53 protein-coding genes (2 of these 53 running past the window's edge) are annotated in these 57671 nt (G+C 56.7%); 28 read left to right on the forward strand and 25 right to left on the reverse strand.

Going from position 1 to position 57671, the window contains the following annotated elements:
* The 10 genes from Mal52_RS02935 to Mal52_RS02975 all read right to left on the reverse strand — a co-directional run.
* On the reverse strand, positions 1 to 1121 hold the 5' portion of the coding sequence (locus Mal52_RS02935; protein ID WP_145374240.1) for an AAA-type ATPase lid domain-containing protein. It extends 271 nt beyond the left edge of the window; only the first 1121 of its 1392 coding nucleotides appear in the window; the start codon lies at positions 1119 to 1121; its stop codon lies off the left edge, out of view.
* 315 nt (positions 1122 to 1436) lie between these two features.
* Positions 1437 to 2567 (reverse strand): sugar kinase, encoded by a 1131-nt coding sequence (locus Mal52_RS02940; protein ID WP_231962511.1) that lies wholly within the window; start codon positions 2565 to 2567, stop codon positions 1437 to 1439.
* A 303-nt stretch (positions 2568 to 2870) separates the two neighbouring features.
* Positions 2871 to 4355: a proton-conducting transporter transmembrane domain-containing protein gene (locus Mal52_RS02945; RefSeq protein ID WP_145374241.1), complete on the reverse strand. Its 1485-nt coding sequence runs from the start codon at positions 4353 to 4355 to the stop codon at positions 2871 to 2873.
* A gap of 14 nt (positions 4356 to 4369) precedes the next feature.
* On the reverse strand, positions 4370 to 5959 hold the full coding sequence (locus tag Mal52_RS02950; protein ID WP_145374243.1) for a complex I subunit 4 family protein: 1590 nt from the start codon (positions 5957 to 5959) through the stop codon (positions 4370 to 4372).
* Between the two features lie 32 nt (positions 5960 to 5991).
* A complete protein-coding gene (locus Mal52_RS02955; RefSeq protein WP_197534622.1) occupies positions 5992 to 7770 on the reverse strand; it encodes a proton-conducting transporter transmembrane domain-containing protein in 1779 nt (592 codons plus the stop codon).
* Between the two features lie 77 nt (positions 7771 to 7847).
* The gene (locus tag Mal52_RS29550) at positions 7848 to 8162 is read right to left on the reverse strand and encodes an NADH-quinone oxidoreductase subunit K (protein WP_197534623.1); all 315 of its coding nucleotides are present in this window, start codon (positions 8160 to 8162) and stop codon (positions 7848 to 7850) included.
* Positions 8159 to 8899: an NADH-quinone oxidoreductase subunit J gene (locus Mal52_RS02960; protein WP_145374246.1), complete on the reverse strand. Its 741-nt coding sequence runs from the start codon at positions 8897 to 8899 to the stop codon at positions 8159 to 8161. The genes Mal52_RS29550 and Mal52_RS02960 overlap by 4 nt, the downstream gene beginning before the upstream one ends.
* A gap of 77 nt (positions 8900 to 8976) precedes the next feature.
* Positions 8977 to 9987, reverse strand: coding sequence for a hypothetical protein (locus Mal52_RS02965; protein ID WP_145374247.1), 1011 nt, complete (start codon positions 9985 to 9987; stop codon positions 8977 to 8979).
* A gap of 7 nt (positions 9988 to 9994) precedes the next feature.
* Positions 9995 to 10360, reverse strand: a complete 366-nt coding sequence (locus tag Mal52_RS02970) for a hypothetical protein (RefSeq protein ID WP_145374248.1) — start codon at positions 10358 to 10360, stop codon at positions 9995 to 9997.
* A 469-nt stretch (positions 10361 to 10829) separates the two neighbouring features.
* The gene (locus Mal52_RS02975) at positions 10830 to 11741 is read right to left on the reverse strand and encodes a DUF58 domain-containing protein (RefSeq protein WP_145374249.1); all 912 of its coding nucleotides are present in this window, start codon (positions 11739 to 11741) and stop codon (positions 10830 to 10832) included.
* Positions 11742 to 11866: 125 nt separating this feature from the next.
* On the opposite strand from Mal52_RS02975, the gene Mal52_RS02980 reads away from it, so the two are divergent.
* The 3 genes from Mal52_RS02980 (at position 11867) to ligA (ending at position 14759) form a co-directional block, all read left to right on the forward strand.
* Entirely contained in the window at positions 11867 to 12256 is a 390-nt protein-coding gene (locus Mal52_RS02980; RefSeq protein ID WP_197534624.1) for a hypothetical protein, read from the forward strand.
* Entirely contained in the window at positions 12253 to 12606 is a 354-nt protein-coding gene (locus Mal52_RS02985; protein WP_145374251.1) for a cupin domain-containing protein, read from the forward strand. Before Mal52_RS02980 ends, Mal52_RS02985 begins: the two co-directional genes overlap by 4 nt.
* A gap of 134 nt (positions 12607 to 12740) precedes the next feature.
* Entirely contained in the window at positions 12741 to 14759 is a 2019-nt protein-coding gene (ligA, locus tag Mal52_RS02990; RefSeq protein ID WP_145374252.1) for an NAD-dependent DNA ligase LigA, read from the forward strand.
* Positions 14760 to 14862: 103 nt separating this feature from the next.
* Here the strand turns inward: ligA and Mal52_RS02995 are convergent, their stop codons facing one another.
* Complete coding sequence (locus Mal52_RS02995) at positions 14863 to 16017, reverse strand: sialidase family protein (protein ID WP_145374253.1); 1155 nt, start codon at positions 16015 to 16017, stop codon at positions 14863 to 14865.
* Positions 16018 to 16341: 324 nt separating this feature from the next.
* Between Mal52_RS02995 and Mal52_RS03000 the strand changes: the two genes are divergently transcribed.
* The gene (locus tag Mal52_RS03000) at positions 16342 to 17403 is read left to right on the forward strand and encodes a dipeptidase (RefSeq protein ID WP_145374254.1); all 1062 of its coding nucleotides are present in this window, start codon (positions 16342 to 16344) and stop codon (positions 17401 to 17403) included.
* Positions 17404 to 17720: 317 nt separating this feature from the next.
* Here the strand turns inward: Mal52_RS03000 and Mal52_RS03005 are convergent, their stop codons facing one another.
* On the reverse strand, positions 17721 to 19847 hold the full coding sequence (locus tag Mal52_RS03005; RefSeq protein WP_145374255.1) for an NPCBM/NEW2 domain-containing protein: 2127 nt from the start codon (positions 19845 to 19847) through the stop codon (positions 17721 to 17723).
* 205 nt (positions 19848 to 20052) lie between these two features.
* Positions 20053 to 20607, reverse strand: a complete 555-nt coding sequence (locus Mal52_RS03010; RefSeq protein ID WP_197534625.1) for a methylated-DNA--[protein]-cysteine S-methyltransferase — start codon at positions 20605 to 20607, stop codon at positions 20053 to 20055.
* A 202-nt stretch (positions 20608 to 20809) separates the two neighbouring features.
* Here Mal52_RS03010 and Mal52_RS03015 point away from each other — a divergent pair, with 202 nt between their 5' ends.
* The 7 genes from Mal52_RS03015 (at position 20810) to Mal52_RS03045 (ending at position 28796) form a co-directional block, all read left to right on the forward strand.
* On the forward strand, positions 20810 to 21553 hold the full coding sequence (locus Mal52_RS03015) for a hypothetical protein (RefSeq protein ID WP_145374257.1): 744 nt from the start codon (positions 20810 to 20812) through the stop codon (positions 21551 to 21553).
* 67 nt (positions 21554 to 21620) lie between these two features.
* Entirely contained in the window at positions 21621 to 24473 is a 2853-nt protein-coding gene (uvrA, locus tag Mal52_RS03020; protein ID WP_145374258.1) for an excinuclease ABC subunit UvrA, read from the forward strand.
* 169 nt (positions 24474 to 24642) lie between these two features.
* Complete coding sequence (locus tag Mal52_RS03025; RefSeq protein WP_145374259.1) at positions 24643 to 24927, forward strand: type II toxin-antitoxin system TacA family antitoxin; 285 nt, start codon at positions 24643 to 24645, stop codon at positions 24925 to 24927.
* A 75-nt stretch (positions 24928 to 25002) separates the two neighbouring features.
* The gene (locus tag Mal52_RS03030; RefSeq protein WP_197534626.1) at positions 25003 to 25446 is read left to right on the forward strand and encodes a GNAT family N-acetyltransferase; all 444 of its coding nucleotides are present in this window, start codon (positions 25003 to 25005) and stop codon (positions 25444 to 25446) included.
* 80 nt (positions 25447 to 25526) lie between these two features.
* Positions 25527 to 26714, forward strand: a complete 1188-nt coding sequence (locus Mal52_RS03035; RefSeq protein ID WP_145374261.1) for a glycine C-acetyltransferase — start codon at positions 25527 to 25529, stop codon at positions 26712 to 26714.
* Between the two features lie 160 nt (positions 26715 to 26874).
* Positions 26875 to 27897 (forward strand): L-threonine 3-dehydrogenase, encoded by a 1023-nt coding sequence (gene tdh, locus Mal52_RS03040; protein WP_145374262.1) that lies wholly within the window; start codon positions 26875 to 26877, stop codon positions 27895 to 27897.
* A gap of 173 nt (positions 27898 to 28070) precedes the next feature.
* Positions 28071 to 28796: an ankyrin repeat domain-containing protein gene (locus Mal52_RS03045; protein WP_145374263.1), complete on the forward strand. Its 726-nt coding sequence runs from the start codon at positions 28071 to 28073 to the stop codon at positions 28794 to 28796.
* 8 nt (positions 28797 to 28804) lie between these two features.
* Here the strand turns inward: Mal52_RS03045 and Mal52_RS03050 are convergent, their stop codons facing one another.
* Positions 28805 to 30115, reverse strand: coding sequence for a UbiA prenyltransferase family protein (locus Mal52_RS03050; protein WP_145374264.1), 1311 nt, complete (start codon positions 30113 to 30115; stop codon positions 28805 to 28807).
* A 355-nt stretch (positions 30116 to 30470) separates the two neighbouring features.
* Between Mal52_RS03050 and Mal52_RS03055 the strand changes: the two genes are divergently transcribed.
* From Mal52_RS03055 to Mal52_RS29555, 9 genes are all read left to right on the forward strand, one after another.
* Positions 30471 to 31280, forward strand: coding sequence for an enoyl-ACP reductase FabI (locus Mal52_RS03055; protein WP_145374265.1), 810 nt, complete (start codon positions 30471 to 30473; stop codon positions 31278 to 31280).
* A gap of 353 nt (positions 31281 to 31633) precedes the next feature.
* A complete protein-coding gene (locus tag Mal52_RS03060) occupies positions 31634 to 32029 on the forward strand; it encodes a (deoxy)nucleoside triphosphate pyrophosphohydrolase (protein ID WP_197534627.1) in 396 nt (131 codons plus the stop codon).
* A gap of 185 nt (positions 32030 to 32214) precedes the next feature.
* Positions 32215 to 33543, forward strand: coding sequence for a nucleotide sugar dehydrogenase (locus Mal52_RS03065; RefSeq protein ID WP_145374267.1), 1329 nt, complete (start codon positions 32215 to 32217; stop codon positions 33541 to 33543).
* A 131-nt stretch (positions 33544 to 33674) separates the two neighbouring features.
* The gene (locus Mal52_RS03070; protein WP_197534628.1) at positions 33675 to 35549 is read left to right on the forward strand and encodes a DUF1598 domain-containing protein; all 1875 of its coding nucleotides are present in this window, start codon (positions 33675 to 33677) and stop codon (positions 35547 to 35549) included.
* A 386-nt stretch (positions 35550 to 35935) separates the two neighbouring features.
* On the forward strand, positions 35936 to 36253 hold the full coding sequence (locus Mal52_RS03075) for a tetratricopeptide repeat protein (protein ID WP_145374269.1): 318 nt from the start codon (positions 35936 to 35938) through the stop codon (positions 36251 to 36253).
* 9 nt (positions 36254 to 36262) lie between these two features.
* Complete coding sequence (gene metG, locus Mal52_RS03080; RefSeq protein WP_145374270.1) at positions 36263 to 37891, forward strand: methionine--tRNA ligase; 1629 nt, start codon at positions 36263 to 36265, stop codon at positions 37889 to 37891.
* Positions 37892 to 38126: 235 nt separating this feature from the next.
* A complete protein-coding gene (locus tag Mal52_RS03085; protein WP_197534629.1) occupies positions 38127 to 38681 on the forward strand; it encodes a zinc-ribbon domain containing protein in 555 nt (184 codons plus the stop codon).
* Positions 38682 to 38712: 31 nt separating this feature from the next.
* Positions 38713 to 39396, forward strand: coding sequence for a metallophosphoesterase family protein (locus Mal52_RS03090; protein WP_145374272.1), 684 nt, complete (start codon positions 38713 to 38715; stop codon positions 39394 to 39396).
* A gap of 442 nt (positions 39397 to 39838) precedes the next feature.
* Positions 39839 to 40621, forward strand: a complete 783-nt coding sequence (locus tag Mal52_RS29555; RefSeq protein WP_197534630.1) for a hypothetical protein — start codon at positions 39839 to 39841, stop codon at positions 40619 to 40621.
* Between the two features lie 295 nt (positions 40622 to 40916).
* On the opposite strand, the gene Mal52_RS03100 is transcribed toward Mal52_RS29555, so the two are convergent.
* The 3 genes from Mal52_RS03100 to pyrF form a co-directional block, all read right to left on the reverse strand.
* The gene (locus tag Mal52_RS03100; protein ID WP_197534631.1) at positions 40917 to 42281 is read right to left on the reverse strand and encodes a hypothetical protein; all 1365 of its coding nucleotides are present in this window, start codon (positions 42279 to 42281) and stop codon (positions 40917 to 40919) included.
* Positions 42282 to 42380: 99 nt separating this feature from the next.
* On the reverse strand, positions 42381 to 43340 hold the full coding sequence (locus Mal52_RS03105) for a GDSL-type esterase/lipase family protein (RefSeq protein WP_145374273.1): 960 nt from the start codon (positions 43338 to 43340) through the stop codon (positions 42381 to 42383).
* A 125-nt stretch (positions 43341 to 43465) separates the two neighbouring features.
* A complete protein-coding gene (gene pyrF, locus Mal52_RS03110; protein ID WP_145374274.1) occupies positions 43466 to 44410 on the reverse strand; it encodes an orotidine-5'-phosphate decarboxylase in 945 nt (314 codons plus the stop codon).
* Positions 44411 to 45008: 598 nt separating this feature from the next.
* On the opposite strand from pyrF, the gene Mal52_RS03115 reads away from it, so the two are divergent.
* The 5 genes from Mal52_RS03115 (at position 45009) to Mal52_RS03135 (ending at position 49364) form a co-directional block, all read left to right on the forward strand.
* Positions 45009 to 45359 (forward strand): DUF3467 domain-containing protein, encoded by a 351-nt coding sequence (locus tag Mal52_RS03115; RefSeq protein WP_145374275.1) that lies wholly within the window; start codon positions 45009 to 45011, stop codon positions 45357 to 45359.
* A gap of 450 nt (positions 45360 to 45809) precedes the next feature.
* The gene (gene rplM / locus Mal52_RS03120; protein WP_145374276.1) at positions 45810 to 46262 is read left to right on the forward strand and encodes a 50S ribosomal protein L13; all 453 of its coding nucleotides are present in this window, start codon (positions 45810 to 45812) and stop codon (positions 46260 to 46262) included.
* 58 nt (positions 46263 to 46320) lie between these two features.
* Positions 46321 to 46953, forward strand: coding sequence for a 30S ribosomal protein S9 (gene rpsI, locus Mal52_RS30430; RefSeq protein ID WP_420824939.1), 633 nt, complete (start codon positions 46321 to 46323; stop codon positions 46951 to 46953).
* 466 nt (positions 46954 to 47419) lie between these two features.
* Entirely contained in the window at positions 47420 to 48784 is a 1365-nt protein-coding gene (mgtE, locus tag Mal52_RS03130; RefSeq protein ID WP_145374277.1) for a magnesium transporter, read from the forward strand.
* A gap of 145 nt (positions 48785 to 48929) precedes the next feature.
* Positions 48930 to 49364 carry a hypothetical protein gene (locus Mal52_RS03135; RefSeq protein WP_145374278.1) on the forward strand — a complete coding sequence of 145 codons (435 nt, stop codon included), beginning with the start codon at positions 48930 to 48932 and terminating at the stop codon, positions 49362 to 49364.
* Positions 49365 to 49392: 28 nt separating this feature from the next.
* Here Mal52_RS03135 and Mal52_RS03140 read toward each other — a convergent pair whose 3' ends face one another.
* From Mal52_RS03140 to nth, 5 genes are all read right to left on the reverse strand, one after another.
* Positions 49393 to 49608, reverse strand: coding sequence for an RNA-binding S4 domain-containing protein (locus tag Mal52_RS03140; protein ID WP_145374279.1), 216 nt, complete (start codon positions 49606 to 49608; stop codon positions 49393 to 49395).
* Positions 49609 to 49667: 59 nt separating this feature from the next.
* A complete protein-coding gene (gene ruvX, locus Mal52_RS03145) occupies positions 49668 to 50150 on the reverse strand; it encodes a Holliday junction resolvase RuvX (RefSeq protein WP_145374280.1) in 483 nt (160 codons plus the stop codon).
* A complete protein-coding gene (locus tag Mal52_RS03150; protein WP_145374281.1) occupies positions 50134 to 51213 on the reverse strand; it encodes a mannose-1-phosphate guanylyltransferase in 1080 nt (359 codons plus the stop codon). Before Mal52_RS03150 ends, ruvX begins: the two co-directional genes overlap by 17 nt.
* Positions 51214 to 51412: 199 nt before the next feature.
* Positions 51413 to 51820 (reverse strand): DUF5658 family protein, encoded by a 408-nt coding sequence (locus tag Mal52_RS03155; protein ID WP_145374282.1) that lies wholly within the window; start codon positions 51818 to 51820, stop codon positions 51413 to 51415.
* A 215-nt stretch (positions 51821 to 52035) separates the two neighbouring features.
* On the reverse strand, positions 52036 to 52710 hold the full coding sequence (gene nth / locus Mal52_RS03160; protein ID WP_145374283.1) for an endonuclease III: 675 nt from the start codon (positions 52708 to 52710) through the stop codon (positions 52036 to 52038).
* Between the two features lie 156 nt (positions 52711 to 52866).
* Between nth and Mal52_RS03165 the strand changes: the two genes are divergently transcribed.
* The 3 genes from Mal52_RS03165 to folE all read left to right on the forward strand — a co-directional run bounded on the left by Mal52_RS03165 (position 52867) and on the right by folE (position 54636).
* A complete protein-coding gene (locus Mal52_RS03165) occupies positions 52867 to 53265 on the forward strand; it encodes a DUF309 domain-containing protein (RefSeq protein WP_197533676.1) in 399 nt (132 codons plus the stop codon).
* Positions 53262 to 53924 carry an LON peptidase substrate-binding domain-containing protein gene (locus Mal52_RS03170; protein WP_145374285.1) on the forward strand — a complete coding sequence of 221 codons (663 nt, stop codon included), beginning with the start codon at positions 53262 to 53264 and terminating at the stop codon, positions 53922 to 53924. Before Mal52_RS03165 ends, Mal52_RS03170 begins: the two co-directional genes overlap by 4 nt.
* 139 nt (positions 53925 to 54063) lie before the next feature.
* The gene (folE, locus tag Mal52_RS03175; RefSeq protein ID WP_145374286.1) at positions 54064 to 54636 is read left to right on the forward strand and encodes a GTP cyclohydrolase I FolE; all 573 of its coding nucleotides are present in this window, start codon (positions 54064 to 54066) and stop codon (positions 54634 to 54636) included.
* A 29-nt stretch (positions 54637 to 54665) separates the two neighbouring features.
* Here the strand turns inward: folE and Mal52_RS03180 are convergent, their stop codons facing one another.
* The 3 genes from Mal52_RS03180 to Mal52_RS03190 all read right to left on the reverse strand — a co-directional run.
* Positions 54666 to 55118: an aminoacyl-tRNA deacylase gene (locus tag Mal52_RS03180; RefSeq protein ID WP_145374287.1), complete on the reverse strand. Its 453-nt coding sequence runs from the start codon at positions 55116 to 55118 to the stop codon at positions 54666 to 54668.
* A 318-nt stretch (positions 55119 to 55436) separates the two neighbouring features.
* Positions 55437 to 56993 carry an Nramp family divalent metal transporter gene (locus Mal52_RS03185; RefSeq protein ID WP_145374288.1) on the reverse strand — a complete coding sequence of 519 codons (1557 nt, stop codon included), beginning with the start codon at positions 56991 to 56993 and terminating at the stop codon, positions 55437 to 55439.
* A 363-nt stretch (positions 56994 to 57356) separates the two neighbouring features.
* On the reverse strand, positions 57357 to 57671 hold the 3' portion of the coding sequence (locus Mal52_RS03190; protein WP_145374289.1) for a homoserine dehydrogenase. The gene runs 990 nt beyond the window's last position; the window shows 315 of its 1305 coding nt (coding positions 991-1305); the start codon falls outside the window, past its right edge; its stop codon occupies positions 57357 to 57359.

The following is a 57671-nucleotide window of genomic DNA, read 5'->3' on the forward strand; positions in this document are numbered from 1 at the left end:
GCCGCGACATGCGTTTCGCCAACGACTTTGAAGAGTTCCGCCAAGTTACCCGGCCAATTGTATTCGGTGAAAAGTTTCACGACAGCCCGTGCGAAACCGCCGACCTGTTTTTCGCCGCGGCGATTGATATCCTCAAGAAAGTGCTGCGCGAGGAGTAACAAATCTTCCGGCCGGTCCCGCAGCGGCGGCACCTCGATCGTGACGGTTGTCAACAAGGCCTGTAATTCAAACAGCAGATCTTCGCGTTCCACCGCCTCGGCCAGCGGAAAACAACTGGAACTGAACAATCGCAATGCGGGCGGTTCTTCCCCGTCGTGGGCTTTAACAATGCGGCGCTGCACGTCGCGGGGCAAATGTTCGACATGGCCGAGAAACAGCGCTCCAGCGGAAATGCCCAGTCCGCGCGCCGCGGGGTCGGTTGCGGCTTCCAACAAACGCGTAACGGTGCGGTCGATTTCTGAGGCGGCCAGTTTCCGGCAATCGACGGCGACAAATGCCGTGTTTTTCGTGTCTCCACCGTAGTGTATCACCCGAGCAAGATGTTGCTTGCCGGTCCCCGGTTCCCCTTGTAAGAAAACCGCTGCCTGACAATGCTGCGCCAATTCGATTTGATTTAGCATCCGCGTTGTCGCTGGGCCTTTGCAAACCAGCGTCTGCTGTCCGAAGCGTTGCCGCAGATTGCCCCGCAAAGCAGCTAATTCCGCATGCACCGTTTGGGCGGCCGTCGGATCGGCTACGGGCGGGGGTTGGGGAATCGCTGACACGATGCCCAAGACATGAATCACCTGCCCCTCTTCATCACAAAACGGATAAAAATTCAACATCCGCGGCAACGACGCGCCGGTGGTTGTGGTGAGATAGGCCGGGGTACTGCGTTGCTCACCGGCCAACACCTCGGGTGGGGGGCAAAGACCGGCCGTCAATTCCTCCACCGGAGTCTCGCCGCTGCTACCGTAATGGCTAATCCGACCAACGACGTCTTCCGCCGCAAAACCAGTCAATTCCTCGCAACCACGGTTAAACACCAACAGCTTGCGCTGGCCGTTCATCACGAACAACGGCGTCGAACCGCCACCCAGTAGCCGCGTCAAATTGCCGGTTGTCGTATGGCGGCGTTTCATAAATGTCGTGGTTTCAATTCGTTGACGTTGAAGGTGTTGTAATAACGTAAGTGCGTGAACAACGTGAATGCACGTTAGGCATCAAAGTCGATTCCATTGGAATACGTGTGGTTTTGCGTTGAGAAACCCTTTCAGGGTTTGGTTCCCCCTGGTCCTCCTTACCTAGGGTGGCGCGGCGTTGCCGCTTACCCTAGGCTAAGATGAGCTACCCCTTCGGGGTAGGTGTCACACTGACAAGCCAACTAAAACCAATTGACTTGAATAAAAATTCACTGGCCACCGGCCACCGGCCACTAGCCACTCTGTAACCTGCCATCAACGCTGCACCCGCCCAGAACCGCTGCCGGCAACCAAGGCCTCAATCTCCGCGCGGGTGGCGTAATTAAAATCTCCTTTGATGCTGTGTTTCAAGCAACTGGCGGCGACGGCATAACGCAGGGCTGATTCCGGATCGGCCATTTCGGGTGTGTTCAAGGCAAAGACCAATGCCCCCGCAAAAGAGTCGCCACCTCCGACCCGGTCGACAATGTTGCGGATTTCGTAAGGGGTATAGTTTCCGTTATTATCCAGCGGTGCCGCAAAGCTGCGGTCTTGAGCGACGTCGAACAACAGGGCGCCCCAGTTATTGTGGCTGGCAGAGAGGCTTTCGCGGAGCGTGATCGCAACCTGTGAGACGTTGGGATATTGAGCGACGATTTTCCGCGCAACGGTTTCATAGGCGGCGACGCTGATTTGCCCCGCTTCCACGTCAGTATCGTCGGCGCGAATGCCCAACATCATGTCGGCGTCTTCTTCGTTGGCGATGACGACATCGACGTAAGGCATGAACTCCTGCATGGTCTGTTGCGCCAGATCCTTGGTGCCGGTCCCCGGTTTCCAGTTCCACAGTTTTTTGCGAAAGTTCAGATCACAAGAAACCCTCAGCCCCTGCTGTTTGGCCTGTTTTACGGCGGCCAAACCCGCCTCAGCAGCTGCGGCGCTGATCGCTGGGGTGATGCCGGTGATGTGAAACCAATTGGCCCCCGCGAAGGCGGTTTTCCAGTCGTAGGCCTCGGCGGCGGTGAGGGAAATCGAACTGTGATCGCGGTCGTAAATCACGGTCCCTGCACGTTGATTGGCGCCGGTTTCGACGTAATAGACGCCGAAGCGGCCTTCGTCCCGGCGCTGGACCAGTTCGGTTCCGACATTGAATTTGCGGAGTTCCGCCTCAAAGGCGTCGGTGAGTGGATTGTCGGGCAGGCTGGTCAAAAACGACGCAGAGCCTCCTTGCCGGGCGATTGAGACGGCGACATTCACCTCGCCGCCGCCAAAGGTGATCTCCAGCCGCCCAGGCAGGGCTTGCGGAATCCGCATGAATTCTTCCGGCGCCATACGAAGCATGACTTCACCGAACGTCACGACGTGCATTTCAACTCCCATTTCCCAAAGCGGTTGTACGGTCGACATTAGAAAGTCAATGTAGCCAACCCCGGCGGGAAATGCATCCTTAGGCCGCCCGGCGCGGTGCAGGGAACTGCCGTGGAATTGAGATCTGAAAATTTCGCACAACTTGAAACAGCCGTGCCAATGTGTTGTCACCGCTGTCTGCTAAATCAGATTCATCAGCCAATGTGCTCGACGGCGGTGGTTTTGCGACCCATGTTTAATTGAGATGGAATTGGCGTGGGCATGCCTGCTGCGAAATCACCGCCGTTTATTTTTTATAACTCGGCGCTGGCGGCCGCGCTATTACCAGCGGCGGCCGCGTACTTAACGGATAAGCCAATCCCACACGGTCCGCGGGAAGAGACTCGTGGCGATGATCGCGACTGCCAGCGCGATGGCAACAAGACGTGCTGCACGTCCTCGTCGTGGTTGGGGTTTGTTCAACGGTGGATGGAAGAACATCAGGCTGATCGTGCGTACGGCAACGCCGGCCATGACTAACCCACCGACGACGCCTGCGCCGGCAGCGGTGACAAATCCGCCGTGAAACGCGACCAAGTCGAGCGGATTCGGCACTTGCACTGCCAAGGCCGTCCACAGTAGAGCGGCCTGACTCCAAAAACCTAGCAGCGGCGGTAGGCCTGCGAGGCTGAATAGAAATAGCAAAACCGCCGTCGCCAATATTGGCTCAGTCCGCAACAACCCGGTCAGTTCATCCGTGAACCGGCATTTTTCATCGCCGCCGCCCAAGGACAAAAACACGGCGGACAAACCGGCCAGCGCGAGGGATGTCGCTCCCAATTGACCGGTCCAAGCGGCGCGGGCTTGCTCTAATTCCAGGCTGTCTCCCTGTTGGACGCGCCAGCAGATGACCGCCAGACCCAGCAGCCACCAACCAGTCTGGGCCATCGCCAAGTTGGCCAACAGTCGTGGAACACGAGTTTGAGTCAGCGCCATCAACGCTCCTCCCAACAGCGTGATCACCGCCAAAACCAACAGCAAGGCAACTCCTAAGTGCGCCGCAACAGAAGAGGGCAACAAGCAAATTCGCAGTAAGGCAGAAATCGCGGCCAGACGCGGCACGAGCAACAGGACTCCCGTAGTCCAACCGTCGACGTCATCCACGATGTCGACCATCGCAAAATGAAACGGCACAGCCGCCAGTGGAATCGCCAAGCCGGTGATCAGCAAGATCAAAGCGGCGCTATTCATAGCTGTTTGATGTGCTTCGGCAGTTCCGTGGAGATTCATTATCGACAGCGTCGTCGTGCCGGTGCATGCATATAGGAACACGAAACCCAACAGAGTCAGGCTCAGCGATAAGCCTGCCATGACGGCGAATTTTAGCGTCGCCCCCTTCGCCGTTAGAGTCCGCTCACTCACAAACAAAATCAAAACCAGCGGCAGGTAGGCCAAGGCCAACGCAGTGGTCAGCAGCACCAGATCGTCAGCCATCGCTGCCAACAGCCCCCCAGCGGTGCTGAACAACAACATCGCCGCACTTTCCACAGCCGATTGTTCGCCGCAAGTCCGTTGTGAAAGTAAGCCGGCGAATACTCCTCCCACGCCGAGCATGATCCACTGCAGTGTCTCAACATGTGGATCGACGGCAATCTCGGCGATCTCTGTTGCATCAACGCCGGAGGAAATCCACGCTTTAGCGGCGCCGGCAGCAATGAATATGCAGACGCCGATTGCGCCCACCCATGTCTTGCTGAGACGACGATGTTGAAACCCCAACAGCAACAAGCAGGCTGTGGCAACCAGAATGATCTGGGGGCAGAGTATCGCGAGGGTCGGATTGTTCATACCTGCCTCCCCTTCTAGCGATCCAAGTTGCGGTCATCAACGCGTTCTACGGCAGCAGGCGGCGACTGTTGTCCTGCAATGATGCGGGACACGGCCGTTTCGGTGCGGCTGAAGAATAGTTGCGGCGCCACGCCGATACACAACACCGCCAGGATCAGCGGCAGCACAGCCGCCATTTCTCGCAGATTCAGATCCCCACGTATCGCATGGGTGATAGATTCTTGCGGCGTCCAGGAGGGATGATCGATGACCGGTTCGCGAAACGTTCCCCCAAACACACGCTGCATGACTCGCAAGAAACACCACGTGCACAGCACCAGCGCCACCAGACCGGTGATCGCAAAGCCCGGATGAATTCGCGCGACTCCCATGGAGACTGTGGCCGTGGCGACAAAACCACTGGTCAGCGGCAACGCGATCAAGGAGGCGACGCCGACAAACGTCACACCTGCCAAGCGAGGATATCGACTCGCTAATCCGCTAAACGCTTCGGCTTCACGCGTGCGAAACCGCGTGAACAACGCGCTAGTCACACAGATCACGATTCCCAGCGACAACCCATGACTACACAGCGCCAACAGGCTGCCGTTGATGCCGATCAGGGTGCTTGAAAACAGTCCCAGTACCGAAAAGCTGGCATAACTGACAGTCAAGTTTGCCGTCAAGCGTTTAAGATCATCCTGCACCAGCGCCAGCATCACGCCATAGATCGTCCCGATGGCGGCCGGCCAGAGAAAATACCCCGCCAGGTCGCCGCACAGTCCGGGGAAGAGTGGCAACAACAAACGCAGCCAGCCATAAAGGCCGATTTTTATCCAAGCGCCGCACAACATCAACAGACCCGCCGTCGGCGCTTCGACCGCAGCATCCTGCAACCAAATGTGTAGTGGAAACAATGGCACCTGAATCGCAAACCCCAAACCAATCGCCGCAAACAACCACAGTTCAATCCCGGCCCAATACTGGGTGTTTGCGGAACTGGCCGCGACGAGTTGTGGCAATTCCGAAATCAATTGCCGCAGGTTCAACGTGAACTCCGCGCTGCCCGACATCCAGTAGTGCGAAAGCACCAACAGCCCGCAGCCGGCAAATGTCAAACCGCTGCCGACGAGGGTAAACAGAAAGAACTTGATCGCCGCCGGCCGTCGATCGGTTCCTCCCCAGCCGCCGATCAAAAAGAACAGCGCCACACGTGTTACTTCCCAAAAGAAAAAGAACCACAGAAGATTGTCCGTCGCAAAGACTCCCAGCAGTCCCGCTTCCAGAGTCAGCAGACATGCCAAATACAAATCAGTCCGTGGATGGGCGCGGGTGACGGTGATTAACACAGCGGCATAGGTCAGCAAGGCCGTCAACACCAGCAACCAAACGTTGATCCCATCGATGTGCCATGTCGGCGGATAGAATATTGCTCCGGAGTGGCTGGGAGCGACGTCGGCCTGTGGATCATGAGTAACGGCCATCCAGATTGTTGCCACCAAAGCCGCGGCAGTGAAGCTGGTCGCGATCCCCTGCGCAGCCCGTGGGCGCGCACGCCCCCCAACAAGCACGGTTATGGCACCGGCCAGTGGGAGCAGGACGAGTGAAGAGACTATGTCGGACATCAAATCGTTTCAGGCGACGCCGGAAGGGATGGTCAGGGCACGTCGGTGCCGGACCAGAGGACGACCGCGAAAATCATGGCCACTGCCGCCACGATCATCAAGGCATAAAACTGGATCAAGCCGTTTTGCAGCGACTGCGCGGATTTCGCGAATCTGACCGGTAGTCTCGCAAACGTGCCGATGAGAATGCGATCAATAAAAAACCAATCCACAAACCGGCAGAGCAACGATCCGGCGCGTAGCGGCAGTGCGACGCCTAAGAAGTAATAGTCACGCAAAAAGAATTCGCGACTCCCCAAGGTCGTGAACGGTCGCAAGAGGCGCGCGACCGGGGTGGGAAGACGACTCTCGGCAACGCGCGCCAGCCATGACGTAACGCCGCCGCCCACAACCGTCGCGGCGACGATGATTTGTAAAAAACGATCCTCACTCACCGGCGCGACACCGGGCAATAAATAATTGTTCAGCCAACCGGTCAGCGGACCAAGCACCGCACCCGCAGCCAAGGTCGCCCCGGCGAGCAGCAGCAACATGGCTTGTTGAGGCCAAGTGGGGGACGCTGCCTTTGCATGGTTTTCACGCATAGCTAAATCGTGGGCAGCTGAGGGCCACAATAATCGGAACAGGCCGACCGTCGTAAAAAAAATCGCCCCCACCGCACACCAGAAAAACACCGACCACCACGTTGATTCCGTCGCGTCGGCGACATCGCCCGCGTTGCGGACGAGGGAAAGAATAGACTTTAGGCTCCAAAAACCCGAGAGCAGGGGAACTCCACACAGCCCGATGGTCGCGCTAAGAGATACTATTTTTTCCATGCGCGAGCGGCCAGTTGCCAGACAGATAACCGTCATGCCGGTCGAGAGGATGGCCAACTGCATCCCGGCTACTGCGATACCACCCGGCGCGCCGGTTCCCACAGCCAGCCAGATCAATCCCAGGTTCGCAATCGTAACAAAAGCGAGAAGTCGTGCACGGGACATCAGCGTAGCAGCGATCCACCCGGCGGCCAACGCCGTTCCTCCGCCGATAGCGGCCACCACCAATAATCCATTGGGCATGTGCGCGAGAAACGTTTGGAAGCGTAGCAACAGAGAAATCCCGGCGACGCCGCTGCCCACGCATTGCAAACATGCCGCCGCCGTGGGAGATTCTTCGCCAGCATCGGGCAACCAAACCCACAGCGGAAACTGTGCGCAACCCGCAATGGCCGCCACCAAAATACCGATCCCGGCGATCGTCTCCTGACTGGTGAATTCACGATCATGAACGGCGGCCAGTAGCTGCGCGATATCCAACGTTCCCGTCGTCGTCCACAAAATACATGCCGCAATCAGCAATCCACACCCACCGACTGAAAGCACAATTGCAGTTTTTCGCACAGCCATGCGACGTCGCAAATCAGCCGCTCCCTCCCCCGCCAAACCGCACACAGCTACGGCCAACAACTGCCAAGCCACGATCAATTGCAGAAAATTCTCGGAGGCCAGTACCAAGACGGTCGCGCTGACCGCACCCAAAAGCAAACACAACCGGCGCCAATCCGTGGTTGTGGATGAAACTGCCGTTGCCGCATGCAGAACAATCAGCCCGCCAACAACTGTGACGACAAAAATCAGCCATGCGGTCATGTGGTCGGCAACCAATGACAGCGAGACGGTGAATGGGATTTGTCCCGGCAAGGAAAACCATTCACCCAGGGCCACTTGCACTGGCTCCGTTTGCTGCGAAGTGACAAACAACAATGTCGCGCCGGCGGCTGTGGTGGCCAGTCCCCCGAAACCAGCGACCGCCCGGCCGGCGCGGGGCATGCGCAGCCATCCCCCAAGCAGCACGACGATGCAGGCCGCGAGTGGAATCAAAAAAGTCGAAATGAGACTAACGTGGATCACGTGCGGCAACCTTCCTGAGGATGCCCGGTTTCGATGGTGCGTCGGCGGGATAGGACCCGATAAAACGTAATTGCCATAGCGATTTGAGCAGCGGCCATGCCCCCGATCAGGAACAACCAAGCAGCGCCGCCGACATCTTCCCGCGCTGCACTGAGGGTGGCAAGGGCGACACATGCTCCTTGCAGCATGATTTGCCCCCCTAGCAGCAGGTGGAACAAACTTCGCCGGCAGAGTACGCAAAGAGTTCCCGCGACGAACTGAAACATCGCGAACACGAGTAGATTGTGCAACAGTGCCGGATCGATTGTCATGCCGCTGTGCCCTCCACGGTTTGCGCTGTCGGCTCCGAAGATCCGCCCGTCATCATACGGGGCACGGTCACCATGGCGATCATCAACAGCAGACTGACAACGGTCAGGCTGATTCCATGATCGAACAACAGCGATCGTCCCAAGTCACTCCAGCCCAATCGAGTGGCGGAATCTGCGATAGCTGTCGCGCGGGGCGGTTCCGCAGCCACGGCGGATGGAAGTGCGCTGAGTAGTCCGGTGAATAACAAAGCGGTGAACGCACAGGCGAGCCCGGTGAATCTCCAGGACGACTCGGGGGGAGATTCGTCGTTCGTTTCCGAAACGGCGGCAAAGAGGAGCAGAGGGCCGAGAAATCCCACGTTGACGATGAGGTTCATCACACCGACGATCACCATGCCGCCGACAAAAAGCAGCGTCGTATTGGCCAAGACAGCGACAACAAACCAGGCCATTCCACGGCGACGACAGCGGCAGGTCATGACGGCAATTGTTGCCACCAATCCACAACCGGCCGGAATGAGAAAGCAAAGTGTTGAGACAAACGACGACGAGGTCGTGATGAGCGAATCACCGCCGGTCAGTGGGAACAAACTCAACAGGGCGGCCAAGGCAATGACGGCGACAGCAGTTCCCGTGCGCCGCGGTGCGGGTACGCGCTGCGTCAGCAGGAGAGAGACTCCCCCAGCCCCCAGTCCGCAGACGATCAAAGTCGTTATCGGCAGTCCTTGCACGCTCATCCGTGAATCCCTGGAAAAATCCTCACCTGGGGACGCGACAAGCCCGCGATCACGTCCCGCTCTTTAACAAACAGGGGCTAACAGCCGGTTTCTGTGTTGTCGACAACCATGCCTTTCCACAGCGCGGTTACGTGCGTCCGGTGAAACATCAACCCGTAGGTGATCATCCCGCTGGCGACGATCCATGACAACAATCCCCGCGTCATGAAATCATCGGGACGTAACCACGTTTCGGTGGTCAACGCGATCATCAAATTCGTCCCCGCTACCGCCAGCAACACGTTTCCGGCGATGCTCTCGACGTCAGACGTTTGCCGCGCCGCACATTTTGTCCGCAACCATGCCAACCCGCACAAAACAGCCGCCAATTTGACGGCCACCACCATCGCCCGTAGAACCACGGCGGCTGCAGTGAGAGTGTCGTCGGTAGTGTACGTCGTGATTCCCCAGAAATACCAGCCTCCGCCGAACAGCCCGACCGCCAACAGCGCCAAGACGATGCACTGGAGATACACGATCAATTCAATCTCATGCGATAGATCCAGCCGCCTCAGAGACAGGGCCCCGACTGCAATCACAAATACCGCGCAACCCAACGGTTGTATCGCTGCAGTCCAGGATCCCGCTTGCGCTTGGAATTCTGCGAGATTGGCGAGATTATAACTGCCGAATAAAAATCCCAGACCGGCCAGTGCGCAGATGATCGTCAGCCAGGTGGTCATGCTGCGGAGCAGCGCTGCGAATTCCCCGCACCCCCCCGCCACCGGAAGGTAACGCACGATTTCCAACCCGCCGCACGCGACAACTAGCCAAATGGCAATCCCCTCAGCCGCCGGCCAAGCGGACATCATTTCGGCCAACACACTCCCCAGTGCCGCCGTCCAGACAAAGAGCCGAAATGCCCCACCGACTGATTGTGCGACGGATGCAGGCTGGGAGATCAGTCCCGCCCCGAAGATTTGTCGCAAACGTTGAAGCAGACGGGCACGCGTGAGGCGATGGCCGGGGATGAGGTATTCCTCAATGGCGATCATCCAACAGACCGCTGCCGGGATTCCACAACAGAGGATCAAGAAGGTTGTCCACATGGTCGTCTCACTTCACATCCGGTCGCCCCAACCGGCAGCCATAGAATACGCACAACAGCAACGGAGCCAGAAAAACCAACGTCCGCACAAACGCCTCTAAACGATTCGCCGCCACCGGTTCTGCAGCATGCAAGGCGGTGGCGAGCGGCAGCAGCAACAGCATGCCGGTGCCCAGCAAGGCGATCAAGATTGTCCGCCGCCACAAAGCAGGTCCCGGTGTTTTCACGTCGATTTTTTGTGTGCCTGTATTCTTGACGTTCGAATCAACCACAGCACCACCGTCGCGCCGCCGCAGTCGCAGCGCATTGATCAACAGCACTGCAACCAGACCGCCGCAGACGACGAATAATAGGATCAGATTTGTGGAATTCATGATCATGGGCGGATGTTGGCATAGATTGCCCGACGGGTAAAGAGGAGTCCCCGCGGGGGGAGGGGGGACTAGTGGCCGGTGGTCGGTGGCCAGTGGCCAGAAGCAGTAGGCAGTAGGGCAGGGGGTGATTGGTTTTTGGAAGATGACCGGCAGGGTTTCGCTCAACGACGATTTCTCCCTCTCCCTCTGGGAGAGGGCCGGGGTGAGGGTTTCGCATGTCGATGGACATTCCCATGCACAATCATCCTCACGCCACAAGCAACACAGAACAAGCACAGGGTGGCAGCGATTGCCAACGGCAATCGGTGTGCCGTAGGCACAAGACGCAGCAATTTTAGCTGTCCTTGCCGACTAGACTTTGCTTGTAATAAGAGCGCGGAAATTGCGGCTTCTTGCGGGCTGTGCCCGCCCCGATAGCAGAGCTATCGCGGCCACCCCTGTTTTTATTTCAACCGGACCATCGCTTGTTTTAACGCCGCCCTTTCGTCACCCGTGCTCGGGCATCCAGATAAGCTCCTAAAGCGCGGGCGTAGGGCATGGCTGTGGTGAAGGGACAATAATCGACACCGATTCCCGTCGAGAGACCTCGCAATTCATTACAGAATTCGCGGTACTTGGTCAAATAGTGCGAACGCAGGCGATGGGGGTCGACTAGTTGCGGTGAATGCGTGCCTTCTAAGTCGCGGAATTGCGTGGGGCGGCTGAAAGGGAATTCTTCTTCTTCGGGGGCGACGATATGAAACAGCAGCACTTCATGCCGCGCGTGTCGAAATTGCCGCAGCGCGCGGGACAAATCGTCGAGATCATCAAAGCAATCGCTCAGCAGGACCACTAAGCTGCGGCGGCTGAGCGTGGGGACGATCCGTTCGAGCACCGACCCCAGACTGGTTTCGCCCCCGGGAACAACATTGCTCAATGACTGTACGAGTTGCGGAAATGCCTGTGGCTTTGCGGAGGGTTCGATGTTGTCGCGAATCTTCGTATCGAATGTTACCCAACCCACGGCGTCGCGTTGTTGTAGCAACAGATATCCCAAAGCGGACGCCAATTGTCGGGCATAGGCGAGTTTGCTGAGTGTCTTGCCCGCATACGCCATGCTGCCGGAGCAATCGACGATCAGCCGGCAGCGAAGATTGGTTTCGTCTTCATACTCTTTGACGAAATATCGCTTAGTCTTTCCATAGGCCCGCCAATCGATGTGGCGGACTTCGTCGCCGGGGTGATATTGCCGATGCTCCACAAATTCGACGCTGGAGCCTTTGTGGGGGCTGAGGTGTTGCCCCATCATGAACCCCTCGACGATCCGTTTGGCCACGACCTCCAGATTGCCGATTCCAGCCAAGGCGGTGGGGTCGTGCAGGGGGGCATCCTGAGGGGGCATGGGCAGATCCGTAAAATCGGTGTAGAATCAGCAGTGTCGAAACTCAGTGTCGGGGCATCGAAGAGCCGTTTATTAGCACGGTCTCCCATCCGTCCTACCGATCTAGGGCGTCGATCGCAAGCGAAATGCCTGACGTTGTACTCGCGACGGCCAACAAGAGCGCCTATAATTCCGCTATAGTGAACCCCTGTTTTCTCAACACGGCCGAGTTTAAAACGATGCCTGAGATCCCGCCCCGCAACAACATTTTTTTTCCGCTGACAATCGTCGCCGGGACGTTGTTTGCGATTACTATTCTGGCCGTCACCATGGCGACGCTCAGTGACCCACGTGCGCCGGTGGCGAAATTCCTCAATGACTATGCCGGAATTCTGATCGGTGTCGAAGTGGGGGCTATTTTGACGCTCGGTTTTCTGGCCATGACCGTCGACCGGCTACGAACGTTGCGCGAAAACCGCTTGACCATCACCAACCCGCCTGAAGCGGAAACGTCCACGAAAGGGCCCGAATCATGAAAGTTCGCAATCACGAAGCGATCACGCAAACCCCGGTCGAGATGGAAGGAGCCGTCGGCGCCAAGGTACGGTGGTTGATCGGCGAGGACGACGGGGCTCCCAATTTCGCCATGCGGATGTTCGAACTCGAACCGGGAGGCGAAACCCCCAAGCACAATCATCCCTACGAACATGAAGTCTATGTGCTCGAAGGGAACGGACGGGTCTACGAAGGGGAGACCGAACATTCGATCGCTGCCGGCGACTGCATCTACGTCGTCTCTGACGAGGTGCACCAATTTCGCAATACGGGCGATGCCCCGATGAAATTCCTCTGCATGGTGCCGATCATGAACAAATGCACCGATTGAACGCCTCGCGATTTCGTGTGGCGGGAGGGCGAAGCTCCCGCTGAGCCGCGCGCTGCCCCAACGGTTTCCAATCTCGCGGCTCGGCGGGAGCCTCGCCCTCCCGGTCAGCCATTTCTCCCACAGCGCTGTCCGCCATGTCTGCCAAAGTTCAAAAGCAAATTGAAAAGCTCCGCGACGAATTGCGGCGGCATAGTTACTTGTATTATGTCGAGGCACGCCCGGAAATTCCGGACCGTGAATTCGACAAACTGCTCAAGCAACTCGAAGCGCTCGAACAACAACACCCCGAATTTGACACGCCCGACAGCCCCTCGCACAAGGTGGGTGGCGAACCGATTGCCGGGTTCAAGACGGTCGAGCACCGTGAGCCGATGTTGTCGATCGACAATGTCTATGATGTCGACGCTGTACGCGATTTCGACACGCGGCTCAAAAAACTGCTCGGCAGCGACGACGACTTGGCCTATGTGGCGGAATACAAAATTGACGGCGTGGCCATTTCACTGATTTACGAAAACGGTCTGTTGGTGCAAGGCGTGACCCGCGGCGATGGGCGGCAGGGGGATGACATCACGCACAATGCCCGCATTTTACGGGGTGTGCCGTTGCGTTTGCGGGGAGACAATCCTCCTCCCGTGCTCGAAGTGCGCGGCGAAGTCTTCATCAGCAATCCCGACTTTGCGCATATCAAAGCAGCGCAGGTCCAAGCGGGTGAGCAAGTCTTCATCAATCCCCGCAACTCCGCCGCCGGCGCGCTGAAGTTGCTCGATCCCAAAATCGCCATTCAACGCAAGCTGCGGTTTTTTGCTCACGGCGCGGGGTATGTGGAAGGTGTCGAATTCCCCACGCAGATGGAATTCCTCACCGCCATCCGCAATTGGGGTATCCCCACCACTCCCGGCGTCACGCTCTGCCCGTCCCTCGATGCGGCGCTGACCCAATGTGAAACGTTCATAGAGAACTTGCACTCGTTGGACTTTGAAGTTGACGGCATCGTGCTCAAGGTCAATGACCGGGAAGTCCAGGAGGAGTTGGGGCGGACCAGCAAAAGCCCGCGCTGGATTTTGGCCTACAAGTGGGAGAAATACGAAGCGGTCACGCAGATTGAAAGCATCGACATCCAAGTCGGCAAGACCGGCGCGCTGACACCCGTGGCCCATCTCAAACCGGTGGAAATCGATCTCACGACTGTCTCGCGAGCCAGTTTGCACAATCGCGACGAAGTCGAACGGTTGGGCGTTCGTATCGGCGACTGGGTTGTGGTGGAAAAAGCGGGCAAGATCATTCCACACGTTGTGCGTGTTGAAGAAGAGCGTCGCGACGGGACCGAAGAGGAATTCGCGTTTCCTAAGAATTGCCCTGTGTGCGATACACCGGCGGTGCAAGACGAGGGAGGCGTCTACGTCCGCTGCCCCAATCCCGACTGCCCCGCGCAATTGCGCGAAACCTTGCGGTTCTTTGCCTCGCGGTCGGCGATGGATATTGAGGGGTTGGGCATCAAACTGATTGAACAGTTGCTAGCGGCCAAGCTGTTGACGAGCCTGACCGATGTGTATCGCTTGCCCGATCGCCGCGAAGAACTGCTCGCACTGGAACGGATGGGAGAAAAATCGGTCGACAACCTGCTCGCCGCCATCGAAGGTTCCAAGACACAACCGCTCTGGCGGCTGCTGACCGGTTTGAATATTCGTCACGTCGGTACGAACACATCACAGGTCTTAATGCGGCAGTTCGGCACGTTGGATGAAATCATGCAGCAAACCGAGGAACAGTTGGCCGAAGTCGATGAAATCGGCCCGGTCATTGCTGCGGCGGTGTCTCAGTTTTTCCATTCCGACGTCGGCCGCGGCATTGTTGAGGAGTTACGCGGGTTCGGATTGAATTTCGGCGAACCGGTTGAGGCGCAAGAAACAGCAGAGGGTGATTTGATCTTCGACGGGAAAACGATCGTCGTGACCGGCACGCTGACAAAATTCACCCGCGATGAGATCAAGGAATTGATCCGCAATCATGGCGGAAGGGCAGCTGGCAGCGTGTCGAAGAAGACCGACTACGTCGTCGCCGGCGAAAAAGCGGGCAGCAAACTCGACAAAGCGACCAGCCTGGGCGTCCCCGTGCTGACCGAAGACGAATTCCTGGCGATGGTGCAATAACACCCCCCCCCCCCTCAGCCCCCGGCTTTGCCGGGGGGTAAATGACCAATCCGCGTTACCCCCCGGCAAAGCCGGGGGCTGACGGGATGAATTGGCGGGCGGATTATTTTTTGGCCTTGGCGTCGAGTTCGTCCATTGTGAAACGAACGCTGACGATATAGGGTTTCTTCCCTTTTTCCCAATGGCCGTACGTCGTCGTGACAAACGTGCCATCGGGCAGCAACTCGACGGCGGGGTACGCACAGTCGGCTCCGCGATGATTGTCCATCAACCGCACACGGTATTGCCCTTCGGTTCCGTTGACGATGTCGTCGTACGTTCCGACCCAGCCGACCCAGTCCCCTTTGGTGGGACTCTCGTGGGTGGTGTCGCGGAAGGAAATGAACAACCGCCCATCGGGTGTGTAACGGCCCGTATGTCGGTCGCCGGTCAATGCCGCCGGAAGTTGTCGCGGCTTGGTCCAGGTCTGACCTTCGTCGTCGGAAAAGATAACAAACGAATTCAGCGTGCGGCTATTTTCCCGCAGCAACACGGCAATCTGTTTCCCATCCGGCGAGCGAATCCAGCCCGGTTCGCACAGATGCGCTTGTGGGTGTTGGGCGATCACTTCCGGTTGGCTCCAAGTCAAACCGCCGTCGCTGCTGACAGTTTTGTAGAGATGGAACTGCACCGGTTTGGTTTGTTTGGAGTCCTTACGGAGAAAACGGCCGTCGTCGTGAAACAGCGCCATGTAGTCGCCATTGGCCAAACGGCCTACGCAAGACATGGTGACGATTCCACCGAAATCGCCGATCGGTTTCAGCGGAGACCAACTGGCGCCGTCATCTTCGGAGACCGCCATGCGAATCGGGTACAGCCCCGAAAACATGATCAACCGTTTTACGCCTTGCTTGTCGATCACGCGATGAATCGTGGGGACTTCTTTTGATGTCGACCAGTTTTCCGGCACAGGCAGACGCTCCGACCAAGTCAATCCGCCATCGGTCGAGCGTTTCATCACAATCGCGCCGCGACCATGCCCTTGGGGATAGACGCAAATCATTGTCTGATTGTCTTCCAATAACACCGTCGTCGGATGCCCCAGGTACTGCCCCGGCTCGCGGTCGACGACGACTTGCCGCTCGGTCTCTCCGGCCAAATCGACCACGGGAATCGTATAATCCCGCCGTAATGGTTTCTCAGCTTCGTCGCCAAGGACAGTGCCGCTGACGGCTGTCAATACAATGAGCGTACAAAACGGGACAAAAGCGCGGTGCATGGGGTAACCTCGTCGTTGTTCGATAAATATCTGTTCGGATAGACCAATGACTATACCAGCATAAACAGTGAACTATCGATGAGGAAAGCGACCACAGTCAAGAAATCGAACCGTGATGCATTGACGGTCCCGTCCATTTCCCAAACCGACCGCTTGCGGTCGTCATCGGCGTGCCATACGCAAAACCGACGGCATGATTGTCGGTCGCCTCCATTTCAACTAATTCGCATGCGCGTTAAAGTGGTTTCTCACCCGACGAAAACCATCGTCAGGCAACCTCCACAAAAATTCCCACCACGTAGCTAAAACAAGGCCTGCAGCAATATGTTGATTTTCGACGCCCACCTGGACATGGCTTGGAATGCACTGGAATTCAACCGCGATTTGATGCTGCCGGTCAGCGAGATTCGCAAGTTCGAGCGTCAATTTACGGATATCGTACCAGGTGAAAACACCGTTTCCTGGACGGAGCTACGGAAAGGCAATGTGTTTCTCACCATCTCGACGCTGATCGCTCGGCTGCATCGCAAAGATGCGGTGCGAACGTTTTACCAGTCCCGCGAAGCGGACTACGGAGCTGCCCGGGGCCAAATGGCGTATTACCAAGCGATGGTCGAACGGGGCGTGCTGCGGCCGATCACCGATGTGGCGACATTGGATGCACACGTGGCTGAGTGGGAAAGCGGCAATACGGATGAGTTGCCGATGGGCTACATCCTGAGCATGGAGGGGAGCCAGCCGGTTCAAAACCCGGAACAGATTCACCACTGGTATGACTTAGGCCTACGCATTTTGGGCCCCGCGCATTACGGCGAGAACCCATATTGTTTCGGCACCGGCAGCCAAGGGGGCTTAAAAGCAGACGGGCCGGCGCTGCTCAAAGCGATGGATGCCGTCGGCATGTTGTTGGACGCCACGCACTTGGCGGATCAATCTTTTTGGGAAGCACTGGACATCTTCGAAGGTCCGGTCCTTGCCAGCCACCACAATTGCCGCGCACTGGTCGACGCCGACCGGCAATTGACGGATGAACAAATCAAAGCCCTGATCGAACGCGGTTCGGTCATCGGCGCCGCCATGGATGCCTGGATGATCCAACCCGGCTGGGTCATTGGCGTCACGCAACCGAGCGACGCGTGTACGTTGTCGACATTAGCGGACCACATCGACCACATCTGCCAAATCGCTGGCAACGCCAACCACTGCGGCATCGGCTCGGACCTGGACGGCGGCTTCGGCAAGGAACAATCCCCCCACGACCTAGATACGATCGCCGATCTGTACAAACTAGGAGAAATCCTCAAATCCCGCGGTTACAGCGACGCCGATGTGGAGGGGATCATGTACCGCAACTGGGTGGATTTCTTTCGGCGGGCGTGGTCGTGAGCAGTAGGCAGTAGGCAGTAGGCAGTAGGCAGTAGGCGGTAGGCAGTAGGCAGTAGGGCTGGTCTGGGGCGGGATTTGGCTGTGGATCGCCTCGTGTTGATCGGCTGCTCACCCTACGGTCTATGGACGACAGTCTGCAGCCGAACGAAGTAGCGAGTAGCCGGTGGCTAGTGGCCAGAAGGAGTCGGCAGTGTGAGGAGCTGGTGGGGGGGCGGAGGTTGGCTTTCGATGGCCTACTGTTGAGCGGCTGCCAACCCTCTGGTCTAAAGACTACAGCCTACAGCCGAACGAAGTGACGCGCGGCCGCTCTCGCGGGATTAGCGTTTCCGGCGGACAAGGCCCCCTTCACGAATCACGTAGGGATCGACCCAACAGGCGTGGCAATTATTCGCGCCTCCTGGACAGGTTGTTCGCAGTTCTAGTACTTCGACGTCGCGAATATCGATGGCAAAATCTTCGACTTGCTGAGCAGTTTGTTGGGGCTTTGATGTCCAGAGCACGCGATTGTCTGCGAGAATGCTGAATGTCACCGGCGATTCGCCGGAACTCCCAGCTGCGCCTGCGAGGACCGCTCCTCCGAGTAACGTGCCAAATTTTCCTCTCAGGTTGTATCGCGCACGCGAATGCCCGCCGCCGGGAGGGTGCATGCCGATTCCATTTTCAACATGACTTCCATGGACCATGATTGGATCCGGATGATAGGCCCCTTTTTTGCCGTGCTTGGCAAATCCCCACGGTCCCAGAATCAGGTCAAACTCCGGCAGATCGGTCAGGAAGAATTTTTGGTCAGAGAACGGGTCCTCCAAAGCCTGCTGAATGCGAGAAGCAATCAATTTCTGTTGAAACGTCCCCGGTGTCGTCGTCGCCTGTTCATACCAATGTCGAGCACGTTGCTGGTAACGTTGTCGACGCTCGCCAGTGGCTCGTTCGGCTAACTTCCACCAAGCATCTCCCATCTGGGAGACTTCAGTCGTGTTCTGTTTTTGCTCAAGTTGAGCGGCCCGTTTAATTTCCTCGTGATCGGATTGCGCGAGATAAAACCTTCCTTGTTCCCAATCGTTTTCCACAAAACAGAGGAAGTGCCCCAACGTATCATTAGCGCGTCCATCGAGCGGCTGCGTCGCTAAGAGTTTTCTCGCGTTCATCGCATCGATCGATTCGTCTCGCAGTTGCTGCGTTCGATCATGCACGACGCGCGTTTCCACCATGAGCCTGGGATTCTTGGACTTTCGGGCGATAACTTGCGACAACGCGGCAATTTTCGACGCCGATTCATAGCGTCTCGCGCGAAGTGCGTCTTGCGCGTTTTGCAATGCTTTCTCGGCAAGTTTTGAGAAGGCTTCCGGTTGACGTGTTAATCGGAACTGTCGGCGTAAGATCGCATGTTTGAAGGCAAACACGTCAACATCGTACCAGCGGTCGAGCTCGGTCACTGATTCTTCGGCCAACTGATCGTCTGCAGTTGTGTCTGCCAGCTCTTTGGCCAACGTGAGGCTGACGTACCTTTCGGAGGGATCGAGGTCCTTTTGTTTCCCGAGTTCGAGTAGTTTTTTTGCCAGGGCCGTTTTTGCTTCTGTGCGACTGGCGTACCGAAAGTCTTTTTCGAACAGCTGGCGAATCTTTCGTTGCGCGACGATTTGGGAGGATTCATCGGGGATTTTAAGTTTCGTGTCAGCAGTGATCTCGTCGTTCGGCGTAACCGTGGTCGCTTGCTCCGTGACAGTAGGTGGGCGATCGGGTTGGGCTTCAACTGCGTTTTGAGCCGGATCCGGTTTATCGGGATCGGGATTGGGACCAGGGTCGATCACTATTGGTGGGGGCTCGACAGTTGCGGACTCGTTGCTAGGACCAGAGTCCTCAAGCACAAACTGTTGATCAGCGTCGCTGACGACTTCATTCGAGTTGTTCAACGCGTCGGATTCATTGGAAGGTCGGGACAACTCCGCTTCGTCCCCCGCGAGTTCACGGCCATTGCTGGGGGGAATACCGGCGTTGCTGTTTGGAGTTAAGATTGTCTGATCGGCGACGTCGCCGCGTTGATCCGTGTCTCTCACTCGCGATAAGAAAACAAACACACCGATCAACACGGCGATTGCCGAGAGGGCAACACTCATGAGAATGATGCGAAATCTCGCCGGCCTATGACTTAGGGAAGAAGAAGGCTTGGCAAGCCTCGCGAGTTGCTGATCGTAAGTGCGGCGACGTATGGGGTCTAATAAACAAACTCGCGCTGCTGCAAGTTCGTTGAGCAGCCCTTGGGCATCCGCGATATGATCACCCGTGACATATTGATGCAGAAACGACATCCGCCGTTCTGCTGCAGCTTCAATGACCTCTGGATCGGATTCGTATTGATCAATCCCAAGCAAGCGATAATGGCTCGGTGGCTGGTCTCTCGGAGAGATGCCCAGCCACTTATGGTAAGGATCGAATTCTCCCATCATTCCCGCTCACTCCATACCAAACAATCACGCCTTGCAGCAGGATGAACGCCTACGAACAAGATTCTGTTACCTGTACAAGTCGTTTCAAAATCCTCTGACGCGTTTCACTGAAGCTGATCTGAACGTTTCGAGATCAATCGCAACCGGGTTTTAAAACGGGTTCTCGCAATGAAACGAAATTCTAACCTCCGCACAACCGCAGTAACTAGCCGCGCACCGCTTCGGCCTCCATCGCTAACAAATTCTCTTTCAAACTGATGCCTTGCGGGGCGGAGTATCCGCCCAGTTTTCCGCCGGAGGCGACTACACGGTGGCAGGGGATCAGGATGGGAAAAGGATTCGAGGACATCACCGTGCCGACGGCCCGGGCGGCGCGGGGGTAGCCGGCCAGTTCGGCCAATTCACCGTAGGAGACCGTCTGCCCGTACTCGATCGCGCGGGTGGCGGAGATCACCGATTCTTGGAAAGCGGTCAGTTTCGAAAATGCGACCTGCACGTCGGAGAAGTCGACGTATTCCCCCTGACCGTATTTTTGCAGGCGGCGCCGCAGGTTGGGAAACCAGTCCGCATCGGCAGGCGGGGGATTGTGGTCGGTCGCCTGTTGTTTGCAGATCGACTCACGAACTTCGCCGTCGCTACTGTGTCCTACCGTCAGGCGATAGACGTGGTTCCCGTTGCCGGTGAGCCCCATCCAACCCAAGTCCGTTAAAAAGATCGACATCTGTTGATTGGAATTCGCCGAATTGTCTCTTTGACCCATCTGGGCGTCCTTTATACAATGCACCTCCGGCAGACTGTCGCTGCCATTATACCGCATTGCGGCTGAGGAAACAGGATCGGGACGGGGGCCTGTCTGGACGACTTGTCAAAAACATCTGTTTTCAAATATCAACGACACATTTGCCTGGGGCAACGACACGTTTGTGAGTGATTCACCTTACTTTAACAGCGAGGACAACCGAATGGACGAATTCAGTTCTCTCGCGGACGATTTTTACGTCAACATGAACCTCAATACGGAGATGCCACTTCCTCAACAGCGGGAAACCATTCTCAGTTTCTTCGAGCGGATTCAAAAAACCTATCCCACCATGCGGAATTTTTATACGCGGGATACCGGGGATTTTGTGCTCGAAGAAGATAAGGAACACAACAGTTATCGCTGGATTTCGATCGAGCCGCGCCGCGTCTGTAGTGGCTATGTGAATCCCCCAAACCGCGAATTGGCGATGGACCAGCACAAGTTGGTGTTGGAGCTCATTCCGTACATGTTGTCGGTCAGCCCGATGGATTGCGAAGCTCTCGATTTCATGCTGGGCTTCGATTTCAATTACAAAGGCAACCACGATGCGCTGGTCGCCGAAGCATTGGGGACGAGCTCCGCTTTAGACGGGATGGTGGACTTTCCCGATGCCCGCGTGATCAATTACGAACCGGCCATCACGATCAGCCTCGACGACAGTTGTCGCCTGCAGGCGCGATTGATGATCGAAACCCGCACCAGCGCCTATCACGTGCGCCGCGACGATTTTCCCGAAGAACAGATCAGCGTCTACTTTACCACCCGTAAATACGGCAGCTTGGAACCGGGCACCACGTTCGACGACACGTTGGATGTGCTCCGTGAACGGAACGACCATCTCTTAAAGAAATTCGTGATCGACGAAGTACTCAACCCATTGAAGTCGACGATCTCCACCAAATAAGAGGGGCATCATCCCTCCCAATTGAGTGGCACCTGACCGCTTGATGCCTTTTGCCACTTGTTGAGGAATGAACGAACAGACGCCAACAACGACCGCTCCGCCGCCGGCCACGCGGGCCATCGAACTGCGGGGCGTGCGGGTGCACAACTTGCGGGGCATCGATATCGATATCCCGCTCAAGCAGTTGGTCGTGATCACCGGCGTAAGCGGTTCGGGCAAAAGCAGCCTCGCGTTCGATACGTTGTATGCCGAAGGCCAACGGCGCTACATCGAAAGCTTCTCGGCCTATGCCCGGCAGTTTCTCGACCGGTTGGACAAACCCGATGCCGACCGCATCGATCACATTCCGCCGGCAATCGCCATCCGCCAATCCAGCCGCAGCCGTAGTGGACGCTCAACGGTCGCCACCGCAACGGAAGTCTATGATTTTTTACGGCTGCTCTATGCCAAAATCGGACGACTGTTTTGTCCCGATTGCAACGTGCCGGTTCAACGGCATACCACGGCCGAGATTTGCCAACAGATCAATAGCTTGCCACTCAAGACGCGGTTCCAAGTCTGTTTTCCAGTGATTGCAGCAGGCTCGGAATCGTTCGATGCGACCATTGCCGGATTGCTCGAAGCCGGTTTCACGCGCTGCATCGTTGCGGGGCAAACCGTCAATCTGAGTGACCATCCCGTTGGACTGGCGGAGCCCTCCGCCGCGGCGCTGATCGTCGTGGATCGTCTGTCGGCCGGTTCTGCCAGCACCGCGCGGTTGGCGGACAGCATCGAAACCGCCATGCAGCGTGGGGCAGGGGAGTGCGTGTTGCTGATTGCTGCTGATGCAGAGACGCCCTCGACGATTGCAGTCGACGGCAAGCATTGGCAGCGGCGCGCCTTTTCTAAGGGTTTGCGCTGCGAGGAGTGTGGTCGTGAATTCGAGTCGCCGCAGCCCTCAACTTTCAGTTTCAATTCCCCACTGGGCGCTTGCCCGCAATGCCAAGGGTTTGGATCGGTCTCGGCGATCTCCTGGGAAAAACTGGTGCCCAATCCGACTCTCACTTTGCAGCAAGGCGCCATCGCATGTTGGACGACACCGGCGTACGAACATGAGTGGCACGAACTGTTGGCCTTGGCAGGCGACTATGACATCCCCGTCGATATTCCCTTCGCAGATCTTACGGACGATCAAGTTCAGCGGATTCACGACGGCGTCCCGGAACGAAACTTCGGCGGGATGGTCGGGTTCTTTCGCTGGCTGGAGCGCCGCAAATACAAAACATCGGTCGCAGTCTTTCTCAATCGTTGGCGCAGTTACGAGCCTTGCCCCTCCTGCCGGGGGGCGCGATTGAACCCGACTGCATTGGCGGTGCGAATCGGTGAAAAAAACATCGCCCAGTTCTGTGCGCAGACCGTCGGGCAAGCGGGCAAGTGGCTCGATCAGGTTCCTGGCAAAACCTCATTCGATGCCTCAGGGGCTGCTGTCGCGGAAACGATTTTTGTGCAATTGCGCGCCCGGTTGCGGTATTTGAATGACGTTGGTTTGCACTACCTGACGCTCGATCGTGTGATGCGGACGCTCTCCGGCGGTGAAGCGCAGCGTGTGGCGTTGACCGCTGCGCTGGGGTCGAGTCTGGTGAATGCACTCTACGTGCTGGATGAACCGACCGCTGGTCTGCACCCTCGCGACACCGAACGCTTGATCGACGCCATCGGACAATTGCAGCGGGCCGGTAATTCGGTGGTGGTGGTCGAACATGACGAAGCCTTCATGCGCGCCGCCGATCAACTGATCGACATCGGCCCCGCCGCCGGCCGCAACGGAGGACACTTGGTGTTTCAAGGCCCGCCGGAGGAGATCGTCGCTGTCGAAGATTCTGTGACCGGCGATTTCCTGTCCGGTCGCCAAACCGTCTCGCTGATTGCACAAAAACGGGCGCAGCAAGGGACCATCAATCTCCGTAATGCGCACCTGCACAATCTCAAACACATCGACGTCGACTTCCCGCTCGGAATGCTGTGTGTCGTCACCGGTGTCAGCGGCAGTGGAAAAAGTACGCTGGTGCAACAGACACTCTATCCGGCAATTTGCCGCGCATTAGGACAAGCCAGTACAACCGTCCCGCGCTGCGACGATATCGGCGATATCGAAGCGATCGACGAAGTCATCCAAGTCGACCAAAACCCCGTCGGCCGTTCTTCACGTAGCAATCCGGTCACCTACTTAAAAGCGTTCGATGAGATCCGCAAGTCGTTTGCCGCCACAGCTGAGGCGAAGGTCCGCAACTTCACGGCGTCGCACTTCAGTTTCAATTCCGCCCAGGGGGGCCGCTGTCCCAAATGCCAAGGGGCGGGGGCGGTCGAGATCGACATGCAGTTCCTCCCCGACGTCACCATGACCTGTCCCGACTGTCGCGGCACACGCTTTCGCCGCGAGATCTTAGGCGTCAAATACCGCGGACGCTCGATTGCCGAAGTGCTCAACATGACCGTCGGCGAAGCGTTCGCGTTTTTCCGTGGCAAACGCAAACTGCAAAAGCAGTTGATGTTTCTCCGCGACGTGGGACTCGATTACCTGCCGTTGGGCCAGCCAGCCAATACACTCTCAGGCGGAGAATCACAACGCCTCAAACTCGCCGCCCATTTGTCCTCCGGCACAAAAACCCGCACACTGTTTCTACTGGACGAACCCACAACCGGCCTGCACGCCGCCGACATCGTCAAACTGCTGGGTTGCTTCGAAGCCTTGCTAGACGCGGGGCATTCGTTGATCGTCGTCGAACACAACCTTGACGTCATCCGCGCCGCAGATCACCTGATCGACTTAGGCCCTGACGCAGGGGATGGCGGTGGCGAAGTGGTGGCAACGGGCCCGCCGGCAGTGGTGGCAGGTGTTGCGGCGTCGTTGACGGGGCGGTATTTGCGGAAATCGACGTAAGTTGATTTCAGGGAACAGATTGCGGCATGCATTCGCGGCGTCATATTGCCGGATTCATGGAGCGCACATTGAAATCGCCATTTCCTGTACGTCAAAATGACGTACAATATGCAAGGCGAACTGGCGGGTGGTTTGCCGCCTTCTCACCACTTTAATAGAGGTCGACTCAATGGCCACGGACTCCCCCAAAAGTGAGGCACGCATCAATTTTCGGCTGCCTGCTGATCTAAAACAGCAGATCGAACAGGCAGCTGCGCATCTGGGGCAGTCGGTGAGCGAATTCGCAGCTTCGAATTTGGCCCAAGCAGCGCAGGAAACGATTCGAGAACAAAGCGTCACGCAATTGACCAACCAGGATCGCGATCTGTTTTTCGCACTGTTGGACAATGTCGATGCCCAGCCAAATGACGCTCTAAAAACGGCCGCCCAAAACTACACACAACAGATGGAGTAGTTCGCCATGGCTGCCTGGCGGATCGTGCGTCTAAATCGATCCCATAATCGAAGTGGCTTTGATTGTGGCCAAAGAGTGCTCAACGATTGGCTGAAACATCGGGCTGGCCAATGGGACAAAAAGGACTTGGCCCGGACTTACGTCGCTATCTCCGGCGATGAGACCAACGTCGCCGGGTATTACGCTCTCAGTAATCATCGGGTCAGTTTCGAGTCTCTGCCAAAACCGCAAGCTAAAGGCCTTCCGCAAATCGATGTTCCTGTCGTATTGCTCGGCCGATTGGCAGTGGATAGGAATGTGCAGGGGCAACGACTCGGCGAATTGCTGCTCATCGATGCTCTCCGCCGCTCCCAACATGTGGCCAATACCATTGGAATTCGTGCTGTTGAAGTCGATGCGATTGATGATGCGGCAAAACGATTCTATTTGAAATATGGTTTCACTGCTTTAACGGACGATGACCGGCACCTTTTCCTGCCCATGTCGGTGATTCGCAAACTGAACCTTCCGCCGTTGTAATTTGTCCAGCCGCAGGGCGTCGCCCAGTTGATTCTCCCGCCGAATTCAGGTATCGAAACAAACGGAAGGAGAATAAGACCATGACTAACCGCGTCTTTCTTGACGACCTGCAGACCCAAACCGATACGCTCCGCGACGAAGGGCTTTATAAAGCCGAGCGGACGATTACTTCGCCGCAACAAGCTTGGATCGAAGCCGATGGTCGGCGGGTGCTCAATTTGTGCGCCAACAATTATCTCGGTCTGTCGAATCACCCCGCGCTTGTCGAAGCGGCTCGTGAGGCGCTCACGAAATATGGCTTCGGTCTCTCCTCGGTTCGTTTCATCTGCGGCACGCAATCGATTCACCGTGAGCTAGAGGAAAAACTCTCCGAGTTTCTCGGCACCGAATCGACGATTCTGTATTCTTCCTGCTTCGATGCCAACGCCGGATTGTTTGAAACGCTGTTGGGTGTCGAGGATGCCGTGATCAGTGACGAACTGAATCATGCCAGCATCATCGACGGCATCCGGCTCTGCAAGGCGGACCGGTTTCGCTACAAAAACAACGACATGGACGACCTGCGGCAACAATTGGATGCCGCTGCCGGCGCGCGGTATCGCATGATCGCCACCGACGGCGTCTTCTCAATGGATGGTAAAATTGCCGACCTCAAGTCCATCTGCGACCTGGCCGATCAATCCGAGGCACTGGTGATGGTCGACGATTCTCACGCCGTCGGTTTTGTCGGTGACGGCGGGCGGGGGACGCATGAAGCGTGCGGCGTGATGGACCGCGTCGACGTGATCACCGGCACGCTCGGCAAAGCGCTGGGCGGCGCATCAGGCGGATTCACCTCGGGGCGCAAGGAAATCATTGACTGGTTGCGACAACGCTCGCGGCCCTATTTGTTCTCCAACTCCGTCGCCCCAGTGATCGTCGCCACCTCGCTCAAAGTGCTGGAACTATTGCAATCGGGCGATGAGTTACGAACGCGGTTGCGCGAGAACAGCCAATTCTTCCGCGACGAAATGCAGCGACTCGGTTTCGACCTCGTGCCGGGCAGCCATCCCATCATTCCCGTGATGCTGGGCGATGCCGTCTTGGCGCAAAACATGGCGGCGCAATTGATGAACGAAGGGGTCTACGTGATCGGGTTTTCCTTCCCGGTCGTCCCCCAAGGCAAAGCCCGCATCCGCACCCAAATGTCCGCCGCACATACCCGCGAAGACCTGGAAAAAGCAGTCACCGCCTTCGAAAAAGTCGGCCGGCAGTTGGGGGTGATTTGAGCGCCGTGTGATTTTTCACCACGGAGGCACGGAGTAGATAATTTGTAACTCGTTCCCAAGCTCCGCTTGGGAACGCACTTTCGCGAAGCTCCGCTTTGCTGATTCACGTAGAGCAGGCTGTAACAGCCCCCGTAAAATTAACACCAGGATAGAACCCCCCATGAAAGCCCTCGTCAAAGCCAAGTCGGAACCGGGTCTGTGGATGCAGGATGTGCCGGTTCCCGAGTATGGGCCGAACGACCTGTTGATCCGCATCACGCACACCGCCATTTGCGGGACCGATCTGCATATCTATCATTGGGACGATTGGGCGCAAAAGACCGTTCCGGTGCCGATGGTCACCGGGCATGAATATTGTGGCGTGATCGAAGCGGTCGGGGATCTCGTTGCCGACTTCAAACCGGGGGACCGCGTCTCCGGCGAAGGGCATATCACCTGCCGGCATTGTCGCAACTGCCGCGCCGGGCGACGGCATCTGTGCCGCAACACGCAAGGCGTCGGTGTGGATCGCCCCGGTTGTTTCGGCGAGTTCTTTTCGCTACCGGCGACCAACGGATTCAAAATTCCCGACGACATTCCTTCAGAAATCGCCACGATCCTCGACCCCTTCGGCAATGCCACGCACACCGCTCTGTCGCAAGACATGGTGGGCGAAGACGCATTGATCACCGGAGCCGGCCCCATCGGTGTCATGGCCGCTGCCATCTGCCGGCATGTCGGCGCCCGACACGTCGTCGTCACCGACATCAACGAATACCGTCTCGACTTAGCCAAACGTCTCGGCGCAACCTACACACTCAATCCGCAAGAAAAGTCATTGCAAGAGGCAATGCAAGATTTGGGCATGCACGAGGGCTTCGACGTCGGCCTGGAAATGTCGGGCAGCCCGGTGGCGTTTCAATCAATGTTAGAAACCATGAACCACGGCGGCAGCGTCGCGTTGTTGGGCATCTTCCCCAAACCGATCGTCACCGATTGGAGCCAAGTGATCTTCAAGGGCCTGAAGCTGAAGGGCATCTACGGCCGTGAGATGTACGAAACGTGGTACAAGATGACCACCATGCTACAAAGCGGCCTAGACATCACCGGCATCATCACCCACCGTTTCCAGGTCGACGATTACGAACTCGGTTTCCAAGCAATGGAGGAAGGCCGTTCAGGGAAGGTGATATTGGAGTGGTGAGGGTTCACCACGGAGCCACGGGGGACACGGAGACAAATGTAGGTTGCGTCGCGACGCACCTTTCTGTGTAGGGCGAACGGTTTTCGGCACGAAATAAACGACGCACATAGTTGTCGACAGCCTCCCGCAAATCTATCTCGTAAAAACGTGCGGTATCGTTCATGAGACCCTCCATGGATGCTCGACCAAAATTCAACGAGTTGTGTCCGTTTTTTTACGGTTCGCTACGTACCCAGTTGCGCTACCCTCAGTTGGCCGAATTGTTTTGCAATCACGATTGGAAGGTTGTTCAAGTCGAGCCTCTGACAATGTGGCCGCCCAATTATGAAGTATTCAATCAGTGGGCCAACCTGCTGATTAGTGACGAAAACCCAATCATGTTGACAGGCCAAATTACTTCGATAGAAGTTGTTCTGCCGATGATTGAGGCCGTATTTGCTGGTACCGACGTCGAATACAGCTATGAATCGTCGCTGATTCATGACAATCTTGTCCATGAGGTTAGCTGTAAGAATACTTCTGCCATCAAGCGACTTTTGGCCTCAGGAGTGAACCTCAATCGGCGGGGGCGTTATTCATTGTCAGCAATCGCTTGTGCGGCTGAAACAGATGAAACGGGCGAAATCATCCGACTTTTGGTGACTGCTGGCGCAGACGTGAACCTGCCGGATGCTCGTGGAACGACACCACTTTTTGTAGCCGTAGATGTCGCCATAGACGGGGCAATCCAAACAAATAAGCCAACATTTGATTGGTCGGCCGTCGCTGTGTTGCTGGAATCGGGCGCCGATCCGTACCTTAAAGACGGCCGGGGAAAGACCGTGTTCGATGTCGCTCGCGCCTACGGCCCGTATGCTGATACATCATTTCGCGCGTTCATGGAAACGCAAGGTCACTGACTCCTCCGTCACCGCGACAACCAAGAAACCGCCTTACCCTCCAAAGCCGGTAATTGCGGGTCACGGACAAGCCGATAAGTGAAGGCGCCCAGTAGATCGCCGCGCTGAACGCTGTGGCATTCCAGGCATTGGTTGATTGCCACGATCGGGCCGAGCATGCGGATGTCGTTGTGGTCTTGGTGCACGACCAATGTCTCGCCTGCGCGCAGTCGTGCCAGCGCAGCCGTCTCGAATTCATCGAGCGGCCGCGTCGGTGCTGTGCTCAATTCATCCATGCGGGGCAGGTTTTTCGATTCGTACACCCGCGGCGTGTCGTGTTTTAGCAGGCTGACCAGTTCCAGTTTCTCGATCAACCACCGCACCGACTTGTTGCTGTTGGTGAGTGGCTCGGGAAATTTGCGAAACGCGTGCGGTTGAAACCCGGTCACACGGAGGATTTGTTTTTCCGGAGGTTTGCCATTCCGTAAACTCTCGACATAGCCGAACCCAATCGGATCGGCAAAATCGGCCATGCCTTGCAGGTGGAATTGATCCAACTCCGACTTCTGGATCGGTAGATCGGGGGGATTGTTTTTGGCACGCGCGAATTGTTCGCGCGTTGGTTCTGATTTAGGCGATGGCTTGGGGATCGGAATCGGCACTGTTTCAGGGATTTCGATGGATTTCCTCGTTGCAGGTAAGCGTGGTACACGCATACGGCCGGCTCCATCCGCAGAAATGAATTCATGGACGAAACCCTGGTGGGCATCATTCAACGCAGGGCGATGCAAGGATGGTAGAGACCAATGCCGCTGCGCGAAATCGTTGTTACCCCAATTTCTTTCTTCGCCAACCAATTTGGATTCGATCTCGCTTAAATAAGTCGTGGGGAAAATCGCCGGCGAATCCTCATCATGATCCGTGTTTTCGATGTTCGGAAGGCGATTCTCGTAGGCTAGACGTTCCACCAACGAAACCTGTGGATACTCTGCACGCAGTGCCAAGCGTTCCCGGTACTCGGGAATGAACATCACCGCTGTGATTCCATAAGCGGCCGCCGTCGCTAGGAGTCCGAAGACCAATGTTCGTTTTGCTTGCCATTGCATGGAAGCTGCAATGATGGTGACGAAAAACAGCAGCAGCCAATTCCAGAACAACACCGGCGACCACGTAACTACCAATGTCCAAAAGAACGTCAGGAGCCCCCCGAACAGCAAATATCCGAAGGCCGCCCCGGCCCAATGAATACGCGCCGAAGCAATACAAAATGCAAGCAGGAGTGCCGAACAGACCAAGGCCCAACAGAGCCCCACCGGGATACTCGCCAGCACAGGAGTCATGAGCGTCTCTCCTCAAATCTGCGACTGTGGATTTCTTAGCAGAAACATCAACCGGTATTGTAACAACCTGCTGCTTTCCCCTGCGAATAAACGTTGAAAACGTCGTCGAATTCATCAAAAATCTGGCCGTCATCAGTAGATCCTTTATCCAACGCCCTGGGGGCGGACTTTGTCCGTCCCCAGCCACCCATAAACCGCCACCCCGCCGCGGCCATTGAAGCAACCCCACCAAACCGGTATTCTCTCCCAAGACCGCCTAGGAACGGCCCCGGGAACGCCGGATCCCAATTCCTACAGCCTAAAGTCTATAGCTTAAAACCTTCACCACACCGCATATATCAAGGAAACTCCAACCATGGGGATGTTTGACGGAAAAAAAGGAATGGTGTTTGGCATCGCCAATGATCATTCCATTGCTTGGGCGATTACCGAAAAATTACATGCTGAAGGGGCCGAGATGGGGTTTACGCATATCCCCGATAAGGACCCCGCACGGCCTCGGATGGAGCGGCGTTTGCGTAAGCTGGTCGAGCCGATCGGCGCTAAGGTCATCATGCCTTGCGACGTGCAAAAAGAAGAAGACATCGACGCCGCCTTCGCAGCTGCCAAGGAGACGTTCGGCGAATTGGACTTCGTGCTGCACAGCATCGCCTATGCCCCGATGGACGACCTCAAGGGCTTGGTGGTCAATTGCAGCCGCGACGGTTTCAAATTGGCGATGGACATCAGTGCCTACAGCTTAATCGCCCTGGCCCAACGCGCGCAACACATTCTTAAGCCGGGTGGCAGCATTTTGACGCTGACCTACCTGGGTGGCGAAAAAGTGATCCCCGGTTACAACATGATGGGCATCTGCAAAGCCGCCCTCGAAAGCACGACCGAATACCTCGCCAGCGAAATGGGGCCGATGGGAATTCGCGTGAATGCCATCAGCGCCGGTCCGCTGAAGACGCTGAGTTCCTCAGCGGTCGGCGAATTCGATTTGATGCTCAAGTTGTACGAAGACTTCTCGCCAATGCGACGCGGCGTGACTCCCGAAGAGGTCGGCAAGTCGGGGCTGTATCTGTTGAGCGACCTGGCGAGCGGCGTCACGGGCGAGACGCTGCACGTCGACGGTGGCTATCACATTATGGGTGGTCCGCCGGTTGAGTTGCAGGGGAAATGACGGAGTGGCCGGTGGCGAGTGGCCGGTGGCCAGAAGGAGTAGGCGGTAGACAGTAGGCAGTAGGCAGAGAAAAAATGGTGGGGGTGAGCGGTGTTTGGCTTTCGATGGCCGGATGATGTTTGCCTGTCAGCCCTATGGTCTTCGGACTACAGTCTACGGCCTCACGAAGTGGCCGGTGGCGAGTGGCCGGTGGCCAGGAAGAGTAGACAGTAGACAGAGAAGGGCTGGTGGGGGGCGGCGTTTGGGTATCGATCGCCCAATGACGTGCGGCTGCCAACCCTATGGTCTACAGCCTACAGCCTACGGCCTAACGAAGTGGCGAGTGGAAATGAATGGGGGGCGCTTGTTTCGCGATGCAAACTCCCTCACCGCAAATCATCGGTATTGCTGTCGTAGAATCAGCCGGCCGGTTTCTCGTCGGGCAGCGTGGTTCGGATGGGCCGTTGGCTGGTTATGATGAATTTCCCGGTGGGAAGTGTTGTGCGGATGAAACGCCGGACGCTTGCGCCGTGAGGGAATGCGGTGAGGAGACCGGGTTGGCCGTTGAGGCGGTGGAATTGTTGTTGCGGCGGGAATTTGCCTACGCGCATGCGACGGTCGACCTGCATTTCTGGCGCTGCCGGCCGGTCGGTACAGCGGGTGATGAGCCACCCGAGCACGGTTTTCGTTGGGTCACAGCGGACGAATTAGCGACGTTGCGATTTCCTGAGGCGAACGCTCCGCTGCTGGAATTGTTACGGTCGCTATGAACGTCGTAACTCTCCTCGGATTTTCGCCGAAAACGTCGGACCAACTGGTTTGGGATGCTATGCTATCAGCAACACCGGCCTGAACTTGCGGCCGATCGCAGGCAAACCCTCGAACACAGACCATTCCAGCTCAACCGGCACCAGAACCCCAGCCGGCCTTAGCGATGCAGACTATTGGAGATTTGATGACCAGCAGCACCCCAGCGCGGATCAGCATTTTCGGACTCGGTTATGTCGGGTGTGTCTCAGCTACGAATTTGGCAGCTGCGGGCAACACCGTGATCGGTGTCGAGTTGGTGCCGGAAAAAGTGGATGCGATCAACTCCGGCAGCGTACCGCTCTTCGAACCCGGCTTGGCCGAGTTGGCCGCCTTGCAGGTTGAAGAAAAACGTCTCAGCGCCACCGCCGACACGACCGCCGGGATTTTGGCGACCGATATTTCGTTCGTCTGCGTCGGCACGCCCAGTTTGCCCAGCGAGAAAATTGACCTCTCCGCCATCGAAGCGGTCTGTCGTGATATTGGAAAAGCCATCGCGCAAAAAGCGACGCGGCATGTAGTGATCATCCGCTCGACTGTGCTGCCGGGCACCTGTGATCGCTGTGTCGAAGTCATCGCCGAAGCCAGCGGCAAAAGTTGTCCTGAAGATTTCGCCGTGGTGAGCAATCCTGAATTTCTGCGGGAAGGAACAGCGCTGAAGGATTACGAACATCCCCCCTTTACAGTCGTCGGTGCTTCGCGTCCCGAAGACGCGCAAATCGTGGGCGACCTGTATGCCCACATCGACGCGCCGCTGTTTCTCACCGACCTGCGCACAGCCGAGACGATCAAGTACGCCTGCAACTTGTTCCACGCGACCAAGGTCTGTTTCGCTAATGAGATTGGCCGCATCTGCAAATCGCTGGAAGTCGACAGTCATGCGGTGATGGAGATCTTTTGTGCGGACGACAAATTGAACCTCTCACCATATTACCTGAAACCGGGTTATGCGTTCGGCGGTTCCTGTTTGCCCAAAGACCTGCGAGCCATCATGGCTCTTTCCCGCGAACATCATGTCGCGCTGCCGATGTTGGAACGGATTTTGGAATCGAATCGTCAACAGGTCGAGTTGGCGATCAAAACGGTGCTCGCCACCGGCAAACAAAAAATTGGCATGTTGGGATTCAGCTTCAAACCCGACACCGACGACCTCCGCGAAAGCCCGCACGTCGCCTTGGCTGAAGCGTTGATTGGTCGCGGCAAAAACGTGATGATTTTCGACCCGCACATCCAGACGTCACGGCTGATGGGATCGAACCGCAAATTTATTGATGAAAAAATCAGCCACGTCTCGGAGCTGATGGTCGGCAGTCTTGATGAGGTGATCGAGAGCAGCGAATGCATCGTGATCGGCAATAAGGACGCCCATTACAACGGCATTTTAGACCGTGTCCGCGACGATCAGATCGTGATCGATTTGGTGCGGATTGATAAGGAGCGGACCTCTGCGGACGGTTACCACGGACTTTCCTGGTAATGCCGAACTCTCCGGTTGGCTGCGAAATACGCCGGATTGTGCTTGACCGTTTGATTTCAAAGTGCGAAGCTCGCATTCGTTGGTAAAAGCGTTTCTCCTTTATCACCGAAAGGCGGGCCATGAGCGATCGCATGAACCGTGCGCGCACAGCGCAGCAACACCGGACGTCGACCGGATCTTTCCCTCGACGAGACACCCAAGCTTCCTACGCGCGGAAATCGCGTCGACGCAACCGCGGCTCCTTGATCGCGGCGTGCACGCTGACGTTGGTTTTCATAGTCACCTCGATTGGAATCGCATCACGCTGGATGAACCGCCCGGCGGCAACTGCTGCGACGGGCCACCCCACGGCGACTAAAACGGCTCCAAACATCGCTGCAGCGGAGGTGCAAACTCCGCAACCGGCGGACTTACCTGCAGTCACAGCGGCCGCGATTGCGAGCCTGGATGTAGCGGCCGAAGAACTTCCCACCGAAGTGGCCGCTGTCGCGCCGGCCTATCAACCGGTTTTCCCCGATGTGGTCATACCGGTGGCAGCAGCATCGGCGTCGGGAGCAACGCCCGTCGCGACGCGAGAATTCGGACCACCGGCCCCACCTGCCGGGGGATCAGGCGCGGATTTTGATTCGCTGATCGATTTGATCACCACCACGGTCGAGCCGGATGGCTGGGAAGAGGTCGGAGGCCCCGGCACAGTTTCCTCCTTCGAGACCGGTGTCCGCGCCGATCCGCACAGCCAACTCGACCAAATGGCCCGCGTGGATCACGACCCCAGTTTGCAAAACTTGGCGGCGCAATCCGCGCCGGCCGCTGCACCTGTGGACGTCACCCAGGGAAGTTCGTTGCGGATCGTCTCATTGCCGAGACTAGAACGCATTGTCGCCCGCTATCGCGAAGCCGACGCGCCGCTGCCGGACGATGTGCGGTACTTGGCCGGATTGACGGCTGTGCGGTATGTCTTTGTCTATCCCGAACAGGGCGACGTGGTGATCGCCGGCCCCGCTGAGTTGTGGCAACTGGACGACGACGGCCGCGCACTGGGCGTCGATTCCGGACGGCCGGTGTTACAACTCGATGATCTGGTCACACTGCTCCGCGTCTTTGCTCCGTCGGGCAATGGTAGTTTCGGCTGCTCCATCAATCCCCGCGAAGCCAACTTGAAACAGTTAAAGCAATTCGTCGAAGCCTCGCAGGCGGCCGGTCCGTTGCGCCCTGGAGCGCGGAATGGTTGGCTCCGCGAACTGCGCGATCACATGGGCCTGCAGGACGTACAAATCTACGGCGTGCCCCGCGAGTCGCACGTCGCCCAAGTGATCTTCGACGCCGATTATCGGATGAAATTGATCGGCATCGGCAAATTAGACGGCGGGCCGAACGTCCCCAGCATCTTCTCGCTGTTGCGACGCAATGATGATATCCAGGGCGTTCCCCTGGCAGCGCTCCGTTGGTGGCTGACCATGAAATACGAAGCCGTGCTGCACAGTCCGCAGCGCGACGCATTCGAAATCCGCGGTTCATCCGTCTTGGTCCAGTCCGAAAACCAATTCGTGACCGCTCAAGGCCGGCGGATCCAGACCGGCAAAGCGGAACCGATCAACCGGGAATTTGCCGAGAACTTTACGAAGCACTACGACGAGATTGCCGAGCAATACAAGGTCTTCGCCGAATTGCAAAACCTGTTTGACATGGCGATGGCAGTTGCGATTTGTCAACGCGACGGTCTGTATGAATCCGTCGGCTGGGATATGGGCAGCTTCGCCCCCGGCGGAGCACATCAAGTCGCACAGGTCGAGACGCCGACGGAGATCGAGTCGGTCATCAATCATCGCGTCTACGGTGGACGCGACATCGTCGTGCAGGTCGCTGGCGGGGTCGTTGGCAATGTGCGGAAAATCGTCAACGACCGGTCACTGCAGGTCGAATCACAAGAACTGGCTCGCCCCCGCAAACAAGCCACGCTCGACGTAGCCACCTCCGCTCACTGGTGGTGGGACGCCGCTCCCTAATCGCCCATCCAGACCGTAGGGTGCGTCGCGACGCACCTTTCTACATAGGACAACAGTTTACTCTACATAGGACAACAGTTTACCCCAACGAATAACAGTGTTGTCCAACAACTGTTGTGCGAAAACCCTCACCCCGGCCCTCTCCCAGAGGGAGAGGGGGGTTGTTTTTTGGATGCATTGCGGCGCACAACATATGCCACGATGCGTTTAATGCGGCCACAATTGTTGACCTTCAAGTGAAGAATTCGACGGGCAAATTCTTGGCATCCCGATTGCGCGGGTCGCTAGCGGTAGGAAAACGGACCGTTCTCCCTATAATACATCGCGATAACATCACCCTGCGGATCGCGCCATCCGCGCACTTAACGCATAGCAACGAGGAAATTATGGCTACCCCGGACGAAATGTACGACGAAGCGACCGCTCTTAAAGAAGCAGGCGACCTCGAAGGCGCCGTTGCCAAGCTGGAAGAAATCCTGAAAGAGGACGAAGGGCACTTGTTGGCGCACTCTGCCTTGGCAGTCCATTTGCAGCGGTTGGGGCGGAATGATGAATCCATTGCGCATGCCGTGAAGGTCGTGGAGTTGGATCCCAAAGATTCGTTTAACTACACCCAGTTGTCAGTCATTTATCAGCGGTGCGGCAAGATTCAAGAGGCGGAAGATGCCATGGCCCGCGCCCATCAACTCCAAGCCGGCGGATGATGAACGCGCATGCCCGACCGATCGCGGTTTTACGTCACAACGCCGATCTATTACGTCAATGATCGGCCGCACTTGGGCCACGTCTATACGACGATGGTCGCCGACGTCGTCGCGCGGTATCACCGGCTGATTGGTGACGAGACCTTCTTTCTCACCGGTGTCGACGAACATGCGGCCAAGGTCTCGGAAAAAGCGGCCGAGATGGGAATGACCCCGCAAGCCTGGGCCGATCAAAACGCCGCCGCCTTTCGTGAAGTCTTCGAGCGGTTGGAAATCACCAACAACGATTTCGTCCGCACCAGTTCCGAGCATCACAAGGCGGCCGTCTCGCGCTACGTGCAGGCGCTGCTCGATTCGGGCGACGTCTACCAAGGGGACTACGTCGGCTGGTACGACGCGGGCCAAGAGGAATACGTTCCCGACAACAAGGCGCTGCAAAATGACTACAAGTCCGAGGTCAACGGTAAGCCGCTGATTCGCAAGTCGGAAAAGAATTATTTCTTTAAGCTCGAATCGTATCGCGAGCCGCTCTTAGCATTCTACGCACAGCGCGACGCGGAGGGCGTGCCGTTCGTGCAACCCGACGCCCGCCGGAACGAAATCGTCAATCGCATCAAAGAGATGGACGACGTCCCCATCAGCCGCAGCGGTTCGGGTGGTTGGGGAATTCCCGTCCCCGGCGAAGAGGAACAAACGATCTATGTCTGGATCGATGCGCTGTTCAATTACCTCACGTTCGTCGACACCGACGCCGACAGCCCCATGGGGGACCGCCGTCAATTCTGGCAAGCCGGAGCGGTGCATTTCATTGCCAAGGACATCCTCTGGTTCCATGCAGCCATTTGGCCGGCGCTGCTGTTGGCGCTGCAGAAATGTCCCGGATTCGAATGGGTCAACCTGCCGCGACAGGTCTACTCCCACAGCTATTGGGTCAGTGACTCGGGCCAGAAGATGAGCAAGTCACTCGGCAATTTTCTCGATCCCGCAGCCATCGACAATTACGTCGAGACATTCGGCCTGGATGCTTTGCGTTACTTCTTGAGCACCCGCGGACCGTTGGGCGTTTCCGACAGCGCGTTCAGTCCCGAGTTGTTTATTGAAGTCTACAACAGCGATCTAGCCAACACGTTCGGCAACAGTTGCTCGCGGGTCGCCAACATGATTGGTAAATATTTCGACGGACAACTCCCCGCACCACTGCCTGCCGACGATCCAGCGTACCTGCCACTCAAGCAATCCGACTGGGCCGGCGAATACATGCGGCATTTTGACGTCCTGGACCTGACCCGCGCCGGCGACGCAGCCCTGCAACCGGTGCGCGACGTCGACAGCTTCATCGAACAAACACAGCCCTTCCGCATGGCCAAAGACGAAACCCAACGACCGGCCGTCGGCACGGTGCTCTATCAATGCACCGAAGCCCTGCGCATCGCCTCGGTCTTATTGTGGCCGTTTGTCCCGGATGCGTGCGAAATCTTCTGGCAGCGCATCGGCTGCGGGGCGTATGCTGACATGCTGGCCGACAACGGCAGCGGCCATTGGGAACAACTCACCACCTGGGGCCAATTGAAGTCGGGCACGCCGATCGAAAAAGGGGCGGCGCTGTTTCCGCGGTATGATGCGGAGCGTGCGGGTTAGTTGGCTTTGCGACTCAACGCTTGAATCTAACAGCCCGACATCGCTTGCTAAAAAAACTTGATTTTCGCTCCCGTTCAACGATAGAGTCAAACCAAGGTGGCTTCAATTGTTCGGGCGTTTGAGTGCCCGCAGGAAACCTGTGCCCATGAGCTTGAAGTCCAGGTTGTGGCGATTATCAACGGTGGTACGCCGCTGGAGGGACTGTTTGCGTAAAAGAGCGAAGTCGAACGACAAGATGGACAGCGTCGACGTTGATCTGGGGGATCTTGTCCCGCACCCACGCTTCGGTGCGTTTCCTCATTTACCGGGCGGCACTCCCACAACGCTCGCCGTGCGCCAACAATACGCCTATCGAATGCAGATCGTTTTTCCTGAAACCAAAACTGCGGCCGATCCGGAAAAGCACAACTACTCCGTCATTCCCCGGGCATACTATGTTGACGTTCTCAAACAATGCCGTGACTGCAATCGCCGCTTCATATTTTTTGCACGTGAGCAACGCCACTGGTACGAGGAACTCAAGTTTGTGATCGATGCAGATTGTGTCCATTGTCCGGAATGCCGAAAGTCAACCCGCAAGTTGCGTCGACGATTTGCCAGATATTCCGAAACAATAAACGCTCCTGACCTCGATGATGATTCGCTGGCAACCCTCCTGTCGGATGCGGTTTTCCTTTGGAATCACGGGTTGTTAAACGACGAACAAAAATTGCGTCGGCTTCACAACTTGGGCATCAAACGCGTACCCGATCATCCGGTTGTGAAAACCATCACGCGACTGCTTGATTGAACCATTGAACAACGATGCAAGGGAAAACAACGTGCGCCTGCTCGCCATCGGCGACATTCACGGTTGCTACAACGCATTATCGACGTTGGAAAAACAAGTGCCGATCGCACCGGAGGATATGGTGGTCACAGTCGGCGATTACATCGACCGTGGACCTAGCAGCGCGCAGGTTTTGGATTGGTTGATTCAACGCGTTCGTGCTGGTCGGTTGATACCGCTATTGGGCAATCATGAACTGATGATGTTAGAGGCGCGGAATCATGGCGAACACTTTGACAATTGGATTTTCAACGGCGGCGATGCCACTTTGCAATCGTATGTCCCTGCAACTGAACGCGGAACATTGGCCAGTATTCCAGCAGCGCATTGGCAATTCTTGGAAAATGATTGCCGCCCTTTTTATGAAACTGAGACCCATTTTTTTGTGCACGCCAATGTCTATCCCAACGATCCGTTGGAGGAACAGCCTGATCACATGTTGTATTGGGAGCACCTGGACGAATGGTCGGTGCCACACGAATCGGGTAAAATCATGATCTGTGGCCACACACCACAGCGAACCGGCATTCCGCTCAACCTGGGGCATGCCCTCTGCATCGACACGCACGCCTATGCCGGTGGTTGGTTAACTTGCCTTGATGTGGCAGCAGGGCGATATTGGCAGGCAAACGAACAGGGGGAGACGCGCGCTGGGCTCCTCAGCGAAGCTGTCTGAGTCGGGATCGCAGTGGAACTAGTTCGGAGGATTGGTTCGGTGAATCCGATTGTCACATCGCCAAGCTTTGTGAACGCCGAATAAGTATTTCACTGCAAATAACTCACCCCAAGACCAACCAGCCACCGAACTTCCGGTGATCCTCGGTCTGGTGCCGGATATGCCGCTGGTCCGGGGAAATTCGGGACGGTTGATTCAAAAAATCCTTGCGTACGCTATGCGTATTTGTTCCAATTGATATGGAAAGTCGCTATGGACCGGGGCGGATTGCGTGGATCATCCTGCTCCGGGGTCGGCAATTTCAGGGCAGAACGGATGCTTCGTTCGTCGGCAATTCCATGAGAAATATCACAATAGCGCCGTTTTGTGCTAGTTTTGTTCAGTGAGGCCTGAGACGCACGCTTGCGGCTCAATTTCGGACACCTTGATCAGGAATACTTTGATGAATCCTATTCGACACAAAAAATCTTCGTTTATGTTAGCCGCCATCGCTGTGATTGCCTTTGGAACCTATGCGACCGGGCAAGTCCGTGTCGATGGGGAGCGCGGCGTTGGGGGAGCTTCCACCATTCATAACCATTTCAACTACGGCCACCACTACTATGGCGGAGGATATGGCCTGGGCTATGGCGGGTACGGGGGCTATGGCGGGTACGGGGGCTATGGCGGATACGGGGGAGTGACGGCTGCTGGTTCCACCGGTTATGGTGTCGGTCAAGCGGCACAGGGACTCGGCCAAGCCCGGCTTGATACCGCTCAGTCGGCGCAGATCTACGCGAAAACGGCTCATCAGTCGATGCAAAATCACAACTATGCCGTCAACAGTTACTACGCCAACAAAGATATCCACGACAAATACATGAAGGAACACGCCGGACCGAAAATCACTCAAGAAGAGATTGATAAGCTCGCCAAGGACGCCCAACCGGGACGCCTGGATCCTGCACAGTATGACTCGTCCAGCAGCTTGATCCATTGGCCGCCGCTGTTGCGGGACAAAGCCTTTACCAAGTCGCGGAACAAAATCGATCACCTGTTCAATGCACGCACCCCGGACAACTCGGGTGTCGATTCCGACAGCTACGGCGAGATCCAAAACGCTTGCAAAGAAATGCAAGCCACGCTGCGGGGCATGATCAAGAGCCTGCAACCGGTGACCTACGTCGCCGCCGATCACTTCATCAAAAGCTTGGCCTACGAAGCAGAATTCCCCCCGAAGAAATAATCGGGTAATTCTGCCAGCATGTAAAAAAGAGCGTTCGCGGGGAAATCGGCGAACGCTCTTTTTGTTTCTTTGACAGTCGATCTTATCGCCGCGCCCGGCTGACAATTATCGCGGGGTGACCATCACAAGGGTGGCCGCGATAGCTCCGCTATCGGGGCGGGCAGAGCCCGCAAGAAGCCGCAATTCCCACGTCCGCCAACCGGATAAGTATGATGAACAAAAGAAGCCGAACAACGGTTTCAATTCGCATTAGCAATTGCCGACCCCAGCAGCGTAGTCATGTTCCGCAACTGCCTCACTCCACCCCCAGCAACTTTCGCACCGCCCCCATCAATACCCCCTCGACCTCCGGGGCCGTGTTCGACGCCCGGGGACTGGTTTCGTATCCCCCTTGGCCGTAGGCCTCCTCGGTGCCGATGTAGCCGGGCGAGTAATCGCCGTAGGCGGCCATGGCGACGAACAGGTCCGGTCGTAGTTTGGCGGCGTTGAGTTGATACTCGACAAACAGTTCACCCGGCATGTGCAGCACGCGGGCTTTGCCGAGGGTCAGGCAGGCGATGTCGATTGTCGCTCCGGCGCGGGTCCGCTGCAGCATCGAGAGGTCGTGGGCGGCCGCCACGCGCGCGGCAGGCTTTGCCGATTCATCAGTGACGGTGGCTCGCAATTTCTCTTCATCCAAATGATCAGCCAGCGGCAATGAGACCGGGACCGTCTCCCAGCCGAAGGTTTCGTCCGTGACGGGAAATTTTTCCGTCGCTTCAAAGGCACGCTGCATGCCGTTGGCGAGTCGTCCGGCTAAACGCAAGCGGTTGTCGTGCGCGCCGTCGTTGTATTTACCCGCCCCGATATTCCCACCCGCGCCATTGAAATGGATGTGCGGCACCTCCAACGCATCTTCGCGTAGAATCCGCGACATGCCGGGAAAATCGGTGTCCGCCGCTCCAGTGCGATAATAGCTTTGCGGATGCGTCGCATAGTAGGTGATCACGGACAGCAGTTTGTCGCCGTCATAAAAGCTGATCGATTTCAAAAGCGGATCGATGGTCCCGTCGGGGAAGGCGCGAATTTTCGGATCCTTCGTGGCTGTGAACCGCATATGTTTCACCTTGCCATCGGGTCCCAAAATCCGCCGATTGGAAGCGACCTTTTCCACCTTGGCTTGTCCCAGCCCGATGTGCGTCACCGGTTGGGCTTTGTCGACAGCTGCTTTGGCTGCCGCCGCGGTTTTTTGCATGACTTCGCGAGCAAAGGCGACGTCGAACATCTTGCCGGAGAGTCCTTGCCCAGCCAGAATTTCTTCCACGCCCCAATCTAAACGCGGCGCGTCATGTTGATGCAACGCATGCACGGTGACCCGTTCGGTCGTCGTGCCGACGGCGCGGGCGATCGCTTCGCGAAAGCGTGTGTTCCCTTCGCCACCAATCCCAATCCAATCCACGGCGACCACCACGACCGGTTTTTCGTCGGTGACAAACACCATCCCCTTAAGCCACAACGAATTCCCCGCCCGCTCCATGGGGTTGTACGCCAAGGGAGCCCCAATCGGCGGCGTGACATCAACCGTAAACGGCGCGACTTTCAACGGCGCCTCGTCGGCCAACGAGGGGACCGCGGAGAATGTGAGCAGCATGACGAGAATTAAAAATCGGGGGCGCATCATCAATCGTAACCTCAGTTTTATCGAATAGCTTGTGAACAAGTTCTCCCCTCTCCCTCTGGGAGAGGGGTCGGGGGTGAGGGCTTTCGCACAGCGTGCTTTTTACGGTGTCGTCCGGATCTTTTCACCATACAACCGCACCAACGCCTCGGTGACACATTCGGCCATATACCGATTCCCTCGCGCATTGGGATGCAATCCATCATCGCTCAAATGCCGTGCCGCGTCGAGCCATAGACCGGGCGGCGCGTAGGGGCTCCACAGAACGAGGTTGCGAATTGTGCCGTCGGAGACCAACTCCAGGTCGTTGTCCCGCGTGAACTCACGTTCCAGGCCGCCGAACGGATCGATGATAAATCCACGCGGCACTTCCATCACGACCACTTCCGCGCCGATGTCGTGACAGGCATCGACGATTTTTTGCAGGTTCGCTTTGGTTGCTGCCCGCGTTTTGCCTTTGAGAAAATCGTGGCCGCCCAGTTCGATAACAACAATCTGCGGATTCGCCGCAATCAATTCGGGCAAAGCCTTCAAGGCATCGCTGGTGGTGATGCCATCGGTTCCCTGGTTGATCACCGGAATGGTGAGCAGCTTGGCCAGTTCGTCCGGATAGCCAAACGAGGTGAGACTGTCTCCCACACAAACAACCGGACGCTCGCCCTGCAATTGTGGCATCTCGCTGCTGTGTGCGGAGGTCCACCACATCCACGATAATGCCAACCAGGCCCCCCAAAGGGCGATCATACTGACGGCAACCCCCAGGCGGTTGCTAGAGACAGATGGTTGTTTTCGGGAACCAGCGCCGCGCCAAATCCCCACGGCCAACATCGCACCGGCCAGCAAATAAAAGGCCGAAGGCCAGTCCACATTTTTAACCAGCACAATGCTCGCGCAAACCAATAACGGAAGCCAACCCGGACGGCCGCGCGCGATCAACACGGTCGAGTACAGCAACCAACCCGCAATCATCCAAGGCACGGCAGCGGGAAACGTGATCAGCGAGGCAATCACACCACCGGCAATCGCCACGATCCAACCCAGCCGCTTAGTCGAAGTGGTCATGCGAGTCCGCCGTCATGAAGTTATTGGCTGGTGGGGTGTTTAGTTAAAAGAGATGTGCATCCGACAGCGCAGGTTGCCTCCCAGTTCGATGCCACTCCGTGTCCTCCGTGACTCCGTGGTAAACCCTACCCACCCAACGCCCCGGCTGGCGTGTGTTCCGCTAAGTCAGCGATCATGTCCCGCGTCGCCGCTTCGACGGCGGACTCCCATTGCTCGGGGGCGAATTGGTCTTTGTACTTCGCGTTGTTGTAAGCAAAGATGATGCCGCGGCTGCTGTTGACGATGGCGCCGAGACCGTCAGCGTCGAACGCGGCGGCGATGTCTTGGGCGGTTCCGCCTTGGCTGCCGTAACCGGGGATGAGGAAGTGCGTATGCGGCATCGCTGCCCGCAGTTCCGCTAACTCTTGGGGATAGGTGGCTCCCACCACGGCGCCGACGGCACCATAGGTTTGCTCACCGCGCGTCTCCTGTGCCAATTGTTCAACCGCCGCCGCTACATGTCGATAGTGCGTTTGTCCGTCGGCGATTAGATCTTGGAAACCGGCGGCGCCGGGATTGCTGGTGCGGACCAAGACATACAATCCCGCTTCGCGTTTGACAGCCACATCGACAAACGGCTGCAGCGTGTCGGGACCGAGATATGGATTGACCGTCAGTGAATCGGCCGACCAGGGAGCGGCGTTGCGGTCCGAGCCGGCGAGATAGCCGCGGGCATAGGCTTCGGCCGTGCTTCCGATGTCGCCCCGTTTAGCATCGCAAATGACAATCAGCCCCGCTTCCCGCGCGCGGCGAATGACCGATGCCAGCACGAGTGAACCGCTCGGCCCCAGTTCTTCGAAAAACGCAGCTTGCGGTTTCACCGCCGGGACCAGGGGGGCGACGATGTCGATGATCTGAAAACAAAACCGTTCATACGCCGTGGCTGTCGGATCGGAATAATAAGAATGTCCGCTCTTTGCACTGTCCATCAACCCCGGCGGCAATTGTTCCTTGCGGGGGTCCAACCCGACAACCACCGGGGCCCGTTTGGCGAGAATGGCCGAGTTGAGTCGTTCGATATAGGTGGCCATAGCTGATTGTTATCCTTGTTGTGGATGTATCAGTTTCCAAGCCCGGTTGAGCTTGTTCTGAAAACTTACGGATCCATGTCAACAGGCTGCGTAAGTGGGTTTGAAAACTTTTGTCGTGAGTACGTCCGTTTTTTAGGCCAAACCCCGGCGGAATGGCCTCGGTCCCGGCTGCGATTGTGGTGGCACGACGCAGCATGAAGTCTGGAGTGGGGATTTGGGCGAAGAAAACGGCGGAGACCGTGAAAATGCCCAGTTTTCTGTCGGAATTGCGGCTAGGGGCATTGTGTTGTTTTGCGGGGCAGAGATAAAGTATGGCGAGACGAGATTGTGGATTTCCGCCGGAGAAATTGAAAATCAACTCAGCGTCAAGTTTGCGGTTTGCCCGCGACTTCGTTGCTGTAATTTGAAGTCTTGCGGATTCCCTGCCTATTTACTAACCGCGCCGCACGTTACTTTGGCTTGTTTCTAACCAATTTCGAAACCCGATTCCGCCTGATTTCGAGGCGATACTTCGTATTCTCCGCGCGACGCGTCCGAGGGTTTTGGAATGATCTGTAAGTAACGCGTTATCGCTCAAACATCCCCTGAGGAGTCAGACATGGCAAAAGACAAATCCGCCAGCGCCCCAGCGAATCCAACAGATGCCAAAGGTCAGCCGGCGCCGCAAATCAGCTTCGATTCCGAACGAATCGCTGCTTTATACAGCAATTTCGCCCGTGTAACCGGGTCACCCGAAGAGTTGATCATCGATTTCGGGTTAAACCCGCAGCCTTTCGGCGGACAGTCCGAAGCGGTGCCGATTTCGCAGCGGATCGTGATGAATTATTACACAGCCAAACGGTTCCTGGGAGCCTTGCAAATGGCAGTGCAACGGCACGAACAGGCATTTGGTGTACTGGAAACCGACGTGAACAAGCGGGTCGTGTCCGGCGGTGCCCCGAAGAAATAGTGGGCTGCACAGGACAAGCTTCCTCCCGACTGGAAAAGTGGGGGATTTCCCCGCATGACCACGTCAGCGTTCGCTTTGGGGAATTGATTCGTCGGGAACCCCGGAATTTTGGCTCCTCAACGTTGAATCAAGTGTCGAAAGTCGCTAATCTTGCACGTTTCCGCGCCAGTCACTGTTGCGCTGCGCGGAAGGACGTTGAGGCGGCTTTCGATTCTCAGCGGCTGGCGAGCAGCCCGGTTGGTGTCTATTTTGACGCCAATGTAGCACTTGCTCAGTGTGTTAACCTATTGTGAATACGGGGGTTATGTTGAATCCCCGCTCCGTGTCCTGCCGGCGTCGAGAATCCGTTTCACGCGTCGACGACCGGATTTTATTAGTGTCACTCGCACCGTGTTTTTATGATGGCGGTGCAAATTGTTGTTGGGAAGTAGACACGTGGCAAAGACGTACATGGCAAAAAATATCGACGTGCAGCAAGATTGGCACGTCGTTGATGCGGACAATCAAGTCGTTGGACGATTGGCGTCTAAATTGGCAACGATTTTGATGGGCAAACACAAGCCGACGTACACTCCGCACGTTGATTGCGGTGATTATATTGTGGTTGTGAACGCCGAAAAGATCCGCTTCTCGGGGCAATCCATCGCACACGAAACCCATCCGTATTTCACGGATAAAATGCTGAATAAAGAGTACGACCGCTATTCCGGTTATCCCGGTGGTCGCCGCGTGACAACGGCAGCCAAGTTGCTGGAAACCAAGCCGGAGTTTATTCTCCGCGAAGCGGTCCGCCGCATGCTGCCCAAGTCAAAATTGGGTCGGGGTATGCTGGACAAACTCAAATTGTATGTGGGAGAAAGTCACCCGCATCAAGCCCAGAACCCACAGCCGTTGGACCTGTAGGTTTTGCTCGTTGTTTAAAGTTTGAATCTTTCAATTCTCAATAAACGATTAGACTGTTATGGCAGACGAAGTCAACGAAACTCCGGAAATGACTCCGCAACCGACTGAGGGACTGGTTCCCCAGCCGACCGAGGAAATGGCTCCCCAGCCCAGCGGCGGTTTGCCGACCCCACCCGCTGAAGAACCGGCGGCGGATACCGAATCCTTGGCCGCCGGGTTGAACTTGGGTGGCGAAGCGGAAGAAGCGGGTGAAGAATCCGAAGCCATTGCGGCACCTGTCGTGATTCGCGGACACCTCGACAAATTCGGTGTCGCCTGGGGAACAGGTCGCCGGAAGTCATCGGTCGCCCGCGTCCGGGTCCGTGAAGGCAACGGAAACGTGACCATTAACGGCCGTCCGCTGGATGAGTATTTCCATGTCGAACGTGATCGTCACACGGTGGGCGCTCCTCTCGAAGCAACGAGCATGACCGATTCCGTCGATGTGATCGTCAACGTCAAAGGGGGCGGGACGACCGGTCAAGCCGGAGCCATCATGCTGGGCGTGGCGCGTGCACTGCAGGTGATGAATCCTGAACTCCACGAGACATTGAGTGCTGGTCACTACCTGACACGTGATAGCCGGATGGTCGAACGTAAAAAGTATGGACTAAAAAAGGCACGCAAGAGCTTCCAGTTCTCCAAACGTTGATCCGATCCTATGCATTCCGGTCATTCGCACAGGGCTGTGTGGCCAGAAGGGAATTCTGGTTATTTGGTCCCTTGATCCGAACGACCTGGAAATGCGGCAGATCGGCGACGACCAGGAACAAGAAATCACAGAACCCCCCGTTGGATATAGTCCGCCGGGGGGTTTTTTGCGAACCATTCTCACTTTCCGATGTCAATGGCATCCGCCCAACGGATGTCGCACCGGTCGAACTGCCCCCGCGTGAAAATCTATCAGCATCACGATTCGCCCGGTCGAGGAATGTGGGGGCGTTGTGGTGGAAATGAGGTTGCGGGATTCGACTGCCGTTCGGTTTTCGAACAGCTTTGAATTGGGCATCGCGGGTATTGGCGGGGGCCAGTCCCGAGTACAAGTTTTATAGAGACACCCAAATGCCAGCACGCGAATATGCCATCGGCACCAATGTCCGGGGTTGAGGAGGCTTGTTATGTACAATCCACTGCTGTTGCCCGAAGTGCGGGAGATGTTGGATTCCGGCGACGATGCCGGTCTGATTGAATTCTGCACCGCCTTGCACCCGGGCGTGGTGGCTGAAGTCATTGAAGGGCTGAGTAACGACGACATCTGGAACGTGTTGTCACATTGCGACGTGAATAGCCGCGTCCAAATTTTCACCTTCTTCGATTTGCCCAAGCAAGAAGACCTCGTCACCACGACGGACCGCAAACGGGTTTCGGCGCTGTTGGAAGAAATGGCCCCCGACGATCGCGTTGACCTGCTGGAACGTCTCGACCCTAAGCATGTGGATTTGTTGTTGCCGCTCATCGCACAAGCGGAGCGCAGCGACATTCGCAAGCTGCTGTCGTATCCGGAAAACAGCGCCGGTTCGATCATGACGACCGAATATGCGTCGCTGCCTCAGGAAATCACGGTTGAGGAATCCTTGCGGCGACTGCGGCGCATCGCTCCGGATCGAGAGACGATCTATTATGTCTACGTGCTCGACGACCAACGGCATTTGCATGGGTTTGTCTCTTTGCGACAATTGATTCTCGCGAAACCCGATGCGATCGTGGCGGACATCATGGATCACGACGTGATCTCTGTGAACGTCAACGATGACCAGGAAGATGTCGCCAGCATGTTGGGGCGATATGACCTGCTGGCCATCCCCGTTGTGGATGACCAAAATTGCCTCGTGGGCATCATCACGCACGACGACGTGATCGACGTTATTCAAGAAGAGGCAACCGAAGACGCGCATCGCGCCGGTGCTGTGGAACCGTTGGAGGACAGCTACCTCTCCACGCCGATTTTGACCATCACTTGGAAACGTGGCATCTGGTTGTTGTTTTTGTTCACGGTCGCCCAAGGAATTTCCGTGGTCGTGGATAGTTATAAAGAGATTTCTGAGCACGTGGAATGGATGGGAACATTCATTGCGCTGGTGATCGCCACCGGTGGGAATGCCGGTTCGCAATCGGCGGCGCTGGTCATTCGTACGTTGGCCTTGGGCGAGGCGGGGCCGTCGGATTGGTTGCGTATCGCAGCTCGCGAGGCAACCATGGGCCTGATGTTCGCAGCGGTGTTGTCCACGCTCGGATTTTTCCCTGCCTGGGGACTGCAAGGCTGGGATGCGGCGATCATCGTTTCGGCAACCGTGGCCATCATGGTGATGTGGGGTTCGATGATCGGCGCCATGCTGCCGATTGTGTTTAAGAAAATCGGCATGGACCCGGCGCTCATTTCCAACCCACTTGTGGCCGCGATTGTCGATTTCACCGGCATCCTGGTGTACTACGAATTCGCCCAATTTTGGCTCACACCGGTCGTCGAAACGCTCCCGCATTGAGTATTTCAGTCCGACTCAGTCGCCGCGCCGTTTTGGGATAAACCGGGCTAGCCTGCTCTGTTCGAATCCGATACGGTTTAATCTGCAGGTCGTCCGAAATCCAAGCATCGTCTTGACGTTCCGTTGCCCCGATATTTCGCACATTATGCCTATCAACGACATCGGTAAATTCGTTGGACGCTACTTCCAGGTTCTTGCCTGGCTGTCGATAGCTTCGATGGTCATCTCGCCGATCTTCTTCGATTCGCTTAACTTCGACTTTACGTTCATCCTGCTCTTCTGGGTGGCTCACCACCTCATCCGTCACAACGCCACCGCCCGCAATTGGACGATCGGCATCACGGGTTTCTATGTCGCTTTAATCATCTTGATGCTGCTCTACGCGTGTCTCGCTGGCACGGAAAGTATGAGAGTTACCTTCGGCCGTCGAATCATCGAAAATCCATCATTTGGTCAGGTTGCCACCGTCGCAATAGCGTTGATTCTCCTCGTCGGCGTGCCGTTGGGGCTGCTGTTAACACCAAAAGCACGTCGAGAATTCGGCGTGGTGGCCGGACCGCCCTCGACCGGCGAAGCGTAATCGACCTGCCGGTAGCGTTGTCGCGCCGCTATTCTTCGTCGTCGGAGGTGATGACGTATTCTTCCCCCTCGGCAATCACGCGGTCGCCGGGGCGGAGTTTGCGGCGGCGGCGTGTTTCGACTTCGCCGTTGACGGTGACTTGTCCGGCTTGAATCAATACCTTGGCCTGCCCCCCCGTTCCGGCAGCACCGGATAATTTTAAGAATTGGTCCAGGCGAATCGTATTGTCATCAGTGTCTGTCATGGCTGTCCGCGGATCGTTTCGATCGCGTTCCCGGGGTTATGTTTTTTAGATCCGCTGGTTTACAAACTTTGTGGGGCGGCGGTGCGGTCGTCGCTGTCGAGATAATTTTGCAGCATGATTTGAGCAGCGACCATGTCCATCCGCGCTTTGCGTTTTTTGTTCGACAGATCGGCTTCGTGCAGGTACAACTCGGCGATCAATGACGTATGCCGTTCATCCCAGTAGCGCACCGGCAGTTTGGTCAAATGGCTGAGCCACTTGCCGAAGTTGCGGGCCTGCCGCGATTTTTCGCTTTCGTCGCCGCTCATGTGCACCGGCAAGCCGACGACAAGTCCCACCACGCGGTATTCGTTGGCGATTTTTGACAGGAACTCGCCGTCCAACGGTTTGGTCCGCCGGCTGTAGTTCTCCAGCGGACTGGCGATCGTTTGTTCCGGCGTCGAAATGGCAACGCCAATCCGCTTGGTCCCAAAATCAATACCCAGCAACCGCCCCTCGACGGGAAACGTGTCCGCCGTCGGCGGATCAGAGGAAGCGGTCATAGCCCCGTTCCTCGATCAAGGCCACCAATTGTTTGATTGCATTTTCGTCATCTTTGCGAGCGACTAATGTGGCATCGGCAGTATGTACGATCACGCAGTCCTCCATGCCGATCGTGCCAATCAGATGTTCTTGTTCCGTTGAGCGAATGATGCAACCGGTTGTGTCGACGCCGCAATGCGGAGCATCGATCACGTTTCGATTCTCGTCCGCTCCCATCAATCGTTCCAAGGCGTGCCAACTCCCGACATCATCCCATTCAAACGGCGCTTCTAAGACCGCCACGTTCTCAGCATGTTCCAGCACCGCGTGGTCGATGGAGATGGATGTCATCTGCGGGAACTCACGGTGCAGTGCCGCTTCTTCATCCGGCGTTCCCAGCGATTCTCGCAATGTTGCCAAACGCCGCGAGATATTGGGTTGTTGAGCCTCCAGGGCCCGCAAAATCGCGTCGGCGCGCCAGACGAAAATTCCACAATTCCAGTAATAGCAGCCGGCGTCCAGAAATCCCGTCGCTGTCTCTCGGTCCGGCTTTTCACGAAACGAGGCAACGTGATAAGCGTCATCCGTGCCGTCCGACAACGAGCCGCCACGTTCAATGTAACCGAATCCCGTCGAGGGAAACGTGGGGGGGACGCCGAACAGTACAAAGGTCTCGGGAGAGTTCGCGACGACGTCGGTTGCGCGTTGGACCGCTTTTTGAAAGGTCTCTGTGGGGCGAATGACATGATCGGCCGGTACGACCAACATCACCGCATCGGGGTCTTGCCGCAACAGATGAATGGCGGCCAAGCCGATGCAGGGCGCGGTATTCCGTCCGCACGGTTCGACAAGGATGTTGGCGCGCGGCACGTCGGGCAATTGCGCCGCGGTCGCGTCAGCCTGCACCGCGTTGGTAACAACCCAGGTTTGCTCAGGCGAAATGAGTGGGGCGTTGCGGGCGCTGGTCTGTTGCAACATCGTTGCCTCACCTGCCAAGGGCAGGAGTTGTTTCGGCAGCGTCTTGCGGCTTTGCGGCCAAAAACGAGTCCCGCTCCCACCGGCCATCACGACGGAATGTAGCACGGCTACGTGTCTTTCTAAATGCGATTGATTCTATTGTCGGCATAGGTCGATTGGGGCCAAGCGACCGCTGCAAGTATAGCGGCCCACGGATGCCGAGGGCAGGCAGTTTGCAACCTTAAAACAGGTGATTCTTGGCTCGCGAGACGTGGGAGGCGACCCTGTCACGTTGTGTTCCCGATTGCAGCCGGAAACCGCCGAATTACCCAAAGGGATTCGGCACGGCTGAGGAATACCGGACCAGCAACGTAAAGCTATAAATCACGACGCATGCGACCAAAGCGGTGGCAAAATAGAGGATGCGGCGGGCGATGTCTTCGCGTTTGAGTGCGATGATCTGGCAAATGACTGCCACAAAGGCCACCATCACAAATTTGAAATAGACCAGCCCCCGCGGGCCCCAAGATTCGAGAAAAAACCGGGCGATTGGATTGGATTCGACAAAGCCATCGGCTTGGTACTTATTCAGTAAGATCCAGGTCATCACCACATCCAGCGCGCTGGCGACCACAAACAGCAACGTTTCCCGCTCCAACGGAATTTGTCTTCCGAACAAGCGTTTCGTAGGCGACAAGGTGTCGTCAACTGGTTCTTCTGTGGTTTCGTCCATTCTCCGCTCTCCCCCGGCGGTCAGTGAAATCTGGTAAGAGCGCGTTTCATTCAGCAATAACCTTTTACGACACCATCACAGGCTATCCGATTCGCACAAAGTTCGCCAGATGATTTTGGCATGCCACGCCGTTGCGGGTCAATCTCTGGGCGGATCGCTGGGCGAAAGGCCGGTGGTGAGTTTCCGGTTTTGGTCGATCCGAATTCTCGCGATCGTCAGTTGAGCGGCGGCAAGCCGGTGCGGTCGCAGCATTTGAGCAGGGGGCATTCCGCGCATTGTGGGCGGCGGGCGATGCAGATTTCACGTCCCAGAAAAATCAACCGGTGCGGCGTTTCGATCCAACTCGATTTCGGCAACAACCGTGTGAGGTCTCGTTCGATCTGATCGGGGTTCGTTTTTTTGGTCAGCCCCAACAGGCGGCTGATGCGTTTGACGTGCGTGTCGACAACGAATCCGCTGGGGATATCAAACGCATTTCCCAAAACCACGTTAGCCGTTTTACGGCCGACGCCCGGCAAAGCGGTCAATTCGTCCAAGGTCTGAGGAACTTCGCCGTCATGTTCTTCCACAAGCGCCTTGGCCATCCCGCGCAGGTTGGTGGCTTTGGCGCGAAAGAAACCCAGTGAATGAATGATCTTCTCCACCTGTTTCTGCGACGCGCCGGCCAGGGCTTCGGGGGTGGGGAACTTGTCGAATAACTTCGGGACGACCATGTTCACCCGTGCATCGGTGCACTGGGCGGAGAGAATCACCGCCACCAGCAATTGAAAGGAGTTATCGTGCGTCAGGCTGCACTCGGCCAGGGGATATTTCTTCTTTAAGGCACGCAGGATTTTGCGGCCTTGTTGCTTCCTGGCAACATCGCTGTCGGTAGATTCGGACTTGGGCATAATTTCTCCGGGCTTGTCCTCACAACGGCCATGGACATTGCCAGGGGAACGCGTTTAGACTCGATATTGTTATTTCGAAGTGGCTGGTTTTCGGAAGTGATCGGTCGACATTTTCCCCCTCAGCCCTCACCCCTCAGCATGTCGGAGCACCAGGCTATGGACGGGCCGCACGAATACCCCCCAAAATACCTGGAAGGGTTACGGCTTTTCAATGACGAAGAGTTTTTCGCTTGTCACGATGCCCTGGAGGAGATCTGGACCGAGACGGTCGGTGCGGAGAAACAGTTCTACCAAGGACTGATTCATGCAGCCGTGTCGCTGTTTCATTTCGAAAACGGCAACCTCGGCGGCGCGCGAAAAATGCACCGGTCGTCGCTGAACTATCTCGAGCCCTATGGCAAACATTATCAAGGCATCGACGTCGAAACCTTGGCGGCCCAATTGTGGTTTTGCTTTCAGGAACTTCGCGCAGCCACGGATCCCTCGGCGGATTTGCAACTTGATCGGACATTGATTCCGAAGATACAGATTCCTACATCGATTGAAGAATTATGACGCATACGACGAATACCGACGTGGACCAGTTTAGCGGCGCACTACCGATTTTTACGCAACCTCACTTTGTGCTGTTCCCCGGGACGTCGCAGATCATCGCCGTCACCACAGAACCGCTCCGTCAGATGGTGGCCGACGTGCTTCGCGAGCAAGGACGATTTGCCGTCGCGCTGAGTTCGGCGGTTGACGATTTCGTCTGTGTGGCGCGGATTGTCACTCCTACGTTTTTTACGCCAGCGGCGAATTGCATTTACATCGAGGGCGTCTGTCGCGCACGGGTCCTCTCTCGGCATCCAGCGGACGACTCGTACCAGCAGGGGATGCTAGAAGCGCGGCCCGATCACTACGTGACGACACCCGTCATCGATCGCCGCCGCCGTTATGAGGAATTGTTGGCAGCATTTCGCGAGCTATTTCCACACATCCTGCGCAACGATCTGTTCCAACTGTGGGCCGACGACCAACTTGCCCTGGGTGAGTTGTGTGACCAGATTGCCGACCAGTTGCCCCTCGCACCCTCCCGCAAGCAGGCATTGTTGGCAGAGTCGAATGTCGATCTGCGCAGTGATCTGTTACTCGCCCAATTGCGGGAATTGCACCGCGGACAACGGGAAGCCACGATCGAGCAGTCGGCAATTCCGCAATTCAGCGTGAATTGATCGGTTTAGCTGGGAATCGTCTACCGTGTCGACACCGCGCTGTGAGGTTTCAATCACCGTTGATTGACCGTCGCTGGGGCAACACGTAAAATCCTGTGGCTTCTCTCATACACTCTTTTGCCTCCCAGACGGTCGATTCATGGAACACGGACCTGTTGATTTGCCTCGTATTGAGCGCGCGGTGCGCGAAATTTTGCTCGCGGTCGGAGAAGATCCCGACCGGGACGGGCTACTCGAAACGCCCGCCCGCGTGGCCCGCATGTATAAAGAGCTGTTTTCCGGTCTGCATTCCGAACCGGGGCGGCATCTGGAGAAGGTCTTTGAGGAAAAGTACGACGAACTCGTGCTGGTGCGCGACATCACCTTCCACAGCACCTGCGAACATCATCTCTTGCCGTTTTTGGGAGTCGCCCACGTTGGCTATCTGCCCAACGGCCGTGTGGCTGGGCTGAGTAAGTTGGCCCGTGTGGTGGACGAGATTTCTCGAAAACCACAGGTGCAAGAACGGATGACGCATCAAATCGCCGATTTGCTCAACAACGAACTCGATGCCAAAGGGGTGGTTGTGGTCTTGGAAGCGGAGCATACCTGTATGTCGATCCGCGGCATTCGCAAGCCGGGCGCATTGACGATCACCAGTGCCGTCCGCGGTCTGTTTAAATCCAATCCTCCCAGCCGGGCGGAGGCGATGGCGCTGATCAATCGCAAATAGTCCTCGCCCCCGCGCCCAGCAACGAGTGCTCAATAAGAAAACCGGCCTTTGATCGGGTGCTCTAAGGTGTCGTAATCTTCAAAGCGCATGCGGATCGCCTCTGCGTGGGATTGGTTTTCAAAGACGATCTCTTCATCCTCCGCCAACGAGCTGTCCATCAACGTGGGAACGTCATAGAGACTGCCGAAGGGGGGCATGGCTCCCGGTTCACAATCGGGAAACATGTGGGCGATTTCGTCTTCGCTCGCCATTTCCACATTCTCTTCACCCAGACGGCGGCGGATGCGTTCCATGTCGACATAGTGTGTCGCCGGCAGCACAACGAGCACATAATCGCCGCCACTTCGCAACAAGACGGATTTGGCGACCTCTTTGCCGGGAACGTGCAGAACCTGTGCCATGCGATTGGCCGTAAAGGTGGGCCGGTGATGCAGGGACTCGAAGTGGACATGACGGCTGGAGAGCATTTCATCGATTCTCATGGTCTTGGCTCCTGACGATGGGGATGCGACGACTTGTAAACGCAGCGGTCAAAAAAATTTGATCGTGCGGTGATTGCCGAAAGCGAGAGTAAATCGGGCCAATCATCAGTCGGTCGCCAGGAGTTTCTTACCCAGCCGCATCGAGCATTATACCTGGGCAGTCGAGCGAATTCTAGATGTTACTTTCGGGAGCCAGTGCATAAACGCGATAACCTCGTTCCCAAACTCCATTTGGGAATGCCCTTTCACGACACTCTGCTTCGCTAGACACAACGCACGACTCGCCGAGTCTGAGTTTTGGTGAACAGGATTCCCGATCTAGTCTCCATCCGTAGCCGTCCTATGCAGTCGTCCCCGCAACGCAAACGCCAATCCCCAGGCCACCACGACCACCAAGCATAACCCGCCCAGCGCAATCCAGCGCGAATCGTGGTCCCAGTACCCTTTAACTCCCAGCGACAAAAACACCACCGCCGCAAACAGATTCAACAACCACAGCCACTTCGGCATCCGTAGCGCGCGTGGTAGAAAGCGATGGTCCATCCAGGGGTTGAGTAGGCACAACAGACCGCACAACAAGACGCCGGTAAAGAGGTTGGCCGGGGTCATTACCGCTAGCAAGGCCCGCGGCTTATCGGCGCCGCCGCTGGTGGTATAGAAATATTGCCATGTCAACACGCCATAGGCGATTACCGCGCACCAGGCGACCGTATAGGTTTTCAATCGCCGCTGATGCTGCGCCGCCCAAGCATCGTTGACACTACGAGCCATTTCGTTGAGTACCGTGTGAGCGACCTCCAATGTGCCGTACAGCGTACCGAGCATCGTCAAAAACGCCCCGGCGACGTACAGCGGTAAAAGGACAGGACTGAGGCCGACCACGAATTCTGCCTGCAGGTTCAGCAAGTTCTTTTCGTCGGGAATCTTGTGCTCAGGAGCGAGGATGATTGTGCCCGAAGCGACAAACACAGCGCTAAACGCAATTACGATGATGAAACTGATCGAACAGTCGATATACGGCGCCCGTAACCAGCGGCGAACGGGGTGGTTGGGATCGGCGGCGATCGTTTCCAATTGCTGTCGCGTAGCAGGAGCAGCGCCGGCCTTGCCCCACCGTTTTTCCCGTAGAAACGAAGTGTAGGCCAAATAGTCATAGCCCGCTCCGCCGATGACGCCGACATACCGCGTCGTCTCGACCCAGACAGGTTGCGTGGCGATTTTGGGGTACTCACCAATCCAGTTGGGATATTCGTAAACCGACGGAATGACCGCTCCTTTGAGCAGCGCCCACCAGTCGGGATTGTAGAGGACTAAGGAGATCCCGGCACAGATGATCAAGGCGGCGACGATTGCCAGTTGCACGCGTTCGAGCACCGTATATCCCTCGGTGGCGGACAGCAGCAGCAGTCCGGAGAGTATGGCCGCTCCCCAAACAAAATCGGCGCCGCCGTTAAACATCGCTTCGGTACCCGAAACCCACGAGGTCAAGTTGCCCAACACGCCGCTATGAAAGCTGACCCAGATCGGCATGCAGATGGCGGCCAAAATAAAGAAAGCCATCGGTGCCCAACCACGCGGACCGGGAAGGTTCATCATCCGCTGAAACGGATGCACACCGGTCAGCACCATGTGCCGGGCTGTCCCGAGTACCAATCCCCACTTGAGGATCGAAATCACCACGAACAGAAACAGAATGTTGTATCCAAACAGCGCGCCGCCGCGAGTGGAGAAAATCAGCTCGCCGGTTCCAATGGTCAACGAGGCAATGATCGCCCCCGGTCCAAAAACCTTGAGCCACGATAAAGGATTGCCGGACAACAACATGGGCGGAGCCGATTGTGGCGGGCCTGGCGTGACGTTGAGGGGTTCGGACATGGGTTGCTCGTTTCTCATCCAGCAGCGAATAGCGATGTTGGGTGTCGCAGAAAACCACCCTAAACCGCCGCGGCCGGCAATACAAGAAATGTCTCAGAACACGCTGCCGCTGAATAGGCACTGCCACGCGTCACGTTTTTGGCGGATTTGGAAAAAGTTTTCCGAATTCCTTGTAACAAATCGCGGTACATTACGCTGGCAAGAGTGTCGAGAGAAATAACCAGCACAAAACCACGCATCCCCACCCAAAGCCCGGTACGAGACAAGTGTTGTGTTGTGTGTGAACAGCGGACGGCCATCGCGCCGCCCGCTGTTTTTATTGCCCGTTGGGAAGGCTTGTGATCCGATGCAGCCCGTTCCCGACTATTCAGCGACGCGCATACGTATGCAGGGAGATTGCAGTGACTTGAGTTGATTCAACTCCGCTTCAGCGGCGCGCATTTGACCCTCGGTCGCGCGGTGTGTCATGATGAATACCGGGACAACTGAGTTGTTGTTAGATTCCACTTCCGGACTCTCATGCTGAACGACCGAAGCGATGCTGATTTCGTGACGGCCCAGAATATCGGTGATATCGGCCAACACGTGGGGGCGATCCAGAGCATTGAAGCGTAGATAAAACTTGCTGAGAATTTTGTCCGTCGGTTGGACACTGAAGGTCGTCCGCCCGCCGAAGAG

Source organism: Symmachiella dynata, from assembly GCF_007747995.1.
GTDB lineage: Bacteria > Planctomycetota > Planctomycetia > Planctomycetales > Planctomycetaceae > Symmachiella > Symmachiella dynata.

Excerpts from the sequence above, each read along its gene's own strand:
- Mal52_RS02980 (WP_197534624.1), top strand. The coding sequence starts at position 11,867 with ATGCCTGACGTTGTACTCGCGACGGCCAACAAGAGCGCCTATAATTCC.
- Mal52_RS03115 (WP_145374275.1), top strand. The coding sequence starts at position 45,009 with ATGGCAAAAGACAAATCCGCCAGCGCCCCAGCGAATCCAACAGATGCC.
- ligA (WP_145374252.1), top strand. The coding sequence starts at position 12,741 with ATGTCTGCCAAAGTTCAAAAGCAAATTGAAAAGCTCCGCGACGAATTG.
- Mal52_RS02995 (WP_145374253.1), bottom strand. The coding sequence starts at position 16,017 with ATGCACCGCGCTTTTGTCCCGTTTTGTACGCTCATTGTATTGACAGCC.
- Mal52_RS03075 (WP_145374269.1), top strand. The coding sequence starts at position 35,936 with ATGGCTACCCCGGACGAAATGTACGACGAAGCGACCGCTCTTAAAGAA.
- Mal52_RS03105 (WP_145374273.1), bottom strand. The coding sequence starts at position 43,340 with ATGACCACTTCGACTAAGCGGCTGGGTTGGATCGTGGCGATTGCCGGT.
- Mal52_RS03135 (WP_145374278.1), top strand. The coding sequence starts at position 48,930 with ATGCCTATCAACGACATCGGTAAATTCGTTGGACGCTACTTCCAGGTT.
- Mal52_RS02950 (WP_145374243.1), bottom strand. The coding sequence starts at position 5,959 with ATGTCCGACATAGTCTCTTCACTCGTCCTGCTCCCACTGGCCGGTGCC.
- Mal52_RS03025 (WP_145374259.1), top strand. The coding sequence starts at position 24,643 with ATGGCCACGGACTCCCCCAAAAGTGAGGCACGCATCAATTTTCGGCTG.
- Mal52_RS03050 (WP_145374264.1), bottom strand. The coding sequence starts at position 30,115 with ATGACTCCTGTGCTGGCGAGTATCCCGGTGGGGCTCTGTTGGGCCTTG.
- Mal52_RS03170 (WP_145374285.1), top strand. The coding sequence starts at position 53,262 with ATGACGCATACGACGAATACCGACGTGGACCAGTTTAGCGGCGCACTA.
- Mal52_RS03035 (WP_145374261.1), top strand. The coding sequence starts at position 25,527 with ATGACTAACCGCGTCTTTCTTGACGACCTGCAGACCCAAACCGATACG.
- Mal52_RS03000 (WP_145374254.1), top strand. The coding sequence starts at position 16,342 with ATGTTGATTTTCGACGCCCACCTGGACATGGCTTGGAATGCACTGGAA.
- rpsI (WP_420824939.1), top strand. The coding sequence starts at position 46,321 with ATGGCAGACGAAGTCAACGAAACTCCGGAAATGACTCCGCAACCGACT.
- Mal52_RS03045 (WP_145374263.1), top strand. The coding sequence starts at position 28,071 with ATGGATGCTCGACCAAAATTCAACGAGTTGTGTCCGTTTTTTTACGGT.
- Mal52_RS03180 (WP_145374287.1), bottom strand. The coding sequence starts at position 55,118 with ATGAGAATCGATGAAATGCTCTCCAGCCGTCATGTCCACTTCGAGTCC.
- mgtE (WP_145374277.1), top strand. The coding sequence starts at position 47,420 with ATGTACAATCCACTGCTGTTGCCCGAAGTGCGGGAGATGTTGGATTCC.
- Mal52_RS03070 (WP_197534628.1), top strand. The coding sequence starts at position 33,675 with ATGAACCGTGCGCGCACAGCGCAGCAACACCGGACGTCGACCGGATCT.
- ruvX (WP_145374280.1), bottom strand. The coding sequence starts at position 50,150 with ATGACCGCTTCCTCTGATCCGCCGACGGCGGACACGTTTCCCGTCGAG.
- rplM (WP_145374276.1), top strand. The coding sequence starts at position 45,810 with ATGGCAAAAAATATCGACGTGCAGCAAGATTGGCACGTCGTTGATGCG.
- Mal52_RS02945 (WP_145374241.1), bottom strand. The coding sequence starts at position 4,355 with ATGAACAATCCGACCCTCGCGATACTCTGCCCCCAGATCATTCTGGTT.
- Mal52_RS29555 (WP_197534630.1), top strand. The coding sequence starts at position 39,839 with ATGAATCCTATTCGACACAAAAAATCTTCGTTTATGTTAGCCGCCATC.
- metG (WP_145374270.1), top strand. The coding sequence starts at position 36,263 with ATGCCCGACCGATCGCGGTTTTACGTCACAACGCCGATCTATTACGTC.
- Mal52_RS03165 (WP_197533676.1), top strand. The coding sequence starts at position 52,867 with ATGGACGGGCCGCACGAATACCCCCCAAAATACCTGGAAGGGTTACGG.
- Mal52_RS03010 (WP_197534625.1), bottom strand. The coding sequence starts at position 20,607 with ATGGGTCAAAGAGACAATTCGGCGAATTCCAATCAACAGATGTCGATC.
- tdh (WP_145374262.1), top strand. The coding sequence starts at position 26,875 with ATGAAAGCCCTCGTCAAAGCCAAGTCGGAACCGGGTCTGTGGATGCAG.
- Mal52_RS02960 (WP_145374246.1), bottom strand. The coding sequence starts at position 8,899 with ATGAGCGTGCAAGGACTGCCGATAACGACTTTGATCGTCTGCGGACTG.
- Mal52_RS02940 (WP_231962511.1), bottom strand. The coding sequence starts at position 2,567 with ATGTCGACCGTACAACCGCTTTGGGAAATGGGAGTTGAAATGCACGTC.
- Mal52_RS03065 (WP_145374267.1), top strand. The coding sequence starts at position 32,215 with ATGACCAGCAGCACCCCAGCGCGGATCAGCATTTTCGGACTCGGTTAT.
- Mal52_RS03005 (WP_145374255.1), bottom strand. The coding sequence starts at position 19,847 with ATGATGGGAGAATTCGATCCTTACCATAAGTGGCTGGGCATCTCTCCG.
- Mal52_RS03015 (WP_145374257.1), top strand. The coding sequence starts at position 20,810 with ATGGACGAATTCAGTTCTCTCGCGGACGATTTTTACGTCAACATGAAC.
- Mal52_RS02985 (WP_145374251.1), top strand. The coding sequence starts at position 12,253 with ATGAAAGTTCGCAATCACGAAGCGATCACGCAAACCCCGGTCGAGATG.
- folE (WP_145374286.1), top strand. The coding sequence starts at position 54,064 with ATGGAACACGGACCTGTTGATTTGCCTCGTATTGAGCGCGCGGTGCGC.
- uvrA (WP_145374258.1), top strand. The coding sequence starts at position 21,621 with ATGAACGAACAGACGCCAACAACGACCGCTCCGCCGCCGGCCACGCGG.
- Mal52_RS02955 (WP_197534622.1), bottom strand. The coding sequence starts at position 7,770 with ATGCCCCGCGCCGGCCGGGCGGTCGCTGGTTTCGGGGGACTGGCCACC.
- Mal52_RS03140 (WP_145374279.1), bottom strand. The coding sequence starts at position 49,608 with ATGACAGACACTGATGACAATACGATTCGCCTGGACCAATTCTTAAAA.
- Mal52_RS02970 (WP_145374248.1), bottom strand. The coding sequence starts at position 10,360 with ATGAATTCCACAAATCTGATCCTATTATTCGTCGTCTGCGGCGGTCTG.
- pyrF (WP_145374274.1), bottom strand. The coding sequence starts at position 44,410 with ATGGCCACCTATATCGAACGACTCAACTCGGCCATTCTCGCCAAACGG.
- Mal52_RS03185 (WP_145374288.1), bottom strand. The coding sequence starts at position 56,993 with ATGTCCGAACCCCTCAACGTCACGCCAGGCCCGCCACAATCGGCTCCG.
- Mal52_RS03100 (WP_197534631.1), bottom strand. The coding sequence starts at position 42,281 with ATGATGCGCCCCCGATTTTTAATTCTCGTCATGCTGCTCACATTCTCC.
- Mal52_RS02965 (WP_145374247.1), bottom strand. The coding sequence starts at position 9,987 with ATGTGGACAACCTTCTTGATCCTCTGTTGTGGAATCCCGGCAGCGGTC.
- Mal52_RS03085 (WP_197534629.1), top strand. The coding sequence starts at position 38,127 with ATGGACAGCGTCGACGTTGATCTGGGGGATCTTGTCCCGCACCCACGC.
- nth (WP_145374283.1), bottom strand. The coding sequence starts at position 52,710 with ATGCCCAAGTCCGAATCTACCGACAGCGATGTTGCCAGGAAGCAACAA.
- Mal52_RS03060 (WP_197534627.1), top strand. The coding sequence starts at position 31,634 with ATGCAAACTCCCTCACCGCAAATCATCGGTATTGCTGTCGTAGAATCA.
- Mal52_RS03155 (WP_145374282.1), bottom strand. The coding sequence starts at position 51,820 with ATGGACGAAACCACAGAAGAACCAGTTGACGACACCTTGTCGCCTACG.
- Mal52_RS02975 (WP_145374249.1), bottom strand. The coding sequence starts at position 11,741 with ATGCCCCCTCAGGATGCCCCCCTGCACGACCCCACCGCCTTGGCTGGA.
- Mal52_RS03055 (WP_145374265.1), top strand. The coding sequence starts at position 30,471 with ATGGGGATGTTTGACGGAAAAAAAGGAATGGTGTTTGGCATCGCCAAT.
- Mal52_RS29550 (WP_197534623.1), bottom strand. The coding sequence starts at position 8,162 with ATGACAATCGATCCGGCACTGTTGCACAATCTACTCGTGTTCGCGATG.